The 55,919-nt window shown below is 60.6% G+C and carries 53 protein-coding genes (2 of these 53 cut by a window edge); 33 read left to right on the top strand and 20 right to left on the bottom strand.

Going from position 1 to position 55,919, the window contains the following annotated elements; genetic code table 11:
• On the bottom strand, positions 1-320 hold the 5' portion of the coding sequence (locus tag AB3Y40_RS10270) for a BaiN/RdsA family NAD(P)/FAD-dependent oxidoreductase (protein ID WP_369438694.1). 856 nt of this gene lie to the left of the window's left edge; 320 of the gene's 1,176 nt are visible here — the first part of the coding sequence; it begins with the start codon at positions 318-320; its stop codon lies off the left edge, out of view.
• Between the two features lie 189 nt (positions 321-509).
• On the opposite strand from AB3Y40_RS10270, the gene AB3Y40_RS10265 reads away from it, so the two are divergent.
• From AB3Y40_RS10265 to AB3Y40_RS10195, 15 genes are all read left to right on the top strand, one after another.
• Entirely contained in the window at positions 510-923 is a 414-nt protein-coding gene (locus AB3Y40_RS10265) for a GNAT family N-acetyltransferase (RefSeq protein ID WP_369438693.1), read from the top strand.
• Positions 924-1,129: 206 nt separating this feature from the next.
• Complete coding sequence (locus AB3Y40_RS10260) at positions 1,130-2,155, top strand: glutathione S-transferase C-terminal domain-containing protein (protein ID WP_369438692.1); 1,026 nt, start codon at positions 1,130-1,132, stop codon at positions 2,153-2,155.
• Between the two features lie 99 nt (positions 2,156-2,254).
• The gene (gene ftsW / locus AB3Y40_RS10255; protein WP_369438691.1) at positions 2,255-3,418 is read left to right on the top strand and encodes a putative lipid II flippase FtsW; all 1,164 of its coding nucleotides are present in this window, start codon (positions 2,255-2,257) and stop codon (positions 3,416-3,418) included.
• A gap of 109 nt (positions 3,419-3,527) precedes the next feature.
• The gene (locus AB3Y40_RS10250) at positions 3,528-4,631 is read left to right on the top strand and encodes a UDP-N-acetylglucosamine--N-acetylmuramyl-(pentapeptide) pyrophosphoryl-undecaprenol N-acetylglucosamine transferase (RefSeq protein ID WP_369438690.1); all 1,104 of its coding nucleotides are present in this window, start codon (positions 3,528-3,530) and stop codon (positions 4,629-4,631) included.
• Complete coding sequence (gene murC / locus AB3Y40_RS10245; RefSeq protein ID WP_459553992.1) at positions 4,631-6,049, top strand: UDP-N-acetylmuramate--L-alanine ligase; 1,419 nt, start codon at positions 4,631-4,633, stop codon at positions 6,047-6,049. The genes AB3Y40_RS10250 and murC overlap by 1 nt, the downstream gene beginning before the upstream one ends.
• 385 nt (positions 6,050-6,434) lie before the next feature.
• The gene (locus tag AB3Y40_RS10240; protein WP_369438689.1) at positions 6,435-7,538 is read left to right on the top strand and encodes a hypothetical protein; all 1,104 of its coding nucleotides are present in this window, start codon (positions 6,435-6,437) and stop codon (positions 7,536-7,538) included.
• The gene (locus AB3Y40_RS10235) at positions 7,535-7,789 is read left to right on the top strand and encodes a DUF2484 family protein (RefSeq protein ID WP_369438688.1); all 255 of its coding nucleotides are present in this window, start codon (positions 7,535-7,537) and stop codon (positions 7,787-7,789) included. Before AB3Y40_RS10240 ends, AB3Y40_RS10235 begins: the two co-directional genes overlap by 4 nt.
• On the top strand, positions 7,786-8,055 hold the full coding sequence (locus AB3Y40_RS10230; protein ID WP_369438687.1) for a DUF2484 family protein: 270 nt from the start codon (positions 7,786-7,788) through the stop codon (positions 8,053-8,055). Before AB3Y40_RS10235 ends, AB3Y40_RS10230 begins: the two co-directional genes overlap by 4 nt.
• Positions 7,959-8,342: a UDP-N-acetylmuramate--alanine ligase gene (locus AB3Y40_RS10225; RefSeq protein WP_369438686.1), complete on the top strand. Its 384-nt coding sequence runs from the start codon at positions 7,959-7,961 to the stop codon at positions 8,340-8,342. The genes AB3Y40_RS10230 and AB3Y40_RS10225 overlap by 97 nt, the downstream gene beginning before the upstream one ends.
• Positions 8,343-8,436: 94 nt before the next feature.
• On the top strand, positions 8,437-8,718 hold the full coding sequence (locus AB3Y40_RS10220; protein WP_369438685.1) for a hypothetical protein: 282 nt from the start codon (positions 8,437-8,439) through the stop codon (positions 8,716-8,718).
• Positions 8,705-9,637, top strand: a complete 933-nt coding sequence (murB, locus tag AB3Y40_RS10215) for a UDP-N-acetylmuramate dehydrogenase (protein WP_369438684.1) — start codon at positions 8,705-8,707, stop codon at positions 9,635-9,637. The genes AB3Y40_RS10220 and murB overlap by 14 nt, the downstream gene beginning before the upstream one ends.
• Positions 9,638-9,720: 83 nt before the next feature.
• On the top strand, positions 9,721-10,635 hold the full coding sequence (locus AB3Y40_RS10210; protein ID WP_369438683.1) for a D-alanine--D-alanine ligase: 915 nt from the start codon (positions 9,721-9,723) through the stop codon (positions 10,633-10,635).
• Complete coding sequence (locus AB3Y40_RS10205) at positions 10,623-11,507, top strand: cell division protein FtsQ/DivIB (protein WP_369438682.1); 885 nt, start codon at positions 10,623-10,625, stop codon at positions 11,505-11,507. Before AB3Y40_RS10210 ends, AB3Y40_RS10205 begins: the two co-directional genes overlap by 13 nt.
• On the top strand, positions 11,507-12,841 hold the full coding sequence (gene ftsA, locus AB3Y40_RS10200; protein WP_369438681.1) for a cell division protein FtsA: 1,335 nt from the start codon (positions 11,507-11,509) through the stop codon (positions 12,839-12,841). Before AB3Y40_RS10205 ends, ftsA begins: the two co-directional genes overlap by 1 nt.
• 87 nt (positions 12,842-12,928) lie before the next feature.
• Positions 12,929-13,501 (top strand): VPLPA-CTERM sorting domain-containing protein, encoded by a 573-nt coding sequence (locus AB3Y40_RS10195; RefSeq protein ID WP_369438680.1) that lies wholly within the window; start codon positions 12,929-12,931, stop codon positions 13,499-13,501.
• Between the two features lie 72 nt (positions 13,502-13,573).
• On the opposite strand, the gene AB3Y40_RS10190 is transcribed toward AB3Y40_RS10195, so the two are convergent.
• Entirely contained in the window at positions 13,574-14,185 is a 612-nt protein-coding gene (locus tag AB3Y40_RS10190; protein WP_369438679.1) for a hypothetical protein, read from the bottom strand.
• Positions 14,186-14,625: 440 nt separating this feature from the next.
• On the opposite strand from AB3Y40_RS10190, the gene ftsZ reads away from it, so the two are divergent.
• The 4 genes from ftsZ to recN all read left to right on the top strand — a co-directional run bounded on the left by ftsZ (position 14,626) and on the right by recN (position 20,024).
• Positions 14,626-16,239, top strand: coding sequence for a cell division protein FtsZ (gene ftsZ / locus AB3Y40_RS10185; RefSeq protein ID WP_369438678.1), 1,614 nt, complete (start codon positions 14,626-14,628; stop codon positions 16,237-16,239).
• A gap of 204 nt (positions 16,240-16,443) precedes the next feature.
• Positions 16,444-17,364 carry a UDP-3-O-acyl-N-acetylglucosamine deacetylase gene (lpxC, locus tag AB3Y40_RS10180; RefSeq protein ID WP_369438677.1) on the top strand — a complete coding sequence of 307 codons (921 nt, stop codon included), beginning with the start codon at positions 16,444-16,446 and terminating at the stop codon, positions 17,362-17,364.
• A gap of 130 nt (positions 17,365-17,494) precedes the next feature.
• Positions 17,495-18,346 carry an outer membrane protein assembly factor BamD gene (locus AB3Y40_RS10175; RefSeq protein ID WP_369438676.1) on the top strand — a complete coding sequence of 284 codons (852 nt, stop codon included), beginning with the start codon at positions 17,495-17,497 and terminating at the stop codon, positions 18,344-18,346.
• 31 nt (positions 18,347-18,377) lie between these two features.
• The gene (gene recN / locus AB3Y40_RS10170) at positions 18,378-20,024 is read left to right on the top strand and encodes a DNA repair protein RecN (RefSeq protein ID WP_369438675.1); all 1,647 of its coding nucleotides are present in this window, start codon (positions 18,378-18,380) and stop codon (positions 20,022-20,024) included.
• A gap of 226 nt (positions 20,025-20,250) precedes the next feature.
• Here recN and AB3Y40_RS10165 read toward each other — a convergent pair whose 3' ends face one another.
• Positions 20,251-21,624 carry an FAD-binding oxidoreductase gene (locus AB3Y40_RS10165; protein WP_369438674.1) on the bottom strand — a complete coding sequence of 458 codons (1,374 nt, stop codon included), beginning with the start codon at positions 21,622-21,624 and terminating at the stop codon, positions 20,251-20,253.
• A gap of 73 nt (positions 21,625-21,697) precedes the next feature.
• On the opposite strand from AB3Y40_RS10165, the gene AB3Y40_RS10160 reads away from it, so the two are divergent.
• Positions 21,698-23,386 carry a chloride channel protein gene (locus AB3Y40_RS10160; protein WP_369438673.1) on the top strand — a complete coding sequence of 563 codons (1,689 nt, stop codon included), beginning with the start codon at positions 21,698-21,700 and terminating at the stop codon, positions 23,384-23,386.
• A 3-nt stretch (positions 23,387-23,389) separates the two neighbouring features.
• Here the strand turns inward: AB3Y40_RS10160 and AB3Y40_RS10155 are convergent, their stop codons facing one another.
• The 6 genes from AB3Y40_RS10155 to cobS all read right to left on the bottom strand — a co-directional run bounded on the left by AB3Y40_RS10155 (position 23,390) and on the right by cobS (position 29,763).
• Positions 23,390-23,731, bottom strand: a complete 342-nt coding sequence (locus AB3Y40_RS10155; protein ID WP_369438672.1) for a DUF427 domain-containing protein — start codon at positions 23,729-23,731, stop codon at positions 23,390-23,392.
• 49 nt (positions 23,732-23,780) lie between these two features.
• On the bottom strand, positions 23,781-25,544 hold the full coding sequence (locus AB3Y40_RS10150) for an aminopeptidase P family protein (protein WP_369438671.1): 1,764 nt from the start codon (positions 25,542-25,544) through the stop codon (positions 23,781-23,783).
• Positions 25,545-25,625: 81 nt separating this feature from the next.
• Positions 25,626-27,503: a cobaltochelatase subunit CobT gene (gene cobT, locus AB3Y40_RS10145; RefSeq protein ID WP_369438670.1), complete on the bottom strand. Its 1,878-nt coding sequence runs from the start codon at positions 27,501-27,503 to the stop codon at positions 25,626-25,628.
• A gap of 51 nt (positions 27,504-27,554) precedes the next feature.
• Entirely contained in the window at positions 27,555-27,812 is a 258-nt protein-coding gene (locus AB3Y40_RS10140; RefSeq protein ID WP_369438669.1) for a hypothetical protein, read from the bottom strand.
• 338 nt (positions 27,813-28,150) lie between these two features.
• Complete coding sequence (locus tag AB3Y40_RS10135; RefSeq protein WP_369438668.1) at positions 28,151-28,777, bottom strand: hypothetical protein; 627 nt, start codon at positions 28,775-28,777, stop codon at positions 28,151-28,153.
• The gene (cobS, locus tag AB3Y40_RS10130) at positions 28,777-29,763 is read right to left on the bottom strand and encodes a cobaltochelatase subunit CobS (protein ID WP_369438667.1); all 987 of its coding nucleotides are present in this window, start codon (positions 29,761-29,763) and stop codon (positions 28,777-28,779) included. Before cobS ends, AB3Y40_RS10135 begins: the two co-directional genes overlap by 1 nt.
• A gap of 160 nt (positions 29,764-29,923) precedes the next feature.
• Here cobS and AB3Y40_RS10125 point away from each other — a divergent pair, with 160 nt between their 5' ends.
• From AB3Y40_RS10125 to AB3Y40_RS10105, 5 genes are all read left to right on the top strand, one after another.
• Positions 29,924-30,466 carry a sigma-70 family RNA polymerase sigma factor gene (locus AB3Y40_RS10125; protein WP_369438666.1) on the top strand — a complete coding sequence of 181 codons (543 nt, stop codon included), beginning with the start codon at positions 29,924-29,926 and terminating at the stop codon, positions 30,464-30,466.
• On the top strand, positions 30,463-31,203 hold the full coding sequence (locus tag AB3Y40_RS10120) for an anti-sigma factor (RefSeq protein WP_369438665.1): 741 nt from the start codon (positions 30,463-30,465) through the stop codon (positions 31,201-31,203). The genes AB3Y40_RS10125 and AB3Y40_RS10120 overlap by 4 nt, the downstream gene beginning before the upstream one ends.
• A 179-nt stretch (positions 31,204-31,382) precedes the next feature.
• Entirely contained in the window at positions 31,383-31,841 is a 459-nt protein-coding gene (msrB, locus tag AB3Y40_RS10115) for a peptide-methionine (R)-S-oxide reductase MsrB (RefSeq protein ID WP_369438664.1), read from the top strand.
• 96 nt (positions 31,842-31,937) lie between these two features.
• Positions 31,938-32,339, top strand: a complete 402-nt coding sequence (locus AB3Y40_RS10110; protein WP_369438663.1) for a hypothetical protein — start codon at positions 31,938-31,940, stop codon at positions 32,337-32,339.
• Positions 32,340-32,411: 72 nt separating this feature from the next.
• The gene (locus tag AB3Y40_RS10105) at positions 32,412-32,906 is read left to right on the top strand and encodes a hypothetical protein (protein WP_369438662.1); all 495 of its coding nucleotides are present in this window, start codon (positions 32,412-32,414) and stop codon (positions 32,904-32,906) included.
• Here the strand turns inward: AB3Y40_RS10105 and AB3Y40_RS10100 are convergent, their stop codons facing one another.
• On the bottom strand, positions 32,907-33,539 hold the full coding sequence (locus AB3Y40_RS10100; protein ID WP_369438661.1) for a DnaJ domain-containing protein: 633 nt from the start codon (positions 33,537-33,539) through the stop codon (positions 32,907-32,909).
• A 79-nt stretch (positions 33,540-33,618) separates the two neighbouring features.
• Here AB3Y40_RS10100 and AB3Y40_RS10095 point away from each other — a divergent pair, with 79 nt between their 5' ends.
• Entirely contained in the window at positions 33,619-33,873 is a 255-nt protein-coding gene (locus AB3Y40_RS10095; protein ID WP_369438660.1) for a BolA family protein, read from the top strand.
• Here AB3Y40_RS10095 and AB3Y40_RS10090 read toward each other — a convergent pair whose 3' ends face one another.
• Positions 33,874-34,260, bottom strand: a complete 387-nt coding sequence (locus tag AB3Y40_RS10090) for a DUF4177 domain-containing protein (protein ID WP_369438659.1) — start codon at positions 34,258-34,260, stop codon at positions 33,874-33,876.
• Positions 34,261-34,518: 258 nt separating this feature from the next.
• On the opposite strand from AB3Y40_RS10090, the gene AB3Y40_RS10085 reads away from it, so the two are divergent.
• Positions 34,519-35,169, top strand: coding sequence for a VPLPA-CTERM sorting domain-containing protein (locus tag AB3Y40_RS10085; RefSeq protein ID WP_369438658.1), 651 nt, complete (start codon positions 34,519-34,521; stop codon positions 35,167-35,169).
• Between the two features lie 75 nt (positions 35,170-35,244).
• Here the strand turns inward: AB3Y40_RS10085 and gatB are convergent, their stop codons facing one another.
• A complete protein-coding gene (gene gatB, locus AB3Y40_RS10080; RefSeq protein WP_369438657.1) occupies positions 35,245-36,756 on the bottom strand; it encodes an Asp-tRNA(Asn)/Glu-tRNA(Gln) amidotransferase subunit GatB in 1,512 nt (503 codons plus the stop codon).
• Positions 36,757-36,933: 177 nt separating this feature from the next.
• Here gatB and AB3Y40_RS10075 point away from each other — a divergent pair, with 177 nt between their 5' ends.
• Positions 36,934-37,731 (top strand): transglycosylase SLT domain-containing protein, encoded by a 798-nt coding sequence (locus AB3Y40_RS10075; protein WP_369438656.1) that lies wholly within the window; start codon positions 36,934-36,936, stop codon positions 37,729-37,731.
• Here the strand turns inward: AB3Y40_RS10075 and AB3Y40_RS10070 are convergent.
• From AB3Y40_RS10070 to pepN, 3 genes are all read right to left on the bottom strand, one after another.
• Positions 37,688-38,548: a lysophospholipid acyltransferase family protein gene (locus AB3Y40_RS10070; RefSeq protein WP_369438655.1), complete on the bottom strand. Its 861-nt coding sequence runs from the start codon at positions 38,546-38,548 to the stop codon at positions 37,688-37,690. The two genes, AB3Y40_RS10075 and AB3Y40_RS10070, sit on opposite strands and share 44 nt — an antisense overlap.
• 100 nt (positions 38,549-38,648) lie before the next feature.
• A complete protein-coding gene (locus AB3Y40_RS10065; protein ID WP_369438654.1) occupies positions 38,649-39,173 on the bottom strand; it encodes a hypothetical protein in 525 nt (174 codons plus the stop codon).
• 51 nt (positions 39,174-39,224) lie between these two features.
• Complete coding sequence (gene pepN / locus AB3Y40_RS10060) at positions 39,225-41,765, bottom strand: aminopeptidase N (protein ID WP_369438653.1); 2,541 nt, start codon at positions 41,763-41,765, stop codon at positions 39,225-39,227.
• A 66-nt stretch (positions 41,766-41,831) separates the two neighbouring features.
• Between pepN and AB3Y40_RS10055 the strand changes: the two genes are divergently transcribed.
• The 3 genes from AB3Y40_RS10055 (at position 41,832) to AB3Y40_RS10045 (ending at position 44,647) form a co-directional block, all read left to right on the top strand.
• Complete coding sequence (locus AB3Y40_RS10055; RefSeq protein WP_369438652.1) at positions 41,832-41,981, top strand: DUF2256 domain-containing protein; 150 nt, start codon at positions 41,832-41,834, stop codon at positions 41,979-41,981.
• A 92-nt stretch (positions 41,982-42,073) separates the two neighbouring features.
• On the top strand, positions 42,074-44,218 hold the full coding sequence (locus AB3Y40_RS10050; protein ID WP_369438651.1) for a malate synthase G: 2,145 nt from the start codon (positions 42,074-42,076) through the stop codon (positions 44,216-44,218).
• The gene (locus AB3Y40_RS10045; protein WP_369438650.1) at positions 44,219-44,647 is read left to right on the top strand and encodes a GlcG/HbpS family heme-binding protein; all 429 of its coding nucleotides are present in this window, start codon (positions 44,219-44,221) and stop codon (positions 44,645-44,647) included.
• Here the strand turns inward: AB3Y40_RS10045 and AB3Y40_RS10040 are convergent.
• Positions 44,644-45,846, bottom strand: a complete 1,203-nt coding sequence (locus AB3Y40_RS10040; RefSeq protein WP_369438649.1) for a cytochrome P450 — start codon at positions 45,844-45,846, stop codon at positions 44,644-44,646. The genes AB3Y40_RS10045 and AB3Y40_RS10040 overlap by 4 nt on opposite strands.
• 111 nt (positions 45,847-45,957) lie before the next feature.
• Between AB3Y40_RS10040 and AB3Y40_RS10035 the strand changes: the two genes are divergently transcribed.
• Together AB3Y40_RS10035 and AB3Y40_RS10030 are read left to right on the top strand one after the other, a co-directional pair.
• Positions 45,958-46,734 (top strand): gamma-glutamyl-gamma-aminobutyrate hydrolase family protein, encoded by a 777-nt coding sequence (locus AB3Y40_RS10035; RefSeq protein ID WP_369438648.1) that lies wholly within the window; start codon positions 45,958-45,960, stop codon positions 46,732-46,734.
• Between the two features lie 107 nt (positions 46,735-46,841).
• The gene (locus AB3Y40_RS10030) at positions 46,842-47,528 is read left to right on the top strand and encodes a D-lyxose/D-mannose family sugar isomerase (RefSeq protein WP_369438647.1); all 687 of its coding nucleotides are present in this window, start codon (positions 46,842-46,844) and stop codon (positions 47,526-47,528) included.
• 97 nt (positions 47,529-47,625) lie between these two features.
• Here the strand turns inward: AB3Y40_RS10030 and AB3Y40_RS10025 are convergent, their stop codons facing one another.
• From AB3Y40_RS10025 to AB3Y40_RS10010, 4 genes are all read right to left on the bottom strand, one after another.
• A complete protein-coding gene (locus AB3Y40_RS10025; protein ID WP_369438646.1) occupies positions 47,626-48,087 on the bottom strand; it encodes a methyltransferase family protein in 462 nt (153 codons plus the stop codon).
• Between the two features lie 142 nt (positions 48,088-48,229).
• The gene (locus AB3Y40_RS10020) at positions 48,230-49,060 is read right to left on the bottom strand and encodes a tryptophan 2,3-dioxygenase (protein ID WP_369438645.1); all 831 of its coding nucleotides are present in this window, start codon (positions 49,058-49,060) and stop codon (positions 48,230-48,232) included.
• A gap of 305 nt (positions 49,061-49,365) precedes the next feature.
• Positions 49,366-54,645: a Hint domain-containing protein gene (locus tag AB3Y40_RS10015; RefSeq protein WP_369438644.1), complete on the bottom strand. Its 5,280-nt coding sequence runs from the start codon at positions 54,643-54,645 to the stop codon at positions 49,366-49,368.
• A gap of 167 nt (positions 54,646-54,812) precedes the next feature.
• On the bottom strand, positions 54,813-55,919 hold the 3' portion of the coding sequence (locus AB3Y40_RS10010) for an FAD-binding domain-containing protein (protein WP_369438643.1). It continues 3 nt past the right edge of the window; 1,107 of the gene's 1,110 nt are visible here — the last part of the coding sequence; its start codon lies off the right edge, out of view; it ends in the stop codon at positions 54,813-54,815.

Raw genomic sequence — 55,919 nt, 5'->3', positions numbered from 1 at the left:
ATGATGTCGCGGGCCGTTGTGTCGCAAAAGAGCTGGCCCAGGGTCTTTTCATGGTAGGGAATGCCGTGGCGCGCCACGAGGTCGATGAAGTCCCATTGGGTGTAGCGGCTGAGCGCTGATTTGGCGAAATGCGGGTTTTGGGAGATGAAATTCTCGGGCCCCGCGTGGAGGTTGGTAAAGTTGCAGCGGCCACCGCCTGAGATGCGGATTTTCTCGCCCGGTGCTTTCGCATGGTCGATGACCAGCGTTGACGGGCCTGAGTGGGCCGCGGCCATCAGCCCTGCGGCCCCGGCACCAAGGATGAGCGTGTTGACGTGCATGGGGCTGCTGTCGCGCGAAATGGCGCATGGTGCAAGATGTGGGGCCGCCTGGATTTGCATATTTCTATTCGGAAGAAAGACAGGGTGCGCTGTGATAGGGGAGGCTTGGCGCTTGTTGCGGATGATATATTGCGGCGAGGTGCGTCCTTTGCCTAGGCTAGGGGCAGGAGCAATCAGAGTGGGCGCGACATGGCAATCGACGTATCATTTGTGACAGAGGTGTCGGATGTCGCCGCGTTTGAGGCCTTGCTGCTGGATTATTATGAAGACGTCTTGCAGGTCGCATATGCGGCGGGGTTGCCGGAGCAATCGCCTGCGGGGTTGGCACGTGCCTCGATTGATCATCTGGACGAGATGTTGCCGCCAAAGGGGCGGCTGTTGCTGGCCCGTGATCAGGATGGGCAGTTGGTGGGCTGCGGCACCTTGCGGCGGATCAGGCCCGATGCGGTGGAAATGAAGCGGATGTTCGTGCGCCCGCAAGCGCGGGGGACGGGTGTGGGCCGGCAATTGTTCGAGATGCGGATCGCGGAGGCGCGCCAGATGGGGTGTCGGGCAGTTTATGCCGATACCGCAAAGGGCAACCGCGCGATGCTGGCGATGTAAGAGCGATATGGCTTTCGCTATATTCCGCGCTATCCGGAGAACGCCAATCCCGAGGACTTTGCGCCCTATCTGGTGTTTCTGGAGTACCGGTTTCCCCAAGGGGACACGGCGTAAGGCCGCCGTCGACCGGAACCGGGGCGGCACGCGAACGGCGGCTGTGCATCCATGCAGGTTGCATTGCGCGGGCGGTGGGGGACACTGAGCAGATGACGGACGACACGAGCACACAGGAAGATCAGACAGGGGCCGCGGCACGGCGCGCGAAAGGTGAGTTTGTGCGCGGTGTCAGTGGCTTTCGGCACGCGATTGGGGATGCGGATTTTCCGCCCGAGGCGGGGCGGTATCACCTGTTTGTCGCGCTGAATTGCCCGTGGTGCAATCGGGTCACGTTGGCGCGGGCGGTGTTGGGCTTGCAGCAGGCGGTCACGCTGGATGTGGCCTTTCCCAATCGCACGGGCGAGGGCGATCCGGCGGGGCCGAACCTGTGGGAGTTTGCGCCGGATCGGGTGGCAACACTGACCGGGGCGGCCTTGCCGGAGTGTACGGCTGAGACCGGGACCGGGGCAGGGTTGCGGCTGGCCAAGGAGATCTACCAGCGTGAAGGGTCGGATGAACAATCTGTGCCGGTGCTTTATGACAAGCACACCCAGCGGATCGTGAACAACGAAAGTGCCGAGATCATCCGGATGCTCGATGCCCATGCGGAGGCATTGGGGTCTGATCTATCCGGGGCCGCGCGGGCGCGGTTGGTACCGGAGGAGGCGGCGCTGCGCGCAGAGGTCGACAGGTTGAACGCGCAGATTTACACAGCGATCAACAATGGGGCCTACAAGGCGGGGTTTTCGTCGGATCAGGCGGTCTATGCCAGTGCTTTTGCGGCATACTTTGAGGCTTTGAACGCGCTGGAGGCGCTGTTGTCGGATGGGCGGCCTTTTCTGACAGGTGAGGCGTTGACCGAAGCCGATATCCGTTTGTTCCCAACGCTGTATCGGCATGATCCGGTGTATTTTCTGCGCATGAAGCTGAACGGTGCGCGGATTTTGGATTACCCGAATCTGTGGCGTTGGCTGTGCCGGGTTTATGCGCTGGATGGCGTGGCAGAGGCGGGATCATTGGTGCATTGCAGGCAGGGCTATTTCGGGCGGTCGTGGAACGGCACGATCCCCTTGGGGCCGCACTATCCGATGTCCTACCCCGCGGCTTATGCCCATCCAGAGCTTGCCAAGGCATGATGAGACGCAATTAGAAGTGGATCACGGCTGCCAAAACCGCTAAACTTGGGGGATAGACCCGCAAAAGCGGGCGGTTGAGGCAGTATTGGCGGTAGTCCCATGACGGAAATGGTCTATGGCACGGCACCTGTGGTCCATGAGGACCCGGTTTTGCCGCGTTGGTGGCGAACAATTGATAAATGGACGATGTCCTGCATCTTGTTGCTCTTTGGCATTGGGCTGCTGTTGGGGCTTGCGTCCTCGCCCCCGTTGGCGAGCAAAAACGGGTTGGAGCCGTTTTATTATGTGACGCGGCAGGCGTTTTTCGGCGGCATGGCGATGATCGTGATGTTTGCCTTTTCGATGATGAACCCGCAGGTGGTGCGGCGCTTGGCGGTGCTGGGGTTCCTTGCGGCCTTTGTGGCGCTGGCGTTTTTGCCTGTCTTTGGTACGGATTTCGGCAAGGGCGCGACACGGTGGTATTCGCTGGGGTTTGCATCGTTTCAACCTTCCGAGTTTTTGAAACCCGGATTTGTGGTGATGGCGGCCTGGTTGATGGCGGCGTCGATGCAGGTGGGCGGGCCGCCCGGCAAGACCTATTCGCTGGTGCTGACCATCATCATCGTGACCTTGCTGGCCTTGCAGCCGGACTTTGGGCAGGCCTGTTTGATCCTGTTTTCATGGGGTGTGATGTATTTCGTGGCCGGAGCGCCGATGATCCTGTTGATCTGTCTGGCAGGGCTGGTGGTGGCCGCGGGGTCGTTCGCCTATGCCAATTCAGAGCATTTCGCACGGCGGATTGACGGGTTTCTGAGCCCCGATTTGGATCCGACCACGCAGCTTGGCTATGCCACAAATGCGATCCGCGAGGGCGGGTTCTTTGGTGTGGGTGTCGGCGAAGGGCAGGTGAAGTGGTCCTTGCCGGATGCGCATACGGATTTCATTATCGCGGTGGCCGCCGAGGAATACGGGCTGATCTGCGTGCTGGTGATCATCGCACTTTATACGGTGATTGTGGTGCGCAGCCTGATGCGGCTGATGAAAGAGCGTGATCCGTTCATTCGGTTGGCGGGGACGGGCCTTGCCTGTGCCTTTGGCGTGCAGGCGATGATTAACATGGGGGTCGCGGTGAGGTTGTTGCCGGCCAAGGGGATGACGCTGCCGTTTGTGTCTTATGGTGGGTCGAGCCTGATTGCGGGGGGAATTGCCGTGGGGATGCTGCTGGCGTTCACCCGGTCGCGGCCACAGGGCGAGATGGAAGATTTGCTGAGGCCCGGGCGGTGATGGGGCCGGAGGGTCGCCGCTCGCGCGCAAGCGCGCATCGCCCCGCCCACCGTCCCGAATTGTGGGGGCCAGCCCCCACACCCCCGGGATATTTTTGGCCAGAAGAAGGATGGACCTTGTGAGCAAGTTGCTGGTCATTGCGGCAGGCGGCACGGGTGGGCATATGTTTCCCGCGCAGGCGTTGGCCGAGGCGATGTTGGCCAAGGGATGGCGCGTAAAGCTGAGCACCGATGCGCGCGGGGCGCGCTATACGGGCGGCTTTCCTGATGCGGTTGAGGTGAATGTTGTGGGCTCGGCCACTTTTGCGCGGGGTGGGGCGCTTGCCAAGCTGGCAGTGCCGTTTCGGATTTTGGGTGGCATTGGCATGGCCAAGTGGCGCATGTTGCGCGCCCGGCCTGATGTTGTTGTGGGCTTTGGGGGTTATCCAGCGATCCCGGCCATGGCGGCCGCTTGGGCCTTGCGCGTGCCGCGGATGATCCACGAGCAGAACGGTGTTTTGGGGCGGGTGAACCAGCTGTTTGCACGCCGCGTTGATCAGATTGCCTGCGGCACCTGGCCCACGGAATTGCCCGCCGGTGTTGAGGGCATTCACACAGGTAACCCGGTGCGGGCCACCATTCTGGAGCGGCAGGGGGCGGCCTATATCCCGCCCGGCGATTACCCGATGTCGGTCATGGTGATGGGGGGCTCTCAGGGGGCGCGCATTCTGTCGGACGTCGTACCTGCGGCACTGGCGGCCTTGCCAGAGGCGCTGCGCCACAGGCTGCGGGTCGCGCATCAGGCGCGCGAAGAAGATTTGGAGCGGGTTCAGTCCTATTATGCCGAGATGGGAATTCCAGCCGAGGTGCAGACGTTTTTTACCGACGTGCCGGAGCGGTTGGCCGAGGCGCAGTTGTTTATCGGGCGTTCTGGCGCGTCGACGGTTGCAGATGTCAGCGTGATCGGGCGTCCTGCGATTTTCGTCCCCCTCGCGCAGGCCATTCGGGATGAACAAAGCGCCAATGCGCGGCAGATGGTCGATGCAGGTGCTGCGATCCTGATGCCGGAAAGCCAATTCACGGCTGAGACCCTGTCCGACCAGGTGGAAAACGTGTTGGGCAACCCCGATGGGGCCCTGCAAATGGCAATCGCGGCCTTGTCCTGTGGCAGGCCGGACGCTACGGAGCGGCTTCAGGCGCTCGTTGAGACTTTGGCAGAGGGCGGACAGAAATGATGGATGGAAGTCAGGTTATGAACAGTGCTGCGACGAAACTGCCGTTGGATGTGGGCGCGATCCACTTTGTCGGCATTGGCGGGATTGGCATGTCGGGCATTGCCGAGGTGCTGTTGAACCACGGCTATACCGTGCAGGGATCGGACCTGAAGGGATCGAAGATCACTGAGCGGTTGGAACGGCTGGGCGCGCGCGTTTTTGAAGGACAGCGGGCCGAGAACCTCGAAGAGGCGGAAGTGGTCGTGATCTCATCCGCGATCAAGCCGGGCAATCCAGAGCTGGATGCCGCCCGCGCCGCAGGTCTGCCGATTGTGCGCCGGGCCGAGATGCTGGCCGAGTTGATGCGGCTGAAATCCAACGTGGCTGTGGCCGGCACCCACGGCAAGACCACGACCACAACGATGGTCGCGGCATTGCTGGACGAGGGCGGGATTGACCCCACGGTGATCAACGGCGGGATCATTCACGCCTATGGGTCCAATGCCCGCATGGGGCAGGGTGAATGGATGGTGGTGGAGGCTGATGAGTCCGACGGCACCTTCAACCGCCTGCCCGCGACCATCGCGATTGTGACCAACATCGACCCCGAGCACATGGAACACTGGGGCACCGAAGAGGCGCTGCATCAGGGGTTTTATGAGTTCGTCTCTGGCATTCCGTTTTACGGGCTGGCGGTCTGCTGCACCGATGATCCCGATGTGCAATCGCTGGTGGGCAAGATCACCGACCGCCGGGTGGTGACCTATGGCTTTAACGCGCAGGCGGATGTGCGGGCGGTGAACCTGCATTACAAAGCCGGGGTCGCGCATTTTGATGTGGCCTTGCAGGCCGAGGGGCTGGTGATTGAGGGCTGTGAGCTACCGATGCCCGGTGATCACAATGTGTCCAACGCGCTGTCTGCGGTCGCTGTGGCGCGGCATCTGGGGATGAAGGTCGCAGAGATTAAGGCCGCGCTGAAAGGCTTTGGCGGCGTGAACCGGCGCTTTACCAAGGTGGGCGAGGTTGGTGGCGTTGTGATCATCGACGATTACGGCCACCATCCGGTAGAGATTGCCGCCGTGCTGAAAGCCGCGCGTCAGGCAACCGAGGGTCGCGTGATCGCGGTACATCAGCCGCACCGGTATAGCCGGTTGAGCCATCACTTTGAGGAGTTCTGCGCCTGTTTCAACGATGCCGATGTGGTCGGCATCTCGGATGTGTTTTCCGCCGGTGAGGATGTGATCCCCGGAGCAGAGCGTGATGATCTGGTGGCCGGGCTGATCCGCCACGGGCATCGCCACGCGCGGGCGGTGGCGTCAGAGGACGATCTGGAACGGCTGGTGCGGGAACAGGCGGTTGCCGGCGATATGGTGGTCTGTCTGGGGGCAGGGACGATCTCGACCTGGGCGAATGGGCTGCCGGAGCGGTTAAAGGGGTAGGGGTGGGGTGCGCGAAGAACGCGTTAAGGATATTGACAGCTTAAAGACCTATTTGAATGAACTACCGAAGAGTCAACGGAAGGTAGTCGCAACAGCTTTAGCATCCAGGTCTGCTGCTCGGGTCTTCCCGATGGGACTCAATAGACTGCTAGATGAGCGCGGTGAGCCTTTTGGGCCTCTTGAGATATTTAGGCTTCTTCTAGTCACTAACATCAACCATTTCGTACCCCTATCAACACCTCCTGGAAAGCGCCTAGTTCACCTATGGTCGCCAAACGAAATAAGCCCGGCGACTTCAAGCGACTACTTCGCGATTGTTACTGTCGACTATGCATACCAGGTCGCATCTCGAGTGTACGACGGAATTGATGGACATCTCGAAAGAGTGACAGCCGATGCCGTGTCAACGGCGATGATTTCGGGAATGGATTGGAGATTGGTCTTCGACGATCTAATTGGATCGTCGCCAAACCAAAAGCTTTGGCCAGATGGTATGCCAATTCAACATTTGAAAGCGTGGAATCAAGCAGTTAAGGTCCTCAATGCAAAAGTTGAAGATTGGCAGTTCCTAGTCAATTTTTACGAACGATTGCTTGCTGGGCGAGATGTTCTAGCAAATCCGATAGCTCAAGTTCTGGAAAAGATCTCTGACGACGATTGGAGAAAGGGGCCAGAACACATTAACCCAAAATTTGATGAGGTCTTGGCGCTCTATAGGGCTGACGATGAGCAGGCTGTCATTGATGCCACACCAGTTGGCGAGACGGTTGAGTTTGATGGCGAAGCTCAAGTTCTGGTCCTGCGACCAACAGACCAAATTCCCGACGATCATCTTGAGAATATTGTCGCTCAGATTGCGGCTGCGCGGCGGGTTCTTGATGGGCCTGGTGGGCTTGGCAACGCCTATCAATCACTCTCGGACGAGTTGCGATTGCTGGAGCAGGCCGAGACCATCTACCGTGATCGACCGGTGCTCATCCTGAGGATCGTTTCGCAGGTTTTGAAGCGGTTGGCACATAAGTTTGGTAACGGGGAATGCCCGTCGCCGGGGCAAGATACGAATATTTACGACTTTCAAGACAGGCTGAAAGTTGTGCAATTTGAGTTGGTGGCCCTGAATGACCAGGTGCGCAACTATCACGAAGCGATGCGGCCGGAAGTCGTAGAAAGCGCGGTTCCTTCAATCGTTGAAGCTGCAAGTGTTGTTGCGCAAGCTTCCAACACCGATCTTGCAAAGGCTTTGGAAGAAGAAGCAGGCCGTCTCAACGATTCAACGCTGGATTCTGTGTCTCGGAGTAACGCGCTGTTACGCATTCTCGGCCTTATTGTACGGGGTGGCAAAGCGGTTCGAACGGCATTGAAGGTCAGCGCTGACACCTTGAAAGACGTTGTGGTGATTGGAGGAGCAACAAACGCGGGACTGGCTTGGTACTTTGGGCCAGCGTATTGGGAGTTTGTGAAAGCTGCGTTGAAAGGGCTTGGACTATGACCCCCTCTGCCATCCTCGCGAGCGTCTGGGTGCTGGCTGCCACGGCAACGGCCTTTTTGCCTATGAAACGGCAATATAGGCCGGGGATTGTGCTGTTGGGCGCGGCACCGGTGCTTATCGTATGGTTAGGCGTTGACTATGGGGCGCTCGTGGGCTTTTTGGCGGCAGCGGGTTTCGTGTCGATGTTTCGCAACCCGCTGATCTACTTTTACCGCCGCGCGAGGGGCGAGAGGCCGGACGTACCGAAATGAGCTTTGCCTGGATCCTGAATTATCTGCCCATCGTGTTGGGCCTGATCTGGCTGGTGGCGGCGAACCTGTTGGGTATGATCCCCAGCCGGGATAACCACTGGCGTCGCGCCTATGTGCTGATTGCGTTGGGCGTGCCGCTGCTGGGGTGGATCACGCTGGAGTTCGGGCCGTGGATCGGACTGGCCTTTTTGGCGGCGGGATCAAGCGTGCTGCGCTGGCCGCTGATCTATCTGGGCCGCTGGCTGCGGGCGCGGTTGCCGGGCTGATGGGCGGGCTGGTCGTCTTTGCGATCATGGTGCTTGGGGCGTTTATTCCGTTTGGCATTGTTGGCTATCTGGTGCGCGCGGGCAAGAACGGGCTGGCGCTGAGCATTGCCGCCGTGATTGGCGCGATGCTGTATATTCTGGTCTGGGGGTCCGACGGACGGCTGGGTATTGATCCGCTGCTGGCGATTTCCTGGGCGATGCTGTTTTTCGTGCCTGCACTGATCGGCACGCTGGCGGGCGGGCTGCTGGGCTGGCTGATGCGGCGCAGGGATGACCGCTCTATCTGAACTTTTTTCGGCTCAAAACCTTGAACAACGTTCATGAATGCCCATTTCGTGAACATCGTTCATGAAAACGGAGGGACGAGAAATGGAAGAGTTCATGATTTTTGCAATCCCGGCGGGTGTTTGCGCAGCGGTCGGTCTGGCCGGGTTTCTGGCGGCAAAACATCGCGCAAAGGCGGTGCTGGTGACGCTGGCGCTGGTCTGGGCGGGGTTTACCGCCGCGATGGCCTATGGCATGGCGACGGCAACGGGCTGGGACGGGTTGGGCTACTTCCTTGGACTGGCCGGGATCAGCGCGCCGAGCCTTGTTGGATTGGGTCTGGGTGGCATGATCGGCAAGTACAAGAGAGAAGGGCGCAAGGACCATGCGGCTACCTGATGTCAGAGGCACATTAACGCGGGACCGCCCCCTGAACAGCCTGACATGGCTGCGGGTGGGCGGGCCTGCCGATGTGCTGTTTCAGCCTGCGGATGTCGATGATCTGCGCGATTTTCTGCGCGATCTGGACCCGGATGTGCCGGTTTTTCCGATGGGTGTCGGGTCTAATCTGATCGTGCGCGACGGCGGGGTGCGCGGCGTGGTGATCCGGCTGGGACGCGGATTCAATGGGATCGCGGTCGACGGTCAGACCGTGACGGCGGGGGCGGCGGCGCTGGATGCGCATGTGGCGCGGCGCGCGGCAGAGGCGGGTGTGGACTTGACGTTCCTGCGCACTATTCCTGGCAGTATCGGCGGCGCTGTGCGGATGAATGCGGGCTGTTATGGGTCTTATACGGCGGATGTTTTTCAAAGTGCCGAGGTGGTTCTGCGCGATGGCAGTCTTGTGACGCTGGGGCCCGATGACCTGCAATTTGTCTATCGGTCCAGCGCCATGCCCGAAGGCGCGGTGCTGATCAGCGCGACGCTGAAAGGGCCGGAGGGTGATCCCGCGGCGCTGGCGCAGCGGATGGAAGATCAACTGGCCAAGCGGGACGAAACCCAGCCGACCAAGGACCGCACGGCAGGCAGCACGTTTCGCAATCCGGCGGGCTTTTCCAGTACCGGGCAGGCGGATGACACGCATGATCTGAAGGCTTGGAAGGTGATCGACGACGCGGGCATGCGCGGCGCCAAGGTGGGGCAGGCGGTGATGAACGAGATGCACTCGAACTTTCTGACCAATGCCGGTGGGGCGAGTGCAAAAGACCTTGAGGATTTGGGCGAGTTGGTCCGGAAAAAGGTTTACGCTGCCAGCGGGATCACGCTAGAGTGGGAAATTATGCGCGTGGGCGACCGCACGCTCAAAAATCAAGAATAACGGTTCAAAGAACCGGACCCGAGGCAAGGGTCATCGCGATAAAAGACGCTGCGAAAACGGAGCGCTTCAAAAGGTGGTAGGGTATGTCGAGCAGGGCAAACCCGAAAGTTGTGGTTCTGATGGGCGGCCCATCGGCGGAGCGTGACGTTTCGCTGTCGAGCGGTGCGGAATGTGCGGCAGCTTTGCGGGTATCAGGATGTGAAGTGATCGAGGTCGATGCAGGGCCTGACCTTGTCGCGCGCCTGCACGACATTGCCCCGGACGTTGTTTTTAACGCTTTGCACGGCCGCTGGGGTGAAGATGGCTGTGTGCAGGGTGTGCTGGAATGGCTGAAGATTCCCTACACGCATAGCGGTGTCCTTGCCTCTGCCCTGACGATGGACAAGCAGCGCACCAAGGATGTGTACCGCGCGGCTGGCTTGCCGTTCATGCATTCGGTCATTGCCAAGTCGAAGGACGTCGAAGCTGCGCATGTGATGGACCCGCCTTACGTGGTGAAGCCTTTTAACGAGGGATCCTCGGTCGGGGTGTATATCGTGGGGGAATCGGCCAATGGGCCGCCGCAGCTGGCCCAAGAGATGCCTGAGGATGTGATGGTCGAGACCTATGCACCCGGGCGGGAGTTGACGACCACCGTGCTGGACGGCAAGGCGCTGACGGTCACAGATATCGTGACCGATGGCTGGTATGATTATCACGCGAAATACGCGGAAGGTGGGTCGCACCATGTGATCCCTGCGGACCTGCCGCAGGATATTTTTGACGCTTGCATGGATTACGCGGTGCGGGCGCATGTGGCCTTGGGCTGTCGCGGGTTGACGCGTACCGATTTCCGCTGGGACGAGGCGCGCGGGCTGGACGGGTTGATCCTGCTTGAGACCAACACCCAGCCGGGCATGACGCCCACATCGCTGGCACCGGAACAGGCCGCGCATGTGGGCATGGATTTCCCGGCGCTGTGCCGTTGGATAGTGGAGGATGCGTCATGCGACCGTTAACCGCCCCACCCAAGCCGCGCCCGATCAAGGACCCGGCCCCCAGCAAATGGGGCTATCGCTGGCAGCGGATGATGCTGACGCCGGGGTTCCGCAGTGCCATGCGCGTGGGTATTCCGCTGGTGCTGATCGGGGTGATTGCAGCCACCTATTTTTCCAAGGAAGAGCGTCGCGCGCAGCTTGCCATGCAGGTCGCCGCAACCAAGGCGGCGATTCAGCAGCGACCCGAGTTCATGGTGACTGATATGCTGGTCACCGGTGCGGATGAACATATCGTCGCGGATGTGCAGCGGGTGTTGCCGCTGGACTTGCCGGTGTCGTCCTTTGATCTGGACCTTGAGGAAATGCGCGGCACGGTAGCCGCGCTGAACGCTGTCGAAGAGGCGCGGGTGAAGATCGGCGAGGCGGGGACGCTGACCGTCGAGATTACGCCCAGGGTGCCGGTGGCGCTGTGGCGTGAGCGCGGAACGCTCAAGCTGATTGATGCGGGCGGTGTCTTTGTGGGGGTGGTCGAGGCGCGGTCAGACCGGCTTGACCTGCCGTTGATCGCAGGCGACGGCGCGCAGACGCATATCGACGAGGCCCTGGACCTTTTTGCAGCCGCCAGTCCGATCGCCAACCGTGTCCGCGGCCTTGTCCGCATGGGCGAGCGGCGCTGGGACATGGTGCTGGACAAGGGGCAGCGCATTTTGCTGCCCGAAACGGGGGCGATGGCCGCCATTGACCGGGTGATCGCGCTGAACGAGGCGCAAGACCTATTGAAACGCGATGTGGCGGTTGTGGATATGCGCAACCCTGCACGCGCCACATTGAGATTAAGCACAGAAGCAGCGACCGCCATGCGGCGTGTTAGCGAAACGGGGACAGAAGAATAATGCGGGACCTTTACGAGAGCCAGCGGGCGATGCGGAATATGCGCAAGGCAGCGATGCAGCGGGGTGTCATCGCGATTTTGGATGTGGGCACATCCAAGATCGCCTGTCTGGTGCTGCGCTTTGACGGGCCAGAGCAGTTCCGCGAGCACGACGGGATTGGGTCTCTGGCCGGGCAATCTTCGTTTCGGGTGATTGGAGCCGCCACGACGCGGTCACGCGGGGTGCGGTTTGGCGAAGTGGACGCCATGCAGGAAACCGAGCGTGCGATCCGCACGGCGGTACAGGCCGCCCAAAAGATGGCCAATGTGCGCGTTGATCACGTGATTGCCTGCTTCAGCGGCGCGCGCCCCCGGTCTTATGGGTTGGACGGCGCGGTGGACATCGCGGGCGGGACGGTGACGGATGGTGATATTGGTCGCGTGATGGCTGCCGCAGACGTGCCGGATTACGGTGCGGATCGTCATGTGCTGCATGCGCAGCCGGTGAACTTTGCGCTGGATCATCGCAGCGGCATGGCTGATCCGCGCGGGCAGATCGGCAACAAGCTGACCACGGATATGCATATGCTGACGGTGGATGCGACGGTTATTCAGAACCTGTTTTTCTGCATCAAGCGCTGTGATCTGGAATTGGCGGGGCTGGCGTCCTCTGCTTACGTCTCGGGCATTTCATCGCTGGTCGAGGACGAGCAAGAATTGGGCAGCGCCTGTATTGATCTGGGCGGCGGGTCCACCGGCATTTCGGTCTTTATGAAGAAGCACATGATCTATGCTGATGCGGTGCGCATGGGCGGCGATCACGTGACCGGTGACATCAGCATGGGTTTGCAGGTGCCACAGGCCACAGCAGAGCGGATCAAGACGTTCTATGGCGGCGTCGTGGCGACTGGCATGGATGACCGCGAGATGATCGAGATCGGTGGCGATACCGGGGATTACGAACACGACAGGCGGACCGTCAGCCGGGCAGAGTTGATTGGAATCATGCGCCCCCGGATTGAAGAAATCCTTGAAGAGGTGCGGGTGCGGCTGGATGCGGCGGGCTTTGAATACCTGCCAAGCCAGCAGATCGTGCTGACCGGTGGCGGCAGCCAGATCCCGGGCCTTGACGGGCTGGCGGCGAAGATCCTGGGTCAGCAAGTGCGGTTGGGGCGGCCTTTGCGAGTGCAGGGCTTGCCGCAAGCGGCCACCGGCCCTGCGTTCTCGGGTGCGGTTGGCCTGACCCTGTTCGCGGCCAACCCACAGGATGAATGGTGGGACTTTGATATTCCTGCGGACACTTATCCCGCGCGGTCACTGAAGCGCGCGGTAAAGTGGTTCAAGGACAATTGGTAATGGTTAACCAAAGGTTAGTCTGAGCATAGACATCGTCACAATCCTGCCGTATTCGGGAGGGGTAGAATGATTAACGAGGGATGGGTCATGAAGATTTTTGCAGCCGCAGCATTCGCGGTCATGCTGGCGACAGGCGCGCAGGCGGCCGTTGTGGCATCAGGTGTGACGCAGGTGGGCGACACTGGTGGGATCAACGCGCAAGGCGCGGATGTGGCCATCGCGTCAAACAACACCGCCTACAACAACACGCCGACATCGCCGGTTGCTGACTGGGTCTGGATCGGTGATATCAACAACAACAACAATGCGGTCTTTGAATTCGCCTTTGATCTGACGGGTTATGACCTTTCGACCGTATCTTTGTCGGGTGTCTGGGGTGTCGATAACTCTGGTACGATCGACCTGAACGGCACAGTGATTGCAACGCTGACTTTCGGGTTCCCGGCGTTTCAGACGGTGAACAACTACGGTACGATGGACAGCAGCCTGTTCAATGCGGGCGCGAACCTGCTGACGTTCACAGCACTTGATCAAGGTGGCCCCGGTGCGATCCGCGCGACGGCGATTGTGGAAGCCACCGCAGTGCCGCTGCCCGCAGGCGCGCCACTGCTGATCGGTGGTCTGGCGCTGCTGGGCTGGATGCGCAAGCGCAAAGCCTGAGCCATGTGCCGGGTCTGATGGCCCAAAGAATTTGAACCGCGCGCCTGAAAGGGCGCGCGGTTTTTTGTTGGGCTAGAGGTCGTCGCGCCGGTCTTCGGGGATGACGACACCGGCACGGGCTGCGTCGGCGGCGCGGATCATCGCAAGTTGGCCATACATGTTGTTGCGGAAGGTCTTGGCGGATTTGCCCGCAACACCAGAGACCATCTCGGCGATATTGCCGAGGATATTGTCGATCAGATCAAGGAACAACTCGACCGGTTGGGTCAGATGCGGCAGCTTGATGCCGTCAAGGATCAGGTGAAACGCTTTCTTGATCGCTTCGACAATGCCCAGCAGGGCCCCAATCGCAGCGTCTGCCACGGCACCAGGCACTGCGGCAAGATCGTCTAGCAGCTTGTTGAAATCATCCAGCATATCGTCGATCCCGGCTTCGACGAAACTGCCGATGGCTTGCGCAGCACCAAAGGGATCAAGTTGGGCGATGACCTGTTTGAGGCGCGCAAAGAATGAGCGCAACAGCCGGAACAAGAAGTTCTTGAATGCCGCAGCCGTTTGCGCCACGTCATTGGCCCCTTGCGCCTGCAGGGCGTGGACAGAGACGTCCGTCCAGGTGCCGAGCGCTTTTGCAAAGCTTTTCTCGGCATTGGCGAAGGGATCATCTTTGGAGCGTTTGTCAGGCATGGGAATATCCTTGGTCAAAATGGACGTCTGAAATGAATGCCGCAGCCTAGCACAATTTCGCGAACCCGCCAAAACAGAGCAGTTGGCGCGTGACCCACGGGGTGGAATCAGCTAGGTTATCCACAGGGCCCAGAAAGTGGCCAAAGGCAGATAAACGGCGGGGCAGTCGAGCAGACACCCCAGAGAATTGATACGAAAAGCGCCCGCGTGAATGGGGCGTGTTGCGGCCCCGTCTGGCGCTGCAGGATAGTGTTTTGACATTAACGAACCGCTATAACTAGTTGGATCGGCGAAATCTTACCGATGCGGTCGCTTTTGCCCCTATATTTTGTGGATAAATCGTCATTTGCGGGTGACGTTTGGGGCGTGAATCGTTAAGGTCAGCCTAATTTACGAGAATCTGCCCGGTGGGACGGGCCAATAGCGCAGGCGGACTGAGTATGACATTGAACCTCTCTATTCCGGGTCAGGAAGATCTGAAACCACGTATTACCGTGTTTGGCGTTGGTGGTGCGGGCGGCAACGCCGTCAACAACATGATCGAAAAAGAGCTGGATGGGGTCGAGTTCGTGGTGGCCAACACCGACGCGCAGGCGCTGCAGCAAAGCCAGTCGAGCGCCAAGATCCAGATGGGCATCAAAGTAACCGAAGGTCTGGGTGCAGGCGCGCGCGCCACTGTGGGTGCTGCTGCTGCAGAAGAAAGCATTGAGCAGATCGTCGATCACCTTGCTGGGGCACACATGTGTTTCATCACCGCAGGCATGGGCGGGGGCACCGGAACCGGTGCTGCGCCGATCATCGCACAAGCCGCTCGCGAGTTGGGCGTCCTGACGGTGGGTGTTGTTACCAAGCCGTTCCAGTTCGAAGGCGGCAAGCGCATGAAGCAAGCCGAAGAAGGTGTTGAGGCGCTTCAGAAAGTTGTCGACACGCTGATCATCATTCCCAACCAGAACCTGTTCCGTCTGGCCAACGAAAATACCACGTTCACAGAGGCCTTCGCGCTGGCCGATGACGTCCTTTACCAGGGTGTCAAAGGTGTGACGGACCTGATGGTGCGTCCCGGCCTGATCAACCTCGACTTTGCGGACGTGCGCGCCGTGATGGACGAGATGGGCAAGGCGATGATGGGCACTGGCGAGGCCGAGGGCGAGAACCGCGCTGTGCAGGCCGCCGAGAAGGCGATTGCCAACCCGCTGCTGGACGAGATTTCGCTGGAAGGTGCCAAGGGCGTGTTGATCAACATCACAGGTTCGCACGATCTGACATTGTTCGAACTGGACGAAGCCGCGAACAAGATCCGCGAAAAGGTCGATCCAGAGGCGAACATCATTGTCGGTTCCACGCTGGACCCATCAATGGAAGGCGGCATGCGCGTGAGCGTTGTGGCGACCGGCATCGACGCGACCGTCAGCAATGCAGAAACACCGCTGCCACGCCGCAGCATGGCGCAGCCGCTGACCACGCAGGTCAGCATCGAAGGCACAGATGCGCCGGTTGAAGAGATGCCAGCCGTGGCCGCAACTGCAGCCGCAACCCCGGTTGCCGCAGAAGCCGCACCCGAGCCGAGCCTGTTTGAAGGCATCGAAGAGGCACCTGCCGCTTATGAGGCTGACGTAGTACAGGCCGACGACGCGCTACCGCCGCCCGCTTACACGCCGCGCCCGGAGCCGGTGATGGAAGCGCCCGAGACATTCGTCGCACCGCGTGGCGCTGGTGGAACCGGTCAGCCTTCGCCTGAAACGATGGCCCGTCTGGAAGCGGCCGTGCGCCGCGCGCCTGCTGCTGAACGTCCTGCCGCTGCGGATGGGGCTGCGCGTCCTGCTGCTGCTGCACCGGCTGCGGCTGCCGCCGCTGCGGGTGAGGCGGGCAAAGCCCGGTTTGGCATCAACGGGTTGATCAACCGGATGACAGGGTCGGGTGCGGAAGCCGCGCAACAGCCGAGCCGCCAGCAACCACAGGTGACCGCAATGCGCGAGCCGCAGGTCGAGGCAGAGGCCGATCCGGATCAGGAACGCATCGAAATCCCCGCGTTCCTGCGTCGCCAAGCGAACTGACGCCACGTCGAAATCACGAGATTGGGCCGCCTTCGGGCGGCCTTTTCCGTTGTGGAACAAGGACTTGCCGCGCTGCGGCGTGAATTGTGACACGTGTTGCAGTGGATGTTTCAGACCGTTGCAAAGCGTGAATTGAGGTACGGGCACGCGCGCCCTATCTCTGTTGTCAACAATTGCTTAACCAATACGGAACCTAGGCGCGTGATGCAGACAACACTGCAACAAGCTGTGACATTCGACGGGACGGGCCTGCACACGGGTGCGTCCACGCGGATGGTTGTCCGCCCGGTGGGTGGCAATACCGGCATCGTGTTCCGCCGCACGGATGTTGCGGGCCGCGACGGGATCATTCCCGCGTTGTGGAAGCATGTCGTTGTCTCACCGCTGAACACTGAGCTGCGCAATGACGCCGGCACCAGCGTGTCAACGATCGAACACATCATGGCGGCCCTTGCCGGCTGCGGTGTGCATAATGCCTTGGTGGAAATCGACGGGCCGGAAGTGCCGGTCATGGATGGCAGTGCGGCAGCTTTCGTGCGCGGCATTGTCGAGGCCGGTGTGCAACGCCTGCAGGCACCACTTGAGGCGATTGAGATCCTCAAGGAAGTACGCGTCGACGTGGGGCAGGCGCGGGCCGCGCTAACACCAGCGACCAGCCTGCAGATTGATTTCGCGATTGCCTTTGATGATGCGGCGATTGGTGCGCAGCACAAGGTGCTGAACATGGCCAACGGCAGCTTTGTCCGCGAGCTGTGTGACAGCCGCACGTTTTGTCGCGCCGCCGACGTGGATGCGATGCATGCGCAGGGCAAGGCCTTGGGTGGAACGCTGGACAATGCAGTGGTCGTGGATGGTGACAAGGTGCTGACGCCCGGCGGGCTGCGCCACGCAGACGAGGCCGTGCGCCACAAGATGCTGGATGCGCTCGGTGATCTTTATACAGCCGGTGCGCCCATTCTGGGCCGCTACACCGGTGTACGGTCCGGTCATGCGGTCACCAACGCCTTGCTCCATGCGCTTTTCGCGCAACCTGATGCCTGGCGGCGGGTGCAATGTGACCGCCGGATCGCGGCGCGGTTGCCCGGTGTTGGCGTGACCCGCGCCGATCTGGCGGCTGTTGCCTGACCGAAGTGTGACCTGCCAATGCGCCGGAAGGTGCAAAAGGCATTTTGCCCCTGATTTTTCTATGCTAGACCGAACCGCAACAGGGATCGCAACGATCCCGAGAAGACGAGCAGAAATGCGGAGACAGGGCATGTCAGGCAGCAGCTTTCCAGGCAAGACGCCCCGCCGGTTTGTGGCGGTTGCCGCGCTATCGCTGCTGGTGGCCTGCGGTGGGTTCGACCCGCGCGCCGAAGGTGCGTTGGATCAATATACCGCCGAAGAGATTTTCACCCGCGGAGAGGTCGAGCTAGAGAATGGGCAGGCCGATGACGCGGCCTTCTACTTTGGCGAGATCGAGCGGCTATATCCCTATAGCGAGTGGGCGCAGCGCGCGCTGATCATGCAGGCCTTTGCCTATCATCGCGATCAGGATTACCCCAACAGCCGGGGTGCCGCACAGCGGTATCTTGATTTCTATCCCGGCACCGAAGATGCGGCTTATGCGCAGTATTTGCTGGCGCTGTCGTACTACGATCAGATTGACGAGATTGGCCGCGACCAAGGGCTGACCTTTCAGGCGTTGCAGGCGTTGCGCGTGGTGATCGAGCAGTATCCTGACACCGAATATGCCCGCGCATCGGTGCTGAAGTTTGATCTGGCGTTTGACCATCTGGCCGCCAAGGAAATGGAAATCGGGCGCTACTACCTCAAGCGCAAGCATTACACCGCAGCCGTGAACCGGTTCCGCACCGTGGTCGAGGATTTCCAGACTACAAGCCACACCGCAGAGGCGCTGCACCGTTTGGTGGAAAGCTACCTAAGCTTGGGCCTGACGGATGAGGCGCAGACCGCGGGGGCCATTCTGGGCGAGAACTATCCCAGCACGGAGTGGTATCAGGACAGCTTTGCCCTGTTGACCGGGCAGGGACTTGAGGCGCGTTCGGTGGGGAATAACTGGCTGTCGTCGATTTACCGTCAGGTTATACGCGGCGAGTGGTTGTGAGGAGCGGCGGGGCTGACCCCGCCGATGGCCGATGCTGCGCGGACTAGACATACGCGATATGTTGATCATCGACCGGTTGGAACTGGCGTTTCAGCCCGGTCTGAACGTGCTGACAGGAGAGACCGGGGCAGGCAAATCCATTTTGCTGGACAGTCTGGGCTTTGTGCTGGGATGGCGTGGTCGGGCCGAATTGGTGCGTGCCGGGGCGGATCAGGGCGAGGTGACGGCCTGGTTTGATCTGACGGCAGACCATCCTGCACGTGCCGTGCTGGCGGATGCTGGGATCAGCGCCGAGGACGAGTTGATCTTGCGGCGGATCAACACGCGCGATGGGCGCAAAACCGCGTGGGTCAATGACCGGAGGGTCAGCGGTGAGGTGCTTCGGGCGCTGTCGGAGACACTGATCGAATTGCACGGGCAGCATGATGACCGGGGGCTTTTGAATCCGCGCGGGCACCGGGCAATGCTGGACGACTTTGCCGGGTTGGATACGGGAAAGGTGCGCGCGGCATGGCGCGGGTTGGCAGAGGCCCGCAAGATGCGCGAGCAGGCTGCAGCGCGTTTGGCAGAGGTGCAGGCCGAAGAGGAATACCTGCGCCACGCGGTGGCCGAGTTGGATGCGCTGGCACCTGAGCAGGGCGAAGAGGCGGTGCTGGATACGCGCCGCCGGATGATGCAATCGGCTGAAAAGATTCGCGCGGATATTGCCAAAGCGGGTGAGGCGTTGGGGTTGCAAGGGGCCGAGGGCATGATGTCCGATGCCTCGCGCTGGTTGATTGGTGCAGCAGACAAGGCCGAGGGTGCGCTGGACGCAGCTTTGGCCGCGATTGAGCGCGCGATGCTGGAACTGGACGCAGCACAGCGCGGTGTCGGCGATTGCCTGGATGCGTTGTCGTTTAATCCGTCAGAGCTGGAAGACACCGAAGAGCGGCTGTTCGCGATCCGGGGGCTGGCGCGCAAGCATAATGTGCAGGCCGACGATCTGGGCGCGTTTGCCGATGATCTGCGCGCACGGTTGGCAGTGCTGGACGGGGGGGCGGCTGATCTGGCGGCGCTGGATCAGGCCGTCAGCGACGCTGAAGCGGAGTATGACGCGGCGGCCACGACCCTGCACAAGGCGCGCACAAAGGCGGCAAAGGCGCTGGATCAGGCGATGGCGGCAGAGCTTGCCCCGTTGAAGATGGAGCGCGCGGTGTTTGTCACGAAGATCACCGAGGCTGACCCCGGACCAGAGGGGCGCGATGCGGTGGCGTTCACTGTGGCGACCAATCCCGGAGCACCCGCGGGGCCGCTCAACAAGATCGCATCGGGCGGCGAATTGAGCCGCTTTTTGCTGGCGTTGAAGGTCTGCCTGACCCAGGCGGGCGGCGAAACATTGACGATGATCTTTGACGAAATCGACAGGGGCGTGGGCGGGGCCACCGCAGATGCCGTAGGCCGCAGGTTGGTTGACCTTTCGGTCAAAATGCAAGTTCTGGTTGTAACCCACTCTCCGCAGGTGGCGGCACTGGGTGGACATCACTGGCGGGTTGAAAAGCGTCAGGGGGCTGATGCAACCACGTCAACCGTGACGGCATTGGACCCAGATGCCCGCATCGAAGAGATCGCGCGGATGCTGTCAGGGGACCGGATCACCGAGGCCGCGAAAGAGGCGGCACGGGCGCTGATGCCCAAATAAAAAAGGCGCCCTAAGCCCGTTACAGACCCAGAGCGCCCCGTTACTCACGGGCACACACACACCCGAAAACAACTCACGTCAACACCGCACGACCTATGCAAATCGTGCTTTCTGGTCGCGTGGTTCATGAGGGATAAGCCGAGGCCTGATCACCCAGTTCGCAGCACAACCGGACACCCAGAGGTTTAATCTCATGAGGATTTATCTCAACCTGTCAAAAAGAAGGTCAGTTATGTTGACATAACTTGCCGGGATTCATGATATCGGTGGGATCAAGTGCCTTTTTGATCTGGCTCATCACGGCCCATGCGGGGCCATGTTCAGCAAGCATATAAGGCATTTTGCCTATTCCCACGCCGTGTTCGCCTGTCACTGTGCCACCCAAAGCAAGGGCGCGTTCGGTCATCTTGTGGGACAGATTCTGCGCTGCTTGACGTTGGGTCACATCGTTTGGATCGATCAAAAGGATGGCGTGAAAGTTCCCGTCACCCACATGACCGAGAATCGGGCCGGTGATCGGGCTGGCCGCAATCTCGGCCTGGGTTTCGGCAATGGCGTGTGCCAGTTTCGAGATTGGTACGCAGACATCTGTGACGACAGCGGTGGCGCCCGGTTTGCTCGCTAGGATCGCGTAATAGGCGTCATGGCGGATTTGCCAAAGGCGATTGCGGTCTTCGGTGGCGGTGGCCCAGTCGAACCCGGTGCCGCCCATATCTGCGGCAATTTCTCCAAAGGTGGCAACGTCAGCGGCCACGGCAGCATCCGAGCCGTGAAATTCCACCAGCAGGTGCGGCGAGGCGGGCCAGTCCGCGTCTGCGTAGGCATTGACGGCCGCCGCAGAGGCGGCATCAACCAGTTCGATCCGCGCCATTGGCACGCCCATCTGGATCGTGGTGATGACCGCGTCGACCGCATCAGCGACCGTGGCAAAGGCGCAGGTCGCTGCCGCCACGGCCTGTGGCTGGCCGTGCAGCTTGAGTGTCAGTTCGGTGATAATGCCCAGTGTCCCTTCGGACCCCACGAAGAGCCCGGTCAGGTCATAGCCTGCTGATGATTTGCGGGCGCGGCTGCCGGTGCGGATCACTTGGCCATCTGCCAGCACCACCTGAAGCCCCATGACGTTGTCGCGCATGGTGCCATAACGCACTGCCGTGGTGCCCGATGCGCGGGTTGCAGCCATGCCGCCAAGGGCGGCATTGGCACCGGGATCAACCGGAAAGAAGAGGCCCGTGGCGCGCAATTCGGTGTTGAGCGCCTGCCGCGTGAGACCCGGTTGCACAGCGCAGTCCATATCGGCGGCGTTCACGTGCAGGATTTTATCCATACGCGACATATCCACCGTCACCCCGCCGCGCACCGCGAGGCTGTGACCTTCGAGCGAGGTGCCGGTACCCCATGGAATCACCGGACAATCATGGGCGGCGCAGGTTTTGACGATGCGCACGACCTCTGCCGTTGAAGTGGGATATGCCACCGCATCGGGAGGTGTCAGCGGAAAGTGCGTCTCGGACCGGCCATGTAGGTCCAGATCGGACTTGGACAGGCTAAGCCCTTCGCCTAGAAGAGGCTTTAGGGCGGCAATTGCACTTGCGATCGTCATGAATGGGCCTTTGGGCTGTCAATTCGTGGAAGTCTAGAGCAGGGTCGCCGCACGGACCAGAGGCAGGGCAGGTATGAGCCGTACGCTCGCAACGCTGATTGCAGAACTTCGGGGCAGGATTGCCGCCGATCTGCGCAAGGCCGTGCGGGTGATGGTGACCCGTGGGCCAAGCCAGATGCAGTTCTGGTTCATCGCCCTGATTATCGGAATTGCGGCAGGCACAGCAGCCTTGCTGTTCCGGCTGGGGATCACCGCGATCCAGACCACGGTTTACGGCACCGACGATGTGCGGCTGTTGCACAGCTTTGCCGCTGACCTTGCATGGTATCACATCTTGCTGATCCCGGCCTGTGGCGGGCTGATCGTGGGGCTGCTGTTTCACCGGTTCACGCCAGATGCCCGCGTCCGGTCGGTTGCGGATGTGATTGAGGGGGCAGCCCTGCACGAAGGCCGGGTCGAGGTGCGGCAGGGGGCGGTGTCAGCCATTGCCAGCATGATTACCCTGTCTACGGGCGGGTCCACGGGCCGTGAAGGGCCGGTGGTGCATATGGCGGCGGTGATCTCGACCCTAATCAGCCGCACGATCCGCGCAGACGGTGTCACGGGCCGCGATTTGTTGGGCTGTGCGGTTGCCGCCGCTGTTTCGGCCAGCTTCAATGCGCCCTTGGCCGGTGCGCTTTTCGCACTGGAGGTTGTGCTGCGCCATTTTGCGGTGCACGCCTTTGCGCCGATCGTGATCGCGAGCGTGGCGGGCACGGTGATTAACCGGCTGGCCTTTGGCGATGTGACGGAATTTGTGCTGCCCACGCAGAACGCGCTGGCGTTTTATGTCGAACTGCCGGCCTTTTTGATCCTTGGGATTGTCTGCGGCTTTGTCGCTGTGGTGCTGATGCGGGCGATTTTCTGGGCCGATGACTTTGGCAGTTTCGTGCAGGACAGATTGCGCCTGCCAAGGTTTCTGCGACCGGCGGTGGCGGGGCTGATGCTGGGCGGTTTGGCGATCTGGTTTCCGCATATCATCGGCGTCGGCTATGAGACGACGTCTGCCGCGCTGACCGGCAATCTGATCCTGCACGAAGCGGTGGTTTTTGTGGTGCTCAAGGTGGTGGCCGTGGCGATCACGATGGGCGGGCGCATGGGCGGCGGGGTCTTTTCGCCATCACTGATGGTGGGCGCGTTGACGGGCCTTGCGTTTGGCATGATCGCGACAAGCGTATTCCCCACGGTATCGGGCGAGGGCACGCTCTACGCATTGGCGGGTATGGGTGCGGTGGCCGCCGCCGTGCTGGGCGCGCCGATCTCGACCACGTTGATCGTGTTCGAGCTGACCGGTGACTGGCAGACCGCGATGGCGGTGATGGTCGCGGTGTCGTTGTCCACGGCGCTGTCAACGCGGCTGGTGGATCGGTCATTCTTTTTGACCCAGCTCGAGCGGCGCAATGTGCATCTGGCCGCCGGACCGCAGGCCTATTTGCTGGCGACCTTCCGGGTCGCCACGATCATGCGCCCACGAGATGATGCCCGCGCAGCACCAGAGACGGCCTGCTGGGATCTGGTGGGCGAGGGGGTCTATATCGACGGCAATGCCACGCTGGAACAGGCCATGCCCTTGTTCGAGACGGGCGGCCATCGGTTTATCCCGGTGGTGACATTGGGCGGCGAAGATAACCCGCCAGAGCTGTGGGGCGCGCTGTTTCAGGTGGATGCCTTGCGCGCGATGAACAAAGCCTTGGCCGAGACCGCGCGCGAAGAACACTCCTGAAGTCTAGACCTCTTCCACGGCGACCTTTGTGGTGTAAAACGCCAAGTGGTCCTTGATCTGGGCGACGGCGTCTTTTGGTGCTTCGTAAGACCATGCGGCGTCTGCGATCGGGCCGCTTTTGGCGACCAGCGTGAAATAGGTGGCGGCACCTTTGAACGGGCAGGTTGATGTGGTGTCCGAAGGGTCCAGAAAGGCCATGGCGATATCTTCCCGCGGGAAATAGATGACGGGGGGATAGTCGCCTTCGGTCAGTTCCAGCGCGCGGGTCGATTCGCCGATGACAGCGCCTGCGGCACGCACGACCCATGTGCCTGTGGCGGGGCGTATCTTGATATGGTCGGCCATGCGATCCTCCTATGATGTGTTCAAGCTGTCGCGTCTTTTTGTGACAGGGCTATAACGGGGCGGTCGCCTGTTTCAGCCAGTCGAGCGCAGAACCATCTATCAGCGGGCCGATCCGGTCAAGAGTTGCGGCGTGATAGCTGTCGACCCATGCGCGTTCGGCGGGCGACAAGCGCGCGGTGTCGATCAGGCGGCGGTCAAGCGGGACATAGGTCAGCGTGTCAAAGGCCAGCATATCGCGGCTGTCTGGACCACTGGGCGCTTTGACCACGACAATCAGGTTTTCGATGCGGATGCCAAAGGCGTCGGTGCGGTAATATCCCGGCTCGTTCGAGATGATCACGCCTTCCTCAAACGGGGTGGTGGCGCGGCGGGATAGGCCGTGGGGGCCTTCGTGTACTGACAGATAGGCCCCGACACCGTGGCCCGTGCCGTGGTCATAATCCATCCCATCCGCCCAGAGCGGCGCACGCGCAAGCGCGTCCAGATGGTTGCCCGCAACGCCGCGCGGAAACTGCGTGCGGCTGACCGCGATCATGCCTTGCAGGACGCGGGTATAGCAGGCGCGGTGGTCATCTGATGGGTCACCCACGATCACCGTGCGGGTGATGTCGGTGGTGCCGTCGATGTATTGGCCGCCAGAATCGACCAGCAGCAATTCACCCGGTGAGACGGGCGCGTTGGTGTCGTCCGTCACGCGGTAGTGGACGATGGCCCCATGCGCGCCTGCGCCGCAGATGGTTTCAAAGCTGACGTCCAGCAATTGGTTGGTGTCGCGGCGGAAGCTTTCAAGCTGCTTGACCACGTCTATTTCGGTCAGTTGCCCGCCGGGGGCAGTCGCGTCGAGCCAGGCCAGAAAGCGGACCATTGCGGCCCCGTCGCGCAGGTGGGCCGCGCGCGCGCCTGCAATTTCGGTGGCATTCTTGGTGGCCTTGGGTAGCAGGCAGGGATCGGTGCCATGAGTGGCCTTGTCGCCCAGTGTGGTCTTGACGATCTGCGGGCAGACCTTTTCGTCAATCAGCACCGGGGCGGGCAGGGTCGCAAGGTGGTCCAGAAAGGTGGATTGGTCGTGCAAGGTGACGTCTGTGCCTAGGTGGTCGGTGATGTCATCCGCTTTGCCGGGGCGGGTGAAAAGATCAACCTTGCCGTCAGGATGCAACACCGCAAAGGCATGGGGCACAGGGTTGCGCTCAATGTCGGTGCTGCGGATGTTCAAGAGCCACGCGATGCTATCGGGCAGGGTGATGACATGGGTGCCACTTGCCACCCGCGCACCTTTGTCCGCGTGGCTTTCGCCTGCGTATTCAAGGGGGTAGGCGGTGAACTTTGCGTCAGGCGGGGCGGGCTGATCGTCCCAGATCGCGTCCACCAGATTGGCGCTGGCCTGCATTGTGATGCCGCTTCCGTCCAGCGCCTTGGCCAATGTCTTAATCTCACTGACCGTATGGAGCCAAGGGTCGTAGCCGACGAGACCGCCCTTGGGTAGTTGGTCCTTTAGCCAGTCCGCAAGCTTGATCTCGGGCCAGTTGACGGGTGTGAAGACATCAGCCACCTGATCGCGGACCTGAAGTCGATAGCGGCCGTCAATGAAAACCCCGGCGACATCAGCCAATACGGCGGCAAAGCCAGCAGAACCGGTGAAGCCTGTGAGCCATTCCAGCCGGGCATCTGCATCCGCCACGTATTCGCCCTGATGCACGTCTGCGCGCGGGACCAGAAAGCCATCCAAACCGGCACGGGCCATGTGCGCACGCAAGGAGGCCAGCCGGGGCGGGCCCTGTTCGGGCGTTGATGATGCGCCAAAGGTTTGAAACATGGTGCTGGTCCTGTCTTCTTCTGGCTAAGTCTGCCCCCGACCGGAGGGTGCCGATTTTTCGGCGATAAATCGCAGCGCCATTCAGCCGGTTTTGCGCATCCCCAGAACACGCGCGCGTTTGCGGGGGTCGCTGTCAAAGAGGCTGGCGAGCTGTTCGGTCATCGCACCGGCCAGTTGTTCGACGTCCGTAATTGTCACCGCGCGATCGTAGTAGCGCGTGACATCGTGGCCGATGCCGATCGCGGCCAATTCCACCGCCTTGCGCTTTTCGATCATCGCGATCACGTCGCGCAGGTGCTTTTCAAGATAATTGGCCGGGTTCACCGACAGGGTGCTGTCATCCACCGGTGCCCCGTCTGAGATCACCATGAGCACCTTGCGCTGTTCGTGCCGCCCGACCAGCCGGCGGTGTGCCCATTCCAGCGCCTCACCGTCGATATTTTCTTTCAGCAGGCCCTCTTTCATCATCAGGCCAAGGTTTGGCCGTGTCCGCCGCCAGGGGGCGTCGGCGGATTTATAGACGATATGCCGGAGGTCGTTCAGGCGGCCGGGCGTTGGTTCGCGTCCGGCTTTCAGCCAATCCTCGCGGCTTTGGCCGCCTTTCCATGCCTTCGTGGTAAAGCCGAGGATCTCGACCTTGACGGCGCAGCGTTCCAGCGTGCGGGCCATGACATCAGCACAGATCGCGGCGATTGAGATCGGGCGACCCCGCATGGAGCCGGAGTTGTCCAGAAGGAGCGTCACAACGGTGTCGCGGAATTCGGTGTCTTTTTCGACCTTGAAGGACAGCGGCGTGGTGGGGGAGGCGACGATGCGCGCGAGCCGTCCGGCATCAAGGATGCCTTCCTCGCGGTCAAACTCCCAACTGCGGTTTTGCTGGGCCTGCAAGCGGCGCTGCAACTTGTTGGCGAGGCGTGACACGGCCCCTTTGAGCGGTTCAAGCTGTTGATCCAGATAGCTGCGCAGGCGTTCCAGCTCTGCCGGTTCAGCGAGGTCTTCTGCGCCGATTTCTTCATCATAATCAGTTGCATAGACGCGGTAATCGGGGTCGGCGTCTGAGACCGGTGCAGGCTGGGGCGGCTCCATCGGGGCTTCGCCATCGGGCATCTCGGTCTCTTCGCCCATCTCGGCGTCGGCCTGATCGTCCATCGAAATCTCGGCCTGAGATGCGTCTTGCTGGTCTTCCTGCGTTTGCTCGGGCGAGGCTTCGGCCTCTTCGCCGTCGCTATCGTCTTCGCCGGTGCTATCGGGTTCTTCCTGCTCGTCGCTGCCTTCTTCGGCCTCGTTTTCGTCGTCTTCGTCCGACCCGTCGGGATCATCGCCCAGCTGGTCGGCATAGCCGAGGTCCGAGATCAGGTCGCGCGCGAATTTGGCAAAGGCCTGCTGGTCGTTCAGCATGTCCGAGAGATTCTCGAGCCGTTCGCCGCAATGATCCTCGATAAAGCCGCGCCAGAGGTCGAGCACATTGTCAGCGCCTTCGGGCAGGGCGCGGCCGGTGGCGAGTTCGCGGATCATGTAGCCTGCTGCGGTGGCCAGTGGCGCATCGGCGGGCTGTTTGATCTGGTCATAGCCTTTGCGCAGCGCCTCATTCCCGATTTTGGCGTCGATGTTGCCTGCGGTGCCGGGCATGTATTGCGCGCCGACGGCCTCAACCCGGGCGGATTCCATCGCGTTGTAAAGGTCTTGCGCCATCTGGCCCTGCGGCATGTAGCGCGCGGCGGTGCCAGCGTCATGAAACTTGTGCCGCAGCGCCATCGCGTCGGCGTGGCCACGCGCCAGCAACACCTCTTGTTTGGTCATGCGGCGGGTCACCTGTGGCAGGCGGATCGTGTCGCTGGTCTGACCGGCGGGGTCGACGGAATATGTAACCGAGAGTTCCGGATCATCGGCCATGACCTTCGTGGCCTCGGCTAAGGCTTTCTTGAACGGATCGGCAGGGTTGTCAGATGGCTTGTTCATAGGCCGCAAACTAGTGCGGCGCGCGCGCAATGACCAGAGGGCCGGTGTGCTTTAGCTAAGCAGGAACGCGGTGCAATCGGCGGTCAGGGTCGCGGCCATGTTGGCGGCCCATGTGGCGTCGTTGGGATCGTCGTTGAAGGTGGCGCGGGTCAGCAGCGCGTGGTGCGCGGCCTTGGCCGTGATCCGCCAGTGCAACACATCGCGGCCCTGATCGGGCGTCATCACGGCACGCATCAGATCGAGCACCTGCGCGCGTTGCTGGCGGGTAATGTCAGAGGCGGGGCCGTCGAACATCCATTGATGTTCCATCTGCGCAGAAAGGCGACCCGCACAGGCGGCAAATTTCTGGAGTTGTGTGTTGTCCAAAGAAAGCCCCGCGTTGGCGGGGAGGGCGCCAAGCGCGAGGAAGAGGGTCGTCATGAGAGTTTTCATACTGCTCATAAATGCAGCATGAGGGTTAAGTTATCGCTTATCTAGTGGGCAAAGTAAGAACGCCCGCGAGGTGTGGGGTTTTGGGCACGGGGTGCTACGAGATATTGCGCCGCGCTGCGCGCGTCGCGATGGGCGGGGGCCAGCCCCCGCACCCCCGGGATATTTCTGGCCAGAAGAAAAGCAAGTGTATGTTGACCGACGAGATACGGCGCAAACTATTGCGCTGGCACCAGTGGGATCAAAGCGAGATCGTTAAAGCTGTAGAATTGGCCAGCCGCTGCCAACAGGCCGTCGGCACCAGCGTCTAACCAGCTCTTTTGAGACGGATCGGCAAGATTGGCCACGACGACAGGGCTTTCGGGAATGACTGAAATCTGCCCTTGATCCGCGATGGTTTGGGAGGTGTTTGGGTAGTCAACCGCCAGATCAAGGTTCCGTCTCAATCGGAGTCCCATCAATATACGAAATTCTCCAACGCGTTCAGGTGGTGAGACGACGTTCACAATCATGACGTTGCAGAAGTCGAAGCCGGCGATTCCACCAAACGGAAGGGGCGGGAATGCTGACATTGATACAGTCCCGGCCTCGAGATTGTCGGTTTGGGCAAATTGGAGAACAAGAAGTCTGGTCTCGGGCCAATCAAGGACCGGAAGCGCCGCCCCTGAAGCGATAACTAAGGGCTCGCGTTGCGCAAGGCCCTGCAAACTACATTCTTCATTTCGCTGCGCGATTTGCATTTGGTCCGGGGCAACTTGGTCAACAGCTGCTTGTTCGCTCGGCGAGAGAGTTTGTGCCGACAACAGGCTGCCAATAACACAAAGACAAATGGCGAGACGAAACATCATCCCAAGCTGAGGCTCGCCGCACTTTCCGGCAGTTCCTCATCAAAACACCGCTGGTAGAATTCGGCGACGGTCTGACGCTCCAATTCATCGCATTTGTTCAGGAACGATAGGCGGAAAGCATAGCCGACGTCTTGGAAGATGCGGGTGTTTTCGGCCCAGGCGAGCACGGTCCGGGGGGACATCACGGTGGACAAATCGCCGTTCATGAAGGCGGTGCGCGTCAAGTCGGCGACGGTGACCATCTGGGAAATCGTCTTGCGGCCCTTCTCAGTATTGAAGTGCGGGGACTTCGACAAAACGATCGCGGCCTCGGCATCGTGGCTGAGGTAGTTCAGCGTAGCGACAAGCGACCAGCGGTCCATTTGCGCTTGGTTGATCTGTTGGGTGCCGTGGTAGAGGCCCGTCGTATCGCCAAGGCCCACGGTGTTGGCCGTGGCAAAGAGGCGGAAGTGCTTGTGCGGCGTCAGAATCTGGTTTTGGTCCATCAGCGTCAGCTTGCCGTCATGTTCCAGCACACGCTGGATTACAAACATCACGTCCGCACGGCCTGCGTCATATTCGTCAAACACGATGGCAACCGGGTTGCGCAGGGCCCAGGGCAGGATGCCTTCGTGGAACTCGGTAACCTGCACGCCATCGCGCAGTTTGATCGCGTCTTTGCCGATCAGGTCGATCCGGGAAATGTGGCTGTCAAGGTTCACGCGCACCGCAGGCCAGTTCAGGCGGGCGGCGACCTGTTCGATATGCGTCGATTTGCCCGTGCCGTGATACCCTTGGATCATCACACGGCGGTTGTAGCCAAAACCTGCAAGGATCGCGAGCGTGGTGTCGGGATCAAACTTGTAGGTGCTGTCAATCTCTGGGGTGCGGTCGGTCTTATCGGCGAACCCTTTGATCTTCATGTCACTGTCGATGCCAAAGACCTCGCGCACCGAGATCTCTTCGGTGGGGTTTGCATCAATGTCGATCATGCCGTCGGCCATTCTAGGGCGCCTTTCCTGTCATCGCATCTGTGTTGTCCTGCGGATGCAACATATCGCGGCGAAAGGGAAGGGGAAGGGGCGATTTCGCGCACCGGTTTGCCCGCAGGTTGCGTTTTTCGCAAACCCCGGCAAAGTGGGGGAAATGGTGAAAGTGTAGCTGATGACGACAACCGATGATATTGAGGCGATGATTGCGGGTATGGCGCAGGGCGACCGATCTGCCTTTGAACGTCTCTACGCCGCGACCTCTGCGAAACTCTTTGGTGTGTGCCTGCGTGTCTTGAACAATCGGGCCGAGGCGGAAGATGCTTTGCAGGATGCATTTGTCAAAATCTGGCGCAATGCGGAACGCTATAAGGTGAATGGTCTCAGCCCGATGACCTGGCTGATCACGGTCACGCGGAACTTGTGTATCGACAGGATTCGCGCCCGCAAGGTTGCGTCAGGCGACATGGACGAGGTGGCCGCACTGGAAGACAGTGCGCCAGGGCCAGAGGCGCTTGCCATTGCAGCGTCAGACCGGGCCCGCATTGTCGGCTGCATGGAAGGGCTGGACCCTGACAAAGCCGCAGCTGTGCGCCGCGCCTATCTGGAGGGGGAGACGTATCAAGAGCTGGCCGACGATATGGCGGTCCCGCTGAACACCATCAGAACATGGCTGCGCCGCAGCCTGTTGAAGTTAAGAGAGTGTCTGTCGCAATGAGTGATGACATCGCGCCGAATGAAGAACAAATGCTGGCCGCAGAATACGTTCTGGGCCTGCTGACCCCGGATGAGGCCACGGCGTTTGAAGCGTTGATGGAGGTGGACGGGGATGCGCGTGCATCATATGCCCGCTGGGCCGAAGATTTTGTCGGCATGACCGACGATATCGCACCTGTCGACCCACCCGAGGCTTTGTTGCAGCAGATCAAGGCGGCAGCCTTTGGCACCGCGGCGATGGAACCGCCAGCAGAGGCCCCTGAGCAAGCCGCGCCTGCGCCGCAACGGCAATCCTTGTTGGAACGGCTGGGTTTGTTGCCTGCAATTGGCGGTGGTTTGATTGCTGCGGCTGTGGCGCTTTGGGCGATCAACCCGTTGATCGGGCCGCTGCTTGATCCGCCAGCTACCGCGACGGTTCTGCTGGCATCAGCAGACGAAAGCCTTGTGGTCGAAGTGGGCTATGTCGAGGACAGCGGTAATCTGGAGGTCACGCGCACCGCAGGGGCCGCGCCCGAAGGGCAGGTGCTGGAGCTTTGGGTGATCAAAGGCGATGGGCCGCCGGTGTCGCTGGGTGTGCTGCCCACGGACGAGACCGGCACGCTTGTGGTGGCAGAGACCTTGTGGCCGCTTTTGCGCGGCGCACAATGCGCCATTTCGATTGAGCCGCCCGGCGGTTCACCCACCGGCGCGCCAACGGGCGATATTGTGGCCGTGGCCCCGATTGTCTGGCAGGCCTGACGCGGCTCAAGGTAAGATAGACTGGCAGCCGGATCACAATGTGGTCCGGCAGTTTTGCGACGAAACGGCGTGGCGATTGGCGATCACAGGCCTCTCACATCCTCGTGCATTGGTGCAAAATCGTTCGTCTGAAATGCGCCAGATGGCGTAACGCTAGATCAGACACGAAAGGACATGCGATGAACCGCCGCCAATTCACCCTTGCCGCCCTTGCCAGCGCGGCCGCACCAAGCGCGCTTTTTGCGCAGAGCTTTGAGATCACCCGGACCGAGGCCGAATGGCGCGCCATGCTGACGCCTGCGCAGTACAAGGTGATGCGCGAAGAGGGGACCGAACGGGCCGGATCGAGCCCGCTGGACAAGAATTACGCCGCAGGCACTTATTTCTGCCGCGGGTGCGATTTGCCGCTTTATCCGTCTGACACCAAATATGACAGCGGCACCGGCTGGCCTAGCTGGTGGCAAAGCCTGCGTGGTGCAGTGGGTACAAAGCCTGATCGCAAGCTCTTTACCGTGCGTACAGAGGTGCATTGCCGCCGCTGTGGCAGCCATTTGGGCCATATCTTTGATGATGGACCAGCGCCGACAGGCAAGCGCCATTGCCTGAACGGCGTCAGTCTGGTGTTCCGCGCCGCCTGATTACGACCTGCACAAACCTTGCTGAAACCCCCGCGACCAGATGCTGGTGCGGGGGTTTTTCTGTGGCCAGTCAAAACACAAGCAAGGCGAGGGAAAATGACGTATTTTCAAAGGTATGGTGAAACGGTCGGGTTGATTGGCTGTGCGGGTTTCGTAACCGCCTGGGGGATTGAACAAAACCTGTGGTTTGCTGCCATGGCGGGCATCGGTGCGCTGGTCAGCGGGGTCTTATTGGCGCGGCTTTTTGGTGAGGCCGGCGCGCTGGGCTGGCTGTTGGCAGGGTTTGCCGCCGCGTTTGCCACGGTCCTTGGCGCGGCCCTTGTGGGTGCGGCCATGATCGGGCCGGAGCGCGCCGGGTTTGCCGTGGCCGCCGTGGCAGAGCTTTTGTGGGAGCAGCCCTTGGCAGGCGCGCGGTGGCTGGCGTTGATGGGGGCCGCCCACGCGGTGGCCCTTGGGCCGTGCAACCTACAAAATAAGAGCAGTTTGGTGAAACAGTGAGTTTCACTGCCGTCGCCACAATCCTGCCCCAATTCGCGCCTACCTGCGCAAGAGTAGTATGCGTGGGTCGATATGTTGCGACGGATCAAAAGGTGGATCTCTCTGAGTGACGGAGAGCGGAGCATTGTGCTGGCCTATATTGGCGTCGCACTTTTTGGTGCCGGATTGTCCTTTACGGTCGTGAACAACCTTGGTGGCGAGGATACGATCCTGCGGACGCTAACCCCCTATGATTATTGGGTTATCTTGTCGGGCGCGCTTGGGGCGGCAGTGGGGCTGTATTTCGGCGGCAAGTGGTTTGGCCGCGCGGGATGGGCCGGGCTGCGCCACGGGGCGGTTGGTCTGTGTGTCACCACCTTTGCGGCCAGTGTGGCGGCAGGCACTTTTGCGCTGCCGGGCTATGGCACCATGTTCGGCCCGTTTGCAGCCGTTTTGACATTCCTGGAATCGCCGCTGCTTTTGGTGTTCTGGGTCAGCATTTTGACAGCGTGCCATCTGCTGTTCGCCACGTGGCGGCGCGAGCGTGACACGCTGTTTGCCATTCACGACGATGGCATTCCGACCTGATCACTTGTCGGGAAAGCTGCGGCTGACCTTGATCTGATCCCAAGCCCAGACCACTTCATTCAACTGATCTTCCTGGCTGCGGTCACCACCGTTCATGTCGGGGTGCAGCACCTTAATCAGACCTTTGTATGCTTTGCGGATTTCCTGTTTGGTCCAGGTATCCTTGGCCTCCAAAATCTCGATCGCGCGGCGCTCGGTGGGCGGAAGCTTGCGGCCAGCGCCCTGATTGCGGCCCGGATTGCGGGTCGCGTTCTCACCCAGCACCTGATGCGGATCCTCGATCCCAAGACGCGCCCATGCGCGTTCCTCGACGGTGCGTTTGAACGGCTTGGTGGGGCGTTCCCAGACCCGATCTTCGGTCAGCTGGGCGTTCATCTCGGCCTCTGTCGTGCCATCGAAGAAGTTCCATTTCAGGTTATATTCGCGCACGTGTTGCTGGCAGAACCAATAAAAGTCATCCAGCACGTCAGGCGTCTTGGGCGCGCGGTACTTGCCCGGCTCTTCGCAACCTTCATGATCGCAAACGCGGGTGGACGTCTCTGACGCGCCAGACATCCCACGCCGTCCGCGCGGGTTCTTCTTTTTTGACGACGATACCGACATGTCAAAACCAAAGGGGTCTTTTTTCTGCATGGGAGCTGCATACCTTTCCGACTCGGACGACAGAGTTTAGACGCTTGAGAGCGAGATTGAAGGGGCGGAGAGCAAAAATATGGGACTAGAGGCAGAGATTTATGAGGCGCTACAAACTGGATTAGCCCCAGAGGCGTTGGAGGTGGTCAATGAGAGCCACATGCACGCAGGGCATGCAGGCGATGATGGGTCAGGCGAAAGCCATTGGCGTGTGGTCATCACGGCCGCAGGGCTGGACGATATGACGCGGTTGGCGCGCCATCGTGCCGTGCACAGCGCGCTGGGCCCCGACATCATCGGGCGTATTCACGCATTAGCGATTGATATCAAGTAGTTACTCTGCCGCGACCGAGGTGTCGGGGCGCGGCACAGGGGCCGGAACTGCGGCGGGCTGATGCGCGATTTGCTTGGGCCGTTCGTCGGCTGTGATCGTCTCTGTCACGCGATCCTGGACCGTTTCAGCGGCCTGCGGTGCTGCTGCGGGTGCTGCGACGGTGCGGCGAAAGACCAGCATGTTTTGAAACACGGTGGTTTTGCCCATCAATCCCTCGCGTTCTTCCGCGGGCAGGGTGTCGGTGCGCTGGTATTCCCAGCCGTCGGCGGCAAGGTCGTTCATCACGGTTTCAAGCGCGTTGGCAAAGCGGTCTTGAACGGATTTCACACCCTTGGCCTTGAGGCCCTTTGTCGGGGCGGGAACGACTTTGTATTCGTAGGACGACATGACACACACCATTTTTGATCAGACCTGACCTTACACCAGCAAAACGGGCGCGGTCCAGCTTCGCCGCCCTAATTTCGTTTCGTCTTCGCAACAATGCCGCTGATTTGCGGGGAATTATCCCGGATCAACATCAGATCTGCGTCAAATCGCGGAGCTCTTAACCAAAAATGTGGCTGAAACTTGTCAAGCCTGAGGCAGGTAGTTACCAACCCGTAAACGCTTATCAGGCGCGCTGCGCGTCCAGAAGGAACGAGTTTTATGTTGAAGATGACCAAAGCACTGGCCGCTGCCGCCGTGATGGCGCTTGTGGCACCTGCTGCACAAGCCGCTACCGTTTATGCAACCGGCGTGACCGCGACCACCAACGGGGTGCAGACCACATGCTCTGTTGCGTCCAGCAGCACCAGCCGTGACGATCTGTGCAACGCGCTTGGCGCGCCGGATGTGAATGGGCCATGGCAAAACGGTGGTTTCACCTCGACTGCCAATTTCGGCAGCTTGGAGTTTTTCTTTGGTGGTCTGATCCAAGGGCCGATCACCCTGTGGGAAATCACTGGTAACCGCGCTGCCAACTACGTGGAAAGCGTATCTTTCACGCTTCTGGGTGTGAATGGTGCGCCGGATGTGGCGGGTGTTCTGACCAACACGACTGATGGGTCAGCTGATCCGTCCGCGCCGAACCGCTGGGTTATTACGGCGGCACAAAACGCCAACGGCCCTTACAGCGGTCTGCGGGTCATTGATACATCGGACCTGCGCAACGGCACGCGTGATGGTTTTGATATCGACGCAGTTGCGGCGAACACATTTGAAAGCAATCTGCAGGCCGTGCCACTGCCCGCCGGTGCGGTGTTGTTGCTGACAGGTCTGGCCGGTCTGGGCTTTGCGCGGCGTCGCAAAGCAGCCTGAACCAAGGCACATGAAATGCGAAAAGGCGGGTCAGTGACCCGCCTTTTTTGTGTTTACTGGCGCTTTCGGTGGGGCCTAGAGGCCGAGCTTTGCGGCGACCAGTTTGTTCACAGCCGCAGGGTTGGCCTTGCCGCCTGTCGCCTTCATCACCTGACCCACGAACCAGCCCGCAAGTTTCGGGTTCACCTTGGCCTTTTCGACCTGTGCCGGGTTGTCGGCGATGATCTGGTCAACTGCCGCCTCAATCGCGCCGGTGTCGGTGACCTGTTCCATGCCTTCGGTTTTCACGATCTCTTCGGGATCACGGTCCGAGGTATAGGCGATTTCAAAGACGTCCTTGGCGATCTTGCCGGATATCTTGTCCGACTTGATCAGCCCCACAATCTGGCCCAGACGCGCGGCAGAGATCGGGCTGTCCGCGATGTCCTTGTCGTCTTTCTTCAGGCGCCCGAAAAGTTCGTTGATCACCCAGTTGGCGGCCAGTTTGCCATCGCGGCCTTCGGCCACTTCTTCGAAGTAGGCGGCGTTTGATACATCCGCCGTCAGGACAGAGGCGTCGTAGTCAGAAAGGCCAAAGTCGCTGATAAAGCGCGCCTTTTTGGCGTCGGGCAGTTCCGGCAATGAGGCCGCGATATCGTCAACCCAGCCCTGTTCGATCTCAAGCGGCAATAGGTCCGGGTCGGGGAAGTAGCGGTAATCATGCGCTTCTTCCTTGGACCGCATGGACCGGGTTTCGTTTTTGTCGGCGTCATAAAGGCGGGTTTCCTGCACGACGTCTTTGCCGTCTTCGATCAGTGCAATCTGACGGCGCGCCTCGACCTCGATCGCCATCTGGATGAACCGCATGGAGTTCATGTTCTTGATCTCGCAGCGGGTGCCGAGGTGGCTGAAATCCTGGGTTTCCTGATAGCGTTCGTAGTCGCCCGGTTTGCAGACCGAGACGTTCACGTCAGCGCGCAGGTTGCCGTTTTGCATGTTGCCGTCGCAGGTGCCCAGATAGCGCATGATCTGGCGCAATTTGGCGACATAGGCGGCGGCCTCTTCCGGGCCACGGATGTCAGGGCGGGAGACGATCTCCATCAACGCCACACCGGTGCGGTTCAGGTCAACAAACGACATGGTGGGGTCCATGTCGTGCACGGATTTGCCTGCGTCCTGTTCCAGGTGGATACGTTCGATCCGCACCATGCGCGCTGTGCCGTCGCCCAGTTCAACCAGCACTTCGCCTTCGCCGACGATGGGATGGTAGAGCTGGCTGATCTGGTAGCCCTGCGGCAGGTCAGGGTAGAAGTAATTCTTGCGGTCAAAGGCAGAGTTGAGGTTGATCTGCGCCTTCAGGCCCAGCCCGGTTTTGACGGCCTGGCTGATGCAGCCTTCGTTGATGACGGGCAGCATGCCGGGCATGCCTGCGTCCACAAAGGCCACGTTCGAATTTGGTTCGGCCCCAAAAAGGGTGGAGGCCCCGGAAAACAGCTTGGCCGCGGTGGCGACCTGCGCGTGGACTTCCAGCCCGATGACAAGTTCCCAGTCAGAGGTCGCCCCGGCGATAACCTTGGGGGCAGGGGCGTCGTATGTCAGATCCAGCATGGTAATCCCTTTGGCGGTGTCAGGCCGGTTCTATTCCGGGTTCTGCGGGCTATCAAGACCGAAGCGGGCGGCGGCGACCGGCCTGTTGTTGTGCCGCGCAAAAGTTTTGCTTGATCGGATGGGGGAGAGGCGGGCAAGTTGCGTCGAATGAAGATGCTGCGGACCATCCTGGGGGGGATGGCCGGCGTGATCCTGGCAACGGCCACCTTGGCCGAGCCAGTGATCCGCCCGCTGTCCCGCGACGACGCGATTGCGCAAAAGGTTGATGCGGCGGCAGCAGCCTTGGCCGCATTTCGTGTTATGCCACGCCCGGCCCACATGATCCGGTATCCTGTCGCCGTAAACCAGACCGAGCCGACATTGCGGCCGGTCGCGCGTGCTGCGTTTTTGCCCAACACCCGGTGGGACCACAAGCGTGGTAGCGATGTCTGGACCCGTGCGGCGATGTCGGCGATCGCGGGCCATGCCGATGCGCTTGATTCGGTGGTGCCGCGGGATATTGATCGGTGGTGCCCGGCCTATGCCCAGAATTCGCCCGCACTGCGGCGGGCATTTTGGGTTGGGATGATGTCGGCGCTGGCGAAGTACGAAAGCACCTATAACCCTACGGCTGTGGGTGGCGGCAATCGCTGGTTCGGGTTGTTGCAGATCTATCCCGACACTGCGCGGCGCTATGGCTGCCGCGCGCGGACCGGGGAGGCGCTCAAGAACCCGACAGAGAACCTGTCCTGTGCAGCGCGGATCATGGCAGTGACCGTCGCGCGCGACCGCGCAGTGGCGCTGCATGATGGACGCTGGCGGGGTGTGGCCGCTGATTGGGGGCCGATGACCAGCCGCAACAAAATCGCGGCGATGTCCGATTGGACCCGTGCGCAATCCTATTGCGAGGTGCGCACAGTGGTGCGCCCGCAAGCGCGGCCGGTTCTGCGCGCTACAGTTTCAACAATGGACGCCGCGTCGCCCGGATCAGGCTGACGTTTGGCGCGTCCTCGCCCGCAAGCGCGAGTGTGGCGCGGCGCAGCATCTTGATCCCATCCTCGGAATTTTTGGGCAAGGCAGAGGCGGCGATGGGTTCACCCACGTTGATGCGGAACGGCTGCTGCGCCTTGTTCAGGGTTTCGTGAAACAGCGTCACGTCGCGCAATGTCGGATGCAGCAGGTCAAAAAGATAGAAGAGCGCCGAATTCCGTGCAGCGATATGCACAGGGATCACCGGCAGGTCGAATTTACGCGCCAGCATCGCGGCAGAGGCCATCCAGGGCCGTTCCTCTAGCTTGAGCCCGCGCCGTTTGGCAAGACGGCCCGAGGGGAAGATCACGCCAAGCCGCCCTTCGTCGGTCGCTGCGCGGACATAGGCCATGGTGTCGCGGGTCTTGGCATGGCTGCGCTTGTCCTGCCGCCATTCGACGGGGCAGATCATATCGGACATCTGTGGCAGAACCCGCAGAATGTCGGAATTGGCAAAGTAGTAGGCATCAGGACGCATCGCCGCCAGCAGGTGGTGCAGGATCACACCATCAGCAATGCCCGTGGGGTGATTGGCCACGATAATCGCCGCCCCGTGGCGCGGGATATGGCCCAGACCGGTCGCAACCACGTCCTTGGCCAGCAAACCGCCCATCTGCGCCATGATCTGGGCAGAGGCCATGTGTTCAAAACCACGCGCGATTTTAAGCGTCTTGTCGTAGGCCAGGGACAGGTGGAGCAGGCCCCTGATTTGACGCACACCGGGAAATTGGCGGTACATCCAAGGGGCGCGTTCAGCGATCAGTGGATCAATACGGTCTTTCATACGCGCACATTGACCATGACGATGTCACGGTTCCATGACAGTCTTTTCAGACTATCACATCGGCGGCGTTTTGCGAAATTTCAAGGGTGGCTTGCGCGGATCACCGCAGGCGGAAGGCGGTTTTCAGCTCTGCGATGGCCTCTGTCTGCCGTGTGCTGAGGCGGTCATCAGGCAGTGCGCCTTTGATGATGTCCATCAGCGGTGTCAGGGCAGAGGGCCCTTCGAGACGGTAGAGTTTGCGCGACAGCCGCGACAGCGCCGGTTGTGCGCCGCCACAGGCGTTTACCATCCAGTGACCCAGTACCATCAGTTCTTCGGCGGCGGCATCGTCAACTTGCAGCACGCGGCGCAATGAAACGCGCATTTTGTCCTGCTGGTCGCGTGTGGGCATGTCATCAAGGGCCAGAAACGCCTCTGCGATGCCAGCGGCGGCGATGTTGGGGTCTTCGATGCTTTCAACCGGGTGGATGTTGGTCTTTCGAGTAAAACCAAAGCGCCGCGCGGCAGCTTTTACGTCACCGGCCATATCCATCAAGTCGCCAGCCATATCAGCGGCATTGCGGGCGCGTTGGGCCCAGAAATAAGCGGCAGCGAGGATGCCGAGGATGCCAAGAATGAAGGGCATGAAATCGTCCTTTGAAGAATCGTCTTTGGTGCACAAGACACTGGATTTGTGTCAGTTTTCAAGCATCCGCGTGACCATTTCGGTGGTATCGCGCGACAGGTTCGGGGTGTCGCCAATCCGCTGGAGGGCTGCGCGCATCAGTGCCTGACGGGGTGGGTCATAGCGGGGCCAAACCTCAAAATTCGCAACGAGGCGGGCCGTGGTTTGCGGGTTGATCGGGTCCAGCTTGATCAGCCAATTCGCCAGCAGCGCATAGCTGTCGCCAGAGGCATGGTGAAAACCCGCCGCATTGTCGATCAGCGCGCCAAAGACGGCGCTGAACCGGTTGGGGTTCTTCATGTCAAAATCCGGGTGTGCGGCCAGCTGGGCGGCTGTTGCGGCGGCGTCCTGCGGAGCGGCATGGGTGATTTGCAGGCTGAACCAGCGGTTCATCACAAGTCGGTCGTTTGCCCATTGCTTTTCAAAGGCTTGTACGGCGTCCGACCCTTTGCCAATCGCCAAGAGCGCGGCAAAAGCCGCCAGTTGCAGCGTCATGTTATCAGCGCTTTCAAACTGGGCTGCGGCTGCTTTGCCGCCGTCAAGCTCGCTCAGCAGGCGTAAGGTCGCGTTGGCAAGGGCGCGGTGGCCCGCGCTGGCCGCATCGGGGGAGTAGGGACCGGGAACCTGATGGGCGGCGTAGATGCGGGGCAGGGTGTCATTGCAATGCTGGGCAAGGTGCAGGGGCAGCGCATCGCGCGCGGTGTTGATCGCGTCGGGATCAGGTGTGCTGCCTGCGTCAAAGAGGGCATTGGCGATATCCTCTTCACTTGGCAGGGCGATGACACGGGCGCGAAAGGCGGGGTCAAGGGCGTCATTGCGCAGCACGTCGCGCATGGCATCAAGGTAGGCCGCAGGTGGGGTGGCATCTTTGGTGGCCATTGCGATCAGCGTTTGCATGGTCAGGGTGCGGCCTGCGTCCCAGCGGTTAAACGGGTCCGTATCGTGGGCAAGCAGTCGGGCAAGGTCAGCATCACTTTGGTCGTGGACCACGCGGATAGGGGCGGCAAAGTTGCGGTTGATCGACAGTGTCGGACGGGCCGAAAGCCCGGTATGGGACACGGTTTGGCTGGTGGCCATCAATTCCAGCAGAGTGGTTGGCAGCACTTCGGTCCCGTCAGGCGCAAGCAGCCCGTAGGCAACCGGGATCACCTGCGGCTGTTTGTCGGGTTGGCCGGGGGTTGCGGGCAAGTCCTGTGTGAGGGTCAGGGTGTAGGTGCCATCGGCAAAGCTGTCCTGAACCTGCACGCGCGGGGTGCCTGACTGGCTATACCAAAGCGCGAATTGGCTCAGGTCACGGCCGGTGACGTCGGCAAAACAGGCGAGCCAATCTTCGATCGTGCAGGCCTGACCGTCGTGGCGGTCAAAGTAGAGTTTGCAGCCCTCATAATAGGCATCGTCTCCGATCAGGGTCTTGAGCATCCCGATCACCTCGGCCCCTTTTTCATAGACCGTGTCGGTGTAAAAATTGTTGATCGTCATAAAGCTGGTGGGGCGCACGGGGTGGGCAAGCGGTCCTGCGTCTTCTTGAAACTGGTAGCTGCGCAGCCCGTTGGCATCATCAATTCGCTTGAGCGCGGCCATGCGCATGTCGGCGGTGAACTGTTGGTCTCGAAAGACAGTGAGTCCTTCTTTCAGGCAGAGTTGGAACCAGTCGCGGCAGGTGATGCGATTCCCGGTCCAGTTGTGGAAATACTCGTGCGCGATGATGCCCTCGATCCCGGCAAAGCGCGCGTCAGTTGCCGTTTCAGGAGAGGCCAGAACGCAGCTTGAGTTGAAAATGTTCAAGCCCTTGTTTTCCATCGCCCCCATATTGAAGTCATCGACAGCCACAATGTTGAAAATGTCCAAGTCATATGCCCGCCCATAGACCTGTTCATCCCAGCGCATCGACGCTTTGAGTGCGTCCATCGCAAAGGCGCATTTGTCGATGTCACCCGGGCGCACATAGATGTTCAACGCAACGTTGCGTCCATCCATCGTGGTAAAGCTATCCGGGCGGGCCACCAGATCACCCGCCACAAGCGCAAACAGATAGGCCGGTTTCGGCCATGGATCATGCCACACGCCGGGTGTGATCGGATTGCCGTTGGACAACAGCACCGGCAGGTCGCTGTGGATCGTGACGGTAAAGACCGCCATCACGTCGGGGCGGTCGGGGTAATAGGTGATGCGGCGGAAACCTTCGGCCTCGCATTGGGTGCAGTACATGCCGTTCGAGATATAAAGCCCTTCAAGCGCGGTATTGCTCGCAGGGGCGATTTCAACCTCTGCCTCCCACACGAAGGGGGCGGCAGGGACGTCGCAGGTAAGACCGGTTTCGGTCAGGACGGGTGTAACGGCGGTGCCGTCGATCTTGGCCCAGATCAGGTTGAGGTGTTCGCCATGCAACGTGAAGGTCGTGTCTGAGGCATCGGGATTTGGGCGGAACGCGATGCGAGAGATCACGCGCGTGGCGTCAGGAGAGAGGTGAAAGGTCAGGTCAACCGTGTCGATCAGGTGGCTGGGCGGGGTATAATCGGCCAGATAGATCGGCTGGGGGGCGGCATCTTTCATCTGGCGTCCTTTCAGGGCAGTTTGGCGCAGAGTAGAAGCCCGCAGGAGGGGTCGCAACCGCAGGTCATGCCCAAAACCGTGAAGAAATCTGATCTGCCGACAAAAGTCTGCGCCACCTGCGGACGTCCGTTCACCTGGCGCAAAAAATGGGCCAAAGTCTGGGACGAGGTCCGGTATTGTTCGGACAGATGCCGGGGAAATCGCAAAACTGGTTAGAAAAGTTTACCAATTTAGTGGACAGGGGACGCGTCGTGGGCTAGCTCTGCCAAGGTTGGCGCGACGCAACAATAGACGGGATGGAGTGACGGATGACCCAAAGGACGGATCGGAACGGGCTGCAAGTGGCCCAGGAATTGGCCGATTTCATCGAAACCAAAGCCTTGCCGGGAACCGGCGTAGATGTGGCGGGTTTTTGGGCGGGTTTTGCCGCCATTCTGCACGATATGGGGCCAGAGAACGCAGCCCTGCTGCGTGAACGGGACGCGTTGCAAAGCAAGATCGACGGCTGGCACGTGGCGCAGCGCGGACAGGTGTTTGACCGCGACGCCTATGAGGGGTTCCTGCGCGAAATTGGCTATCTGCAGCCCGAAGGAGATGATTTCGAGATTGAGACCGTCAATGTGGACCCAGAAATTGCAACGATCCCCGGCCCGCAGCTGGTAGTGCCAATCACCAATGCGCGGTTTGCGCTGAACGCGGCCAACGCCCGCTGGGGCAGCCTATATGATGCGTTTTATGGCACCGATGCGATGGGCAATTTGCCACCTAAGGGCGGGTATGACCGGGGCCATGGCAGTAGGGTCGTGGCGCGCACACGGGTATTTCTGGATCAGGCCTTTCCGATTGCCGGTGGCAGTCATGCGGATGTCAGCCGGTACTACGTGGACAAAGGGCAACTTCTGATCGACGACATGCCGCTGGCAGAGCCGGGCAAGTTCGTGGGCTACCGCGGGCGGGCGAAGGCCCCCGATGCCGTTTTGCTGCGCAACAACGGCCTGCATGTTGAGTTGGTTTTTGACCGCGCGCACCCCATTGGCAGCCGCGATCAGGCGCTCTTGGCGGATGTGCGGCTGGAATCGGCGGTGACAGCGATCATGGACTGCGAAGACTCGGTTGCTTGTGTCGATGCCGAGGACAAGGTGCTTGCCTACAGCAATTGGCTGGGACTGATGCAGGGCAATCTGGAAGCGTCGTTCCAGAAGGGTGGTCAGACCATGACTCGGCAGCTGAGCGACGATCTGGCCTTTACTGCGCCCGATGGGTCTGCGCTGACAATCAAGGGTCGGGCGCTGTTGTGGGTACGCAATGTGGGGCATCTGATGACCACTCCTGCCATTCTGACCAGCGACGGGGAAGAGGCCTATGAAGGGCTGATGGACGCGATGCTGACCACGCTGATCGCAATGCATGATCTGGCGCGTGATGGCGGGAATTCGGCAAAGGGGTCAGTCTATGTGGTCAAGCCCAAGATGCATGGGCCGGACGAGGTTGCGTTCACCAATCGCATCTTTGATCGGGTGGAGGACGTGCTGGGCCTGCCACGCCATACCGTCAAGATCGGCATCATGGATGAAGAACGCCGCACGACCGTGAACCTCAAGGCATGTATCCGTGCTGCGAAAAGCCGTGTGGCCTTTATCAACACAGGGTTCCTTGACCGGACGGGCGACGAAATCCACACCTCGATGGAGGCAGGGCCGTTTAGTCGCAAGGACTTTATCAAGCGTAAACAATGGATTGGCGCTTATGAAGATCAGAATGTGGATATCGGTCTGGAATGCGGGTTTTCAGGCCGCGCGCAGATCGGCAAGGGCATGTGGGCGATGCCTGACATGATGGCCGCAATGATCGAGCAAAAGATTGATCACCCGAAATCGGGTGCCAATTGCGCCTGGGTGCCCAGCCCGACAGCGGCCACGTTGCATGCGCTGCACTATCACCAGATCGACGTGATGGCGGTGCAGAACAAGCTGCGCGGCGGCGGACGGCGGGGTTATGTCTCGTCGATATTGGACATTCCGCTGGCAACCTTTCAGCGTTGGACCGATGCCCAGATCGCGCGCGAGGTGGAAAACAACGCGCAAGGCATTCTGGGCTATGTCGTGCGCTGGATTGATCAGGGTGTGGGCTGTTCGAAGGTGCCTGACATCAATGACGTGGGCCTGATGGAAGACCGCGCGACCTGCCGGATCTCGGCGCAGGCATTGGCCAACTGGATGCACCATGATGTGGTCAGCCGCGACGCAGTGATGGCCGCGATGCGCAAGATGGCAGAAGTGGTGGATGGCCAGAACGCTGGCGATCCGGCCTATGTGCCGATGGCGCCTGGGTTTGACGGGATCGCCTTTCAGGCGGCCTGTGATCTGGTGTTCCGGGGGCGCGAACAGCCCAGCGGATACACAGAACCGGTGCTGCATAAGCGGCGTCTGGAATACAAAGCGATGGGGCAATAAATGGCAGAGATTTCAATGACAAAGGCGCGGACGATCATCCGCAAGGCGCTGGCAAAGGGCCAGGAGATGGGGCTGAAACCGTTGTCCGTCATCGTGCTGGACACTGGCGGCCATGTGAAGGCGTTCGAGCGCTCTGATGGCGCGGCACCGGGGCGGTTTGCGATTGCCCACGGCAAGGCCTATGGGTCAGTGATGCTGGGCATGGCCGGCACGGCGCAGATGGCGCGGGCGGAAAGCCAGGCCTATTTTATGAACGCGGTGAACGGTGCATACGGCGGGCAGGTGGTGCCGGTGCCGGGCGGCGTGCTGGTCCGCGACAAAAAGGGTGCCATTGTCGGCGCGGTGGGTCTGACGGGCGACACCTCTGACAATGATGCGATTGCGGCGGCGGCCGGGATCGAAGCGGCGGGACTGGTCGCTGAAATCTAAGGTCTCGGCACGACATCAAGGCGCGCCAAACCGTTCATGCCGATCTTGCGCAGCGGTTTGGCGGCGGCATTCGGATCGGCCAAAGTGGCGTCTGGAAAGCGGCTGAAGAACCGGGTCAGGGCCACCTGCGCCTCTGCCCGCGCCAATTGCATCCCCAGACAGACATGCGGGCCGTGGCCAAAGCCCAAGTGCGCATTGGGTTGGCGTGCAGGCAGCAACTGATCTGCATCACGGTGCCTGTCAGGGTCGTGGTTTGCAGCCAAAAGGCCGGCCATAACCAGATCCCCCTGTTTCAAGGCGACCCCGTCAAAATCCATATCGTGCACCACAAAATGCGGTTTGGTGACCAGCACGGGGCTGGTGTAGCGCATAAACTCCTCGACCAGCAGCGGCTGTTTTTCGGGGTGCGCGGCCATGTGTGTGCGCAAATTGGCGTCGCGCAGGACTGCGTTCAGGCCGTTGGTAATCAGGTGCACGGTTGTCTCATGGCCCGCGATGAAAAGCACAGTGACCATGCTGAGCAATTCCTGTTCGGTCAGGTCGCTGTCAGGGTCGTTGACCAAATCGCTGATCAGGCCGGGACGTGGCGTGTGGCGTAGTTGTGCAAAGTCGCGCCGGAAGTGGCGCATCAACCTCCAAAGCCCGGGCAGGGACCGCAGGATGCCAAAGCCAGAGTTTGCAGTAGACACCGGGGCGATCCATTTGACGACACGTTCGCGATCCTGCGCGGGAATGCCCAGCAGCGCACAGATCGCCCGCAGCGGCAAAGGCCGGGCATATTGCGACATGATATCAACGGGTTGACCCGGTATGATTTGGTCCAACAGATCGTCCGCCATTGTGATCAGCGCCGGTTGCATCTGGGCGACGGACTGACGGGCAAAGGCGCGTTCAACCGGGCCACGCAGGCGGTCGTGTGCAGCACCATCAGTGCCCAAAAGGTTGAGCGTCATCGCCTTGAGGAACGGTGGCAGCCACCAAAGCTGTTGTGCGATGGATTTGCCGCCCGCGCCCGAAGCGTCGCGGACAAAGTCCTCAGGTGACTTTAAAACACGGCGTGCGGCGGCATCAGTCGTCGTCATCCAGACGCTGCCAAAGAGCGGCATCTTGATGCGCACCATCGCACCTTCGGCCCGCAGAGCGGCGAGTTTCTGGTCAGGGGCCGCAAGAAACGCGGGATCGCTAAAGTCGTGGATCATATAAATGAGATGTGGGCATTGTGCGCTGTTGTCAAAGGGACTGTGCGTTGCGGTGGGTTTTCCTTGCAGAGCGAGGCAACTACCTATTCGGTATAGGAAAGAGGTTGCGACATGCAAAAACCGGTCATCGGGATCATCGGAAACAGCTATCTGATCAATGATCAGTACCCTGTGCAGGCCGCGGGTCGGATGAATTGCGAGGCCGTGCGGCAGGTATCGGACGGGGTCCCACTGATCGTGCCAGCCGATCCGGATGTTGTTTCCGTTCAAGAGCTTATGGCGTCTTGTGATGGTTTTTTGTTCACCGGTGCGCGACCCAATGTCCATCCCGAAGAATATGGCGAAGCACCGACGGACGCGCATGGCACCTTTGACCGGGCCCGCGATCAGCTGACCTTGCCGCTGATCCGGGCGTTGGTGGCTGCCGGGCAGCCGATGCTGGCGATCTGTCGCGGGTTTCAGGAAATGAACGTGGCCTTTGGTGGCTCTCTGGACTTTGAAATCCGGGATTTGCCGGGACGGGACAATCACCGAATGCCGCCCGACGGCACGTTGGAAGAAAAATTCGCATTGCGGCACGCGGTCACCTTTTCCGAAGGCGGCCCGTTCCATCGGCTCATGGGCGCGCGCGAGGTGATGACGAACACCTTGCACGGACAGGGAATTCGCGTTCCGGGCCAAGGGGTTATCGTTGACGGCCATGCCCCGGATGGCACCGCAGAGGCGATCTATCTGCAAGATGCGCCAGGATTTGCGCTGGGTGTGCAGTGGCATCCGGAGTGGAATGCGGCAGCGGACCCGGTCTCTCGGGCGCTTTTTGCCGGTTTCGGGGCGGCGGCACGCGACTGGCGGGCCGGGATCAGGCCAGATGCGCGGCGCAGCGCGTAAAACGCTTTGTTGTCAGGCGGTTGAGGCCGCGCGTGGTGCCGCGAAAAAGGGACTTGCCGTAACATGTTTCGGAAGGTCATTGAGGCGTCAGCAGAGCGGAGGTTGATATGAAGCGGTCCACCATCAATGCGATCATGGCCGAGGCGGATCAGATGATCCGGTCCTACGGGTTTACCTTGCCGCCTTGGGCCTATTGGAGCCCGGATGAATTTGTTGCGCGTAAGGATGAGGCGGCGAATGTCGTAAGTGCCCGAAATGGTTGGGATATTACCGACTACGGCGCGGGCCGCTATGATGAGATGGGGTTGTTTCTTTTCACGCTGCGCAATGGCCGGTTGGCGGACCTACAGCGCGGCGGTGGTATGTGCTATGCCGAGAAGTTGTTGATTTCAAAGGAAAACCAACTGTCGCCGATGCACACCCACGTGATCAAGGCCGAAGACATTATCAACCGCGGCGGGGCGACGCTGGTGATTGAGCTGTTTGGATCGGACGAGGCTGGCAATTTCAGCGAAACGGCGGGTGGCACGGTCTGGTGCGACGGGTTGGAACGCCCTTACAAGCCGGGTGAGAAACTGCGGCTAACCCCCGGAGAAAGCGTGACTTTAATGCCAGGTGACTGGCACGCGTTCTGGGGCGAAGGCGGTGACGTGCTGATCGGTGAGGTGAGTACCGTCAACGATGATGAAACCGACAATATTTTCAGGGAACCGATCGGCCGCTTTGCCAATATCGAGGAAGACGTGGCCCCGACACATTTGCTGGTGAGTGACTACAAGACCTGGCTGGCCTAACCCACCGCACGGTTGTCTTGGACGATGCACAAGTGATGCACAGAGCATACACATCCGGTGCGCATCAGGATCTTAACGGGGGTTAACCACCATCGGCTTAGAGCCAGCGACGGACCTGCTGCATGTAGGATGTGTAGGGGTCGCCGAAGGCACGGGTGAGTTTGCGCTCCTCTAGACGGATCACAAAATGGCTGGTGACAAGGACGGCAATGATTCCGGTGCCCACGATCCAGAGGTTATCGAGCAGGATGGCCACGCCAAACTGGATGATTGCCAAGCCAAGGTAGCCTGGATTGCGGCTGTGGCGGTAGACCCCCGCAGTGACCAGCGCGGTTGAGGCACTGTAGGGGTCATAAGTGGTGCCAGCGGTTTCAATGTCCTGAATGGAACGCCAGATGACGAAGACCCCGGCGGCGATCAAGAGTGGCCCAAGGATCAGTTGCAAGGGCAAGGGAAGGACGCGCCACGGCATCAGCCAGCCGATGAGAAGCCCAAGCACCAAAGCCACGCTGAAGATCGTGGGCGGAGAGGTGAAGGGTTTCTGAAATTCCTGTGTCATGAGATGCGCCTGATGTGACGGGGCCATCAGAGGTGATGCTTGGCTGGCGGTCAATAGGAATGATGCAAGGCCTGTCGCGACGAGCTGACCGGAGCACAGAGTGACAGATGCTGCTGCAAATAGGTGTGATCCCTAGGAACCCTTACAATTGGCCCCGCATATTCCAGAGTTCTGGAAAGAGTTCGACTTCCAGCATTTTACGGAGGTATTTGACACCAGACGTCCCGCCTGTGCCGCGTTTAAAGCCAATGATACGTTCAACTGTGGTCACATGATTGAAGCGCCAGCGGCGGAAATAGTCTTCCAGATCGACAAGTTTTTCCGCGAGTTCGTATAACGTCCAATGCGAACCGGGATCGCGGTAAACACGGGTCCATGCATTCATCACCTCTGTGCAGGAACGATGCGGTTGATCCATGGAATAAGCCTCAGAAGGAAAGCTAAGATCAAGCTCTTGCGCAAGAAGGTCCAACGCGACGTGATAAAGCGATTTCGTCCGAAGTTCTTGCCCCAACATGTGATGCAATTCGGGGCGGTGTTCATGCACTTTCATCATGGCGCGATTGCGGTTGCCCAGAATGAATTCGATCAGTCGGTATTGATGCGACTGGAAACCCGAAGACTTGCCCAAATCATCGCGAAAAGCGGTGTATTCGCTTGGGGTCATCGTGCGCAGCACATCCCACGCGTTGTTGAGCTGTTCAAAGATGCGCGCAACACGCGTGAGCATCTTGAAAGCAGATGGAAAGTCCCCTTCGGACAGTTTCGTGCGCGCTGTGGTCAATTCATGCAAGGCAAGTCGCATCCACAATTCAGACGTCTGGTGCTGGATGATGAAGAGCATTTCATCATGTGCGGTCGATTTCATGTTCTGTGATCCAAGAATGGGATCAAGTGACAGATAATCGGCATAGCTCATGTCTTGTGCAAAAGACATTTTGGCGCCGTCGTCCGCGGGGTCATATGACGTCATAGAGGCGCCTCCGTGCTGAAATTGCAGCGCGAGAAGTACTGCCTCAAACCTTGAGAATAAAGGCCCAATGCGCGCGGGGGCTTCGGCCTGATCATTATGGATTTCACAGCCGATTCTGACACTAAGGCGGTCGAACAGGGCAGCAATGGGGACGTTTCGAATGTCCCGAAACGCGTCTTGATGCGTGCGGCAGCGAATTCAGACTTGGCCGGGCGATACCCAACCTGCACGACGCTGCTGCGCCGCGTGCTCTCTTGTCGCTAGGCTGACCTTATTCTGCGACCGTGCTGCGGCATGGCGATGGTCTACACGCGCAGGAGGTCGGCCTCGTGCCGTTTGAGGCATTTGCGGGCGGTGTCGCCGTAGATGCTGACGTCGGCGCGCAGGTCCGGGAACAGGTGGAACAGTTCTTCGCGCGCGGCATCGTGGATGGCCGAGAGGCCGATGCTGCCGGGGTGGAAGCTTTCGGTGGCCGCACCTTCGGCATAGACCACTTCGTGTTCGTCGAACATCATGTGGATATAGGTGACGGTTTCGCTTTCGTCCTGGGTGACGTGCACGCCGTCAACGAGGTGTTTGGCGGCCACCAGCACCTCTGTTTCGCCAAAGAGCAGTTCGGCGCGGTAGCCTTGGAACAGCATCCGGTGTTGGGGCGAGACGACAAGGTCGCGTTCCAGACCGGTAACCACGCCGGGGCGGATGCGCACGGGCGCAAAGCGGTCGAGCGCGGGCACGGTGCGGCGCTGGATCCAGCGGATGGGTTGCAGCCCGTGATCCCGGGTGACGACCATATCGCCCACGCGCAGGTCCGCGATGTCGCGCGCGCCGTGGGGGGTGGCGATGTTGGTACCGGGCGTGAAGCAGATGATATTCTCGATCTCGGAGAATGTGACAACCGTGCCATCGGTCATCGTGTAAGAGCCGGAATAGCTGCCGGTCCCATCGTCAACCGCATTGGCGCGGATTTGGGCCACGGTTTCGGTGGCCAGCCCGTTGATATCGAGCGTGTCGCCGGTGCTTTCGCTGCCCGCACCGCCGTCGATGTTGATCGCCCCGGTGGTGGTTTCGGCAAGGTCCGTGACGACAAAGGTGTCATCGCCTTCGTCGCCAGAGGCGGTGTCGCCTTCTGCCACGGTCAGGGTGTCGTTGCCGGAGCCTGCAATCAGCGTGTCTTCGCCCGCGCCGCCGATCAGCGTGTCATTGCCCGCGCCGGTGGACACGTTGTCATTGCCAGCGCCACCGTTGATCTGATCGTCGCCTGATCCGGTGATGATCTGTTCGATCTCGGCAAAGTTGGCGTTGGAGCCGCCGCCCGAAATTGTGCCAGCCTCTGCGCCTGAGAAGTTGACGGTCAGGTCGTCAGTCTGGGAGGAGGCGTCGATGACGTCGCCGCCAGCGACTTCGCCTGCTTCGCCGCCTGTGATGGTGTCGTCGCCAAAGGTGCCGGTGAGCGAGAAGGTATCATCGCCGTCGCCGCCAATTAGCGTGTCATTGCCGGTGCCGCCATCCAGCGTGTCGTTGCCTGCGCCTGCGTCAAAACTGTCGTCGCCTGCGCCGCCGGACAAGGTGTCATTGCCCGCGCCGGTGCTGACGTTGTCGTTGCCGGTATCGCCCAGCACGGTGTCATCGCCCGCGCCGGTTTCGATCTGTTCGATCTCCGAGAATGTCGCGGTGTCGGTGCCGTCAGACAGCGTGCCTGCTTCGTCGCCAGAGAAATCGACCGTCACAGCGGTGGTCAGGGCAGAGCCGTCAATGCGGTCGCCTGTCGTCTCGCCGCCTTCGCCGCCGACGATGGTGTCATCACCAAAGCCGTCCTGCTGGACCCAAGTGTCATCGCCGTCGCCCATGTCGACGCTATTGGCGTTGCTGTCACCATTGACGGTGTCATTGCCGGAGCCAAGGTTGATCTGTTCAATCTGGCTAAAGGTGACGGTCTTGTCGTTGGTGTCGTCACCATCATCGGTGTTGGAGTCAGCCGAGATTGTGCCCGCTTCATCGCCGGTGAAGTCGACGATCATGTCTTCGGTCACGCCGCCATAGACGGTGCTGCCATCTTCGGCGACAAATTCGTGCTGACCCATTTCAATGGTGTCGCCGGTGGTTTCAGTGTCTTCGCCACCGGTGATCAAGTCGATGCCGACACCGTCGCCAACAAAGAAAACATCGTCGCCGTCGCCGCCGCCGACAGTGTCATCACCGTCGCCGCCAACAATCGTGTCATTGCCGCGCCCGCCCAGGATATCGTCGTTTCCGGTGCCGCCATCCAGCAAGTCATGGCTGGCATCATCGCCCTGGTCGATGATGAAGTCGTTGCCAACCCCACCATAAACAGACGAGGGGCCAGCGCCCGGGTCCGTAAAGAGAAAATCGTCGTCACCACCGCCCATGAGCGTCCCTCCTCCGAGGATTGTGTCGCTGCCCGCGCCACCGGAGAGCGTGTCGTTGCCGCCCTCGCCATTGATTGAATCATTCCCGGCGCCACCAAAAACGGTGTCGTCGCCTGTGCCTGCAAAGATGTCATCATTGCCGTCGCCAGCGATGATCGTGTCGTTCCCTGCGCCTGCTTCGATCAGGTCGTCATTGTCGGTGTCACCGGGCAGGATGGCGTCATCGCCGTCCACCACGTCACCATCAGGGTCGCCGGTATAGCCCGCGTCGATCAGATCACCACCGGCGGTGCCACTGACCGTGCCGTCGCGGTCAGTGACCACAACGTTTTCGATATTGGTGAAGTCGAGCGTTGTGCCGTCCGCAAAGTAGACAGTGCCGTTTTCAAAATTGCCCGCGTCATATTCGATGCGGTCCACGGCAGAGACGGTCAGCGTGTCATTGTCATTGCCCGCTTCGCCGCCGTCGACGACATCGCCGCCGCCCCCGATGATGGTGTCGGCATCCGCGCCACCAAAGATCGTGTCCGCGTCTGCGCCGCCGTCGATGGTGTCGTTGCCCGTGCCGCCATAGATGGTGTCATTGCCGTCGCCGGAGGTGATACTGTCAGCGCCGCCGTAGCCATAGACCAGATCATCATTTGCACCGTGGCCCGGGATGATCACATCGTCGGCGTCAATCCGGTCGCCATCGGGGTCGCCAGTATAGCTTGCGTCGATGGTGTCAGCACCTGCCGTGCCTTCAACTGTGCCGTCCGGCAGGGGGATGCCGATTGCGGTCAGGTAGTAAGGATTATCGGCATCCGCAGGTGAAATCCCGACCAGCGTGATGCTTTCGCCACCGGGGAAAGTCAGCACCGCATTGCCCGAGCCATCATCCGTGACGGTCACATCATGGGTATTGACCGGGTCGCCGCCCGCATCCGTCAGGCTGGAGACATCCAGCAGATCAATGCCGGTGAAGGTGCCATCGCCATTGGGCGTTGGGGCATCAAAATTGGTGACGGTGTCATTGCCGTCACCATCAGAGAAGACCAGCAGGTCCGCATCGCCATCGGGGCCAGTGCCACCCAGATCAATGGTGTCGTCACCAGCGCCGCCATCGACGGTATCCGCACCGTCGCCCGCGTCGATGGTATCGTCAGCCGCAGAGCCGGTGATGCTGTCATCGCCAGCACCGCTGTCGACAACAACGCCAGAGGGCGAGCCGGATGCATCAATGGTATCGTTGCCGGACCCGGTGCGCGCCTCTTCAATTTCGGAAAACTGCGCGGTTTCGCTGTTGCGACTGGCGGTGCCTTGTTCCGCGCCTGTCCAGGTGATGGTCGTGTCCTGGGTCAGGCCCGAGCCATCGAGGACGTCGTAGTCGTCGCCCGCTTCGCCGCCTTCGATCTGGTCTGCGCCGCTGGTGTCAGACAGGATCAGCGTGTCGCGATCCGCACCACCATAGAGCGTATCAACACCGGTGTTGGATGACAGCGTGTCGTTGCCCGCGTCGCCATGCAGTTCGTCGTTGGAATTTGCGTCCGTTTCGGTTTCGGTCAGGGTGTCGTTGCCAGCACCGCCATAAAGCGTGTCATCGTCACCGACTGAGGCCTCTTCGCCACCGTCGAGGATGTCGTCACCTGCACCGCCGTAGATTTCATCGCTTTGGTCGCCGCCGTCGATGACGTCATTGCCTGCGCCCATGGTGATGGTATCTGCACCGCCGTCGCCAAAGACGGTGTTGTCGCCGCCCGTGGCCGAGATGTCGTCGCCGCCCGAGCCGCCGAAGGCCACATCATTGCCTGCGTCCAGAACGATGGTGTCCGCGCCACCGCCGCCGTAAAGCGTGTCGTTGCCTGCGTCGCCATCAATGTAGTCGGCACCTTCGCCACCAGATACCGTGTCATCGCCGGTGCCGCCAAAGGCGGAATCGGCACCTTCGCCGCCGTAGATTTCGTCATTGTTGTCATCGCCTGTCAGCAGGTCGTTGCCGCCGTCACCGAAGATCGTGTCGTCGCCCAGGCCACCTGAAATGGTGTCGTCGCCGGTGGGGTCGGCGACTTCGTCAAAGTAGATGTCGGTGACGTTGACCAGACCGTCATCGCCGGTCTGGTCGGTGTCGGTATAGATGATCTCGATCCGGGACACCGGGCCGGGGATATTCACCAGGACCGAGGCTTCGGGATCGTTGGCGCTGTGAGCGGTTCCGTTTGAGGTGACGTTGTTGTTGGTCGCATCGAGGATCAGATTGGCACCCGGGGTCAGGGTCACGGTGACAGGAAGACCGTTGGCGTCATAGGCGCGGATCGTCACGCGGTCGGTGAAGATGCCGTTGCTGTCGATGTCGTTGACGCGGAAAGAGACGTTGGTGACCGGGTCCGCAAAGGTGAGGTCGGCGGCGGAGCTGGCCAGATCACCACCGATCCAGAGAGAGCTGTTGGTGTCCACCGGCGCGCCGCCGGTGTTGATGCCGCTGACAACGTTGGTCAGGGTGCTGTATTCGGGCGTTGTGTCCGAACCGCCAGAGCCATCGGGGAAACCTGTGGGCGAGGCGTTATAGGCATAGGTGATCGTTGTGCCGCCGGTGTCCTGGCCGAAGCCTGCGGTCATGAAGTCGCCGTCGTCGATAGCAGAGCCATCGCCGGAAGGGTCGGGGGCCGCGCTCCATTGGAAGACAGCGCGGCCGGTGCCTGCGCTTTCGTCGCCGCGCAGGATATCATTGCCCGCGCCACCTAAGATGCTGTCGTCGCCGGTTTCGCCGGTGATGCTGTCGTTGCCGGTGCCGCCGTCGATGATGTCATCGCCCAGGCCTGCCTGCACGGTGTCATCGCCGCTGCCTGCATTGATCGTGTCATCCGCACCAGAGGTTTGGTCGCCGCCGGGGTCGCCGGTGTAGTTGGCGTTGATCACATCGTCGCCAGAGGTGCCATCAACAGTGCCATCAAGGGCAGAGGTCACCACGGCAGAGCCACTGGAAATGGTCCAGGTATCGGGGATGAAGTAGGTGTTGCCGTCTGTGCCGAGGTAGAACAGACCGGTGTCGGGGATGTTGGAGTATGTTTGGCCATTGCCGGTCCAGACGCCTGTCCAAACCCAGCTACCGGTTGCAATTGCAGCGCCGTCTTCGGTGAACGTCGACTGGCTGCCCGAGATCGTGTCATCGATCCCAAGAACGCCATCCGCGCCAAGATTTACCAGATAACCGGTTGCCATTACTGCTCTCTCCTCGTGGGTTCTGATGCAGCACCAACACGCTGCGAACCTTCTGTCCCGCCTCATGACCTATGCGGAAGGCGTGGCGAGATTGGGTTCAAGGCATGGAAAATTTGAGTTTGTCTTGACCGAATTGGGGCAGGGCTGCCCCAGTTCGTAACGCCGGGTTAAAGCCCGGCGAGCAAGCTTGGAATGGCGGTTTTGAACTTGAAAAAACCTGCAGTGGCACGCGGCCAGGCGGCAGCGTCATAGGCGCGGATGCGCTGGATCAGGGGCGCCTCTGCAAGGGCATCGCGGGTTGGGCCTACGGGGATGTAGGAGGTCACAACGTGGTCGAGCTTGTGTGCTGTCATCCAATCGCGGATGCCAGCAGGAATAATTTTGGGAGCATCAGAAAGTTTCGACACAAATTCAGTAACTTGCGGTGCGACTTGCAAGTGGCTTCGGTGGTCTGTTGTCTGACAAAATGCTGTGGCGACAGGTGTAATGTGCAGCCAGTCGGGGGACATGTCCTCTTCTGTTACCAAAAGGCCGATCCGGCCCGAGGTGGGCAAGGGATCGGACACAGGCGGCGGGCCCGGTCGCGGTGCGGGTGGGCCGGTCAGTGGCGGTGCATGGCTGGCAAGGCCGGCCGGATCAAACCGGCCATCGGTGTGTTCGGCAATATTGGCGCGCCGGGCAAGGTAGGTCTTACCAACCGTTTGCAGCCCGCCGACCCAGCGCCACGACAGGGTATTGGCCGCCGGGTCACCATCCAGCAAGTGGCGCAGAAAGAAATCGGCCCCCAGTGACCAAGGCAATTGCAACGTGAAAATCCAGATCGAGGCGAACCACATCCGCGCATGATTGTGCAGATAGCCGGTTTGCACCAATTCCCGCGCCCAATGGTCGAAACAGGCGATGCCAGTGTCGCCTGCGCAGGCATCCTGCCACCGCTGCCGCAGGCCCGATTGGGTTTGCACAGCGTTCCAGGCTGCGGTGCGGTCGGCCTTGTACTGGTCCCAGACCGCGGGGCGCAGTTCCAGCCAGCCCTTCCAATAGGTGCGCCAGTAGACCTCTTGAATGAACTTTTCAGCGGCCTTGTAGCTGTGGGCGGCGCGGGTGGCGCGCAGCACGTCCTCTTCGGTAATCACGCGGTGGCGGATGTAGGGCGACAATGCTGAGACATGACCTGCGCGGTCAAAATTGCGGGTGCGGGCATAGGCGACACCGGCGGCAGGCAAGAAGGCGGTTAGCCGGGCATGGGCGGCATTACGGGACGGCGGGAAGTCGGG

The organism is Yoonia sp. R2331 (genome assembly GCF_041103235.1).
In the GTDB taxonomy this organism is placed as follows: domain Bacteria; phylum Pseudomonadota; class Alphaproteobacteria; order Rhodobacterales; family Rhodobacteraceae; genus CANMYO01.
Note: the sequence above shows the minus strand (reverse complement) of the source record. Positions and strands in the feature narration are given on the sequence as shown.

What these genes read in the sequence shown, in the direction of transcription:
- ftsW (WP_369438691.1), top strand. Translation starts at nt 2,255, where the DNA reads ATGACGGAAATGGTCTATGGCACGGCACCTGTGGTCCATGAGGACCCG.
- AB3Y40_RS10055 (WP_369438652.1), top strand. Translation starts at nt 41,832, where the DNA reads ATGCCCAAAACCGTGAAGAAATCTGATCTGCCGACAAAAGTCTGCGCC.
- AB3Y40_RS10120 (WP_369438665.1), top strand. Translation starts at nt 30,463, where the DNA reads ATGAGTGATGACATCGCGCCGAATGAAGAACAAATGCTGGCCGCAGAA.
- AB3Y40_RS10075 (WP_369438656.1), top strand. Translation starts at nt 36,934, where the DNA reads ATGGCCGGCGTGATCCTGGCAACGGCCACCTTGGCCGAGCCAGTGATC.
- AB3Y40_RS10045 (WP_369438650.1), top strand. Translation starts at nt 44,219, where the DNA reads ATGGCAGAGATTTCAATGACAAAGGCGCGGACGATCATCCGCAAGGCG.
- lpxC (WP_369438677.1), top strand. Translation starts at nt 16,444, where the DNA reads ATGCAGACAACACTGCAACAAGCTGTGACATTCGACGGGACGGGCCTG.
- pepN (WP_369438653.1), bottom strand. Translation starts at nt 41,765, where the DNA reads ATGAAAGATGCCGCCCCCCAGCCGATCTATCTGGCCGATTATACCCCG.
- cobS (WP_369438667.1), bottom strand. Translation starts at nt 29,763, where the DNA reads ATGGCCGACGGCATGATCGACATTGATGCAAACCCCACCGAAGAGATC.
- AB3Y40_RS10105 (WP_369438662.1), top strand. Translation starts at nt 32,412, where the DNA reads ATGTTGCGACGGATCAAAAGGTGGATCTCTCTGAGTGACGGAGAGCGG.
- AB3Y40_RS10155 (WP_369438672.1), bottom strand. Translation starts at nt 23,731, where the DNA reads ATGGCCGACCATATCAAGATACGCCCCGCCACAGGCACATGGGTCGTG.
- AB3Y40_RS10230 (WP_369438687.1), top strand. Translation starts at nt 7,786, where the DNA reads ATGAGCTTTGCCTGGATCCTGAATTATCTGCCCATCGTGTTGGGCCTG.
- cobT (WP_369438670.1), bottom strand. Translation starts at nt 27,503, where the DNA reads ATGAACAAGCCATCTGACAACCCTGCCGATCCGTTCAAGAAAGCCTTA.
- AB3Y40_RS10165 (WP_369438674.1), bottom strand. Translation starts at nt 21,624, where the DNA reads ATGACGATCGCAAGTGCAATTGCCGCCCTAAAGCCTCTTCTAGGCGAA.
- msrB (WP_369438664.1), top strand. Translation starts at nt 31,383, where the DNA reads ATGAACCGCCGCCAATTCACCCTTGCCGCCCTTGCCAGCGCGGCCGCA.
- AB3Y40_RS10160 (WP_369438673.1), top strand. Translation starts at nt 21,698, where the DNA reads ATGAGCCGTACGCTCGCAACGCTGATTGCAGAACTTCGGGGCAGGATT.
- AB3Y40_RS10095 (WP_369438660.1), top strand. Translation starts at nt 33,619, where the DNA reads ATGGGACTAGAGGCAGAGATTTATGAGGCGCTACAAACTGGATTAGCC.
- AB3Y40_RS10085 (WP_369438658.1), top strand. Translation starts at nt 34,519, where the DNA reads ATGTTGAAGATGACCAAAGCACTGGCCGCTGCCGCCGTGATGGCGCTT.
- AB3Y40_RS10090 (WP_369438659.1), bottom strand. Translation starts at nt 34,260, where the DNA reads ATGTCGTCCTACGAATACAAAGTCGTTCCCGCCCCGACAAAGGGCCTC.
- AB3Y40_RS10150 (WP_369438671.1), bottom strand. Translation starts at nt 25,544, where the DNA reads ATGTTTCAAACCTTTGGCGCATCATCAACGCCCGAACAGGGCCCGCCC.
- ftsZ (WP_369438678.1), top strand. Translation starts at nt 14,626, where the DNA reads ATGACATTGAACCTCTCTATTCCGGGTCAGGAAGATCTGAAACCACGT.
- AB3Y40_RS10070 (WP_369438655.1), bottom strand. Translation starts at nt 38,548, where the DNA reads ATGAAAGACCGTATTGATCCACTGATCGCTGAACGCGCCCCTTGGATG.
- AB3Y40_RS10140 (WP_369438669.1), bottom strand. Translation starts at nt 27,812, where the DNA reads ATGGAACATCAATGGATGTTCGACGGCCCCGCCTCTGACATTACCCGC.
- AB3Y40_RS10025 (WP_369438646.1), bottom strand. Translation starts at nt 48,087, where the DNA reads ATGACACAGGAATTTCAGAAACCCTTCACCTCTCCGCCCACGATCTTC.
- AB3Y40_RS10035 (WP_369438648.1), top strand. Translation starts at nt 45,958, where the DNA reads ATGCAAAAACCGGTCATCGGGATCATCGGAAACAGCTATCTGATCAAT.
- AB3Y40_RS10220 (WP_369438685.1), top strand. Translation starts at nt 8,437, where the DNA reads ATGATTTTTGCAATCCCGGCGGGTGTTTGCGCAGCGGTCGGTCTGGCC.
- AB3Y40_RS10050 (WP_369438651.1), top strand. Translation starts at nt 42,074, where the DNA reads ATGACCCAAAGGACGGATCGGAACGGGCTGCAAGTGGCCCAGGAATTG.
- AB3Y40_RS10195 (WP_369438680.1), top strand. Translation starts at nt 12,929, where the DNA reads ATGAAGATTTTTGCAGCCGCAGCATTCGCGGTCATGCTGGCGACAGGC.
- AB3Y40_RS10175 (WP_369438676.1), top strand. Translation starts at nt 17,495, where the DNA reads ATGTCAGGCAGCAGCTTTCCAGGCAAGACGCCCCGCCGGTTTGTGGCG.
- recN (WP_369438675.1), top strand. Translation starts at nt 18,378, where the DNA reads ATGCTGCGCGGACTAGACATACGCGATATGTTGATCATCGACCGGTTG.
- AB3Y40_RS10065 (WP_369438654.1), bottom strand. Translation starts at nt 39,173, where the DNA reads ATGCCCTTCATTCTTGGCATCCTCGGCATCCTCGCTGCCGCTTATTTC.
- AB3Y40_RS10110 (WP_369438663.1), top strand. Translation starts at nt 31,938, where the DNA reads ATGACGTATTTTCAAAGGTATGGTGAAACGGTCGGGTTGATTGGCTGT.
- AB3Y40_RS10265 (WP_369438693.1), top strand. Translation starts at nt 510, where the DNA reads ATGGCAATCGACGTATCATTTGTGACAGAGGTGTCGGATGTCGCCGCG.
- AB3Y40_RS10260 (WP_369438692.1), top strand. Translation starts at nt 1,130, where the DNA reads ATGACGGACGACACGAGCACACAGGAAGATCAGACAGGGGCCGCGGCA.
- AB3Y40_RS10015 (WP_369438644.1), bottom strand. Translation starts at nt 54,645, where the DNA reads ATGGCAACCGGTTATCTGGTAAATCTTGGCGCGGATGGCGTTCTTGGG.
- AB3Y40_RS10190 (WP_369438679.1), bottom strand. Translation starts at nt 14,185, where the DNA reads ATGCCTGACAAACGCTCCAAAGATGATCCCTTCGCCAATGCCGAGAAA.
- AB3Y40_RS10040 (WP_369438649.1), bottom strand. Translation starts at nt 45,846, where the DNA reads ATGATCCACGACTTTAGCGATCCCGCGTTTCTTGCGGCCCCTGACCAG.
- AB3Y40_RS10235 (WP_369438688.1), top strand. Translation starts at nt 7,535, where the DNA reads ATGACCCCCTCTGCCATCCTCGCGAGCGTCTGGGTGCTGGCTGCCACG.
- AB3Y40_RS10210 (WP_369438683.1), top strand. Translation starts at nt 9,721, where the DNA reads ATGTCGAGCAGGGCAAACCCGAAAGTTGTGGTTCTGATGGGCGGCCCA.
- murB (WP_369438684.1), top strand. Translation starts at nt 8,705, where the DNA reads ATGCGGCTACCTGATGTCAGAGGCACATTAACGCGGGACCGCCCCCTG.
- AB3Y40_RS10125 (WP_369438666.1), top strand. Translation starts at nt 29,924, where the DNA reads ATGACGACAACCGATGATATTGAGGCGATGATTGCGGGTATGGCGCAG.
- AB3Y40_RS10020 (WP_369438645.1), bottom strand. Translation starts at nt 49,060, where the DNA reads ATGACGTCATATGACCCCGCGGACGACGGCGCCAAAATGTCTTTTGCA.
- ftsA (WP_369438681.1), top strand. Translation starts at nt 11,507, where the DNA reads ATGCGGGACCTTTACGAGAGCCAGCGGGCGATGCGGAATATGCGCAAG.
- AB3Y40_RS10030 (WP_369438647.1), top strand. Translation starts at nt 46,842, where the DNA reads ATGAAGCGGTCCACCATCAATGCGATCATGGCCGAGGCGGATCAGATG.
- AB3Y40_RS10250 (WP_369438690.1), top strand. Translation starts at nt 3,528, where the DNA reads ATGGACCTTGTGAGCAAGTTGCTGGTCATTGCGGCAGGCGGCACGGGT.
- AB3Y40_RS10100 (WP_369438661.1), bottom strand. Translation starts at nt 33,539, where the DNA reads ATGCAGAAAAAAGACCCCTTTGGTTTTGACATGTCGGTATCGTCGTCA.
- murC (WP_459553992.1), top strand. Translation starts at nt 4,631, where the DNA reads ATGGATGGAAGTCAGGTTATGAACAGTGCTGCGACGAAACTGCCGTTG.
- gatB (WP_369438657.1), bottom strand. Translation starts at nt 36,756, where the DNA reads ATGCTGGATCTGACATACGACGCCCCTGCCCCCAAGGTTATCGCCGGG.
- AB3Y40_RS10135 (WP_369438668.1), bottom strand. Translation starts at nt 28,777, where the DNA reads ATGTTTCGTCTCGCCATTTGTCTTTGTGTTATTGGCAGCCTGTTGTCG.
- AB3Y40_RS10205 (WP_369438682.1), top strand. Translation starts at nt 10,623, where the DNA reads ATGCGACCGTTAACCGCCCCACCCAAGCCGCGCCCGATCAAGGACCCG.